72 protein-coding genes and 1 pseudogene are annotated in these 52213 nt (G+C 60.4%); 56 read left to right on the plus strand and 17 right to left on the minus strand.

Translation table 11 applies throughout. The features are described 5' to 3' along the window. The 4 genes from rdgC to AC1DIX_RS21685 form a co-directional block, all read right to left on the minus strand. On the minus strand, positions 1-251 hold a 251-nt coding region (gene rdgC / locus AC1DIX_RS21670; protein WP_477327305.1), incomplete at its 3' end, for a recombination-associated protein RdgC. Between the two features lie 23 nt (positions 252-274). Beyond that, positions 275-403 (minus strand): hypothetical protein, encoded by a 129-nt coding sequence (locus AC1DIX_RS21675; RefSeq protein ID WP_477327307.1) that lies wholly within the window; start codon positions 401-403, stop codon positions 275-277. Between the two features lie 287 nt (positions 404-690). Then, positions 691-1125: a hypothetical protein gene (locus tag AC1DIX_RS21680; protein ID WP_477327309.1), complete on the minus strand. Its 435-nt coding sequence runs from the start codon at positions 1123-1125 to the stop codon at positions 691-693. Further along, entirely contained in the window at positions 1125-1250 is a 126-nt protein-coding gene (locus tag AC1DIX_RS21685) for a hypothetical protein (RefSeq protein WP_477327311.1), read from the minus strand. The genes AC1DIX_RS21680 and AC1DIX_RS21685 overlap by 1 nt, the downstream gene beginning before the upstream one ends. 634 nt (positions 1251-1884) lie before the next feature. Between AC1DIX_RS21685 and AC1DIX_RS21690 the strand changes: the two genes are divergently transcribed. Then, positions 1885-2280 carry a hypothetical protein gene (locus tag AC1DIX_RS21690; protein ID WP_477327313.1) on the plus strand — a complete coding sequence of 132 codons (396 nt, stop codon included), beginning with the start codon at positions 1885-1887 and terminating at the stop codon, positions 2278-2280. Positions 2281-2322: 42 nt separating this feature from the next. Here AC1DIX_RS21690 and AC1DIX_RS21695 read toward each other — a convergent pair whose 3' ends face one another. The 7 genes and pseudogenes from AC1DIX_RS21695 to AC1DIX_RS21725 form a co-directional block, all read right to left on the minus strand. Then, positions 2323-2709, minus strand: coding sequence for a hypothetical protein (locus AC1DIX_RS21695; RefSeq protein ID WP_477327315.1), 387 nt, complete (start codon positions 2707-2709; stop codon positions 2323-2325). Then, positions 2706-3509: a hypothetical protein gene (locus tag AC1DIX_RS21700; RefSeq protein ID WP_477327317.1), complete on the minus strand. Its 804-nt coding sequence runs from the start codon at positions 3507-3509 to the stop codon at positions 2706-2708. Before AC1DIX_RS21700 ends, AC1DIX_RS21695 begins: the two co-directional genes overlap by 4 nt. 109 nt (positions 3510-3618) lie before the next feature. Next, positions 3619-3789, minus strand: a pseudogene (locus AC1DIX_RS21705) (DUF3761 domain-containing protein); the annotation flags it as partial. A gap of 112 nt (positions 3790-3901) precedes the next feature. Next, complete coding sequence (locus tag AC1DIX_RS21710; protein ID WP_477327319.1) at positions 3902-4522, minus strand: hypothetical protein; 621 nt, start codon at positions 4520-4522, stop codon at positions 3902-3904. A gap of 163 nt (positions 4523-4685) precedes the next feature. Next, a complete protein-coding gene (locus AC1DIX_RS21715) occupies positions 4686-5102 on the minus strand; it encodes a hypothetical protein (protein ID WP_477327321.1) in 417 nt (138 codons plus the stop codon). Positions 5103-6449: 1347 nt separating this feature from the next. Beyond that, positions 6450-7178: a LexA family transcriptional regulator gene (locus AC1DIX_RS21720; RefSeq protein WP_477327323.1), complete on the minus strand. Its 729-nt coding sequence runs from the start codon at positions 7176-7178 to the stop codon at positions 6450-6452. A gap of 243 nt (positions 7179-7421) precedes the next feature. Beyond that, positions 7422-7628, minus strand: a complete 207-nt coding sequence (locus tag AC1DIX_RS21725; RefSeq protein ID WP_477327325.1) for a hypothetical protein — start codon at positions 7626-7628, stop codon at positions 7422-7424. A gap of 60 nt (positions 7629-7688) precedes the next feature. Between AC1DIX_RS21725 and AC1DIX_RS21730 the strand changes: the two genes are divergently transcribed. The 9 genes from AC1DIX_RS21730 to AC1DIX_RS21770 all read left to right on the plus strand — a co-directional run bounded on the left by AC1DIX_RS21730 (position 7689) and on the right by AC1DIX_RS21770 (position 12976). After that, positions 7689-8270: a hypothetical protein gene (locus AC1DIX_RS21730; protein WP_477327327.1), complete on the plus strand. Its 582-nt coding sequence runs from the start codon at positions 7689-7691 to the stop codon at positions 8268-8270. Positions 8271-8326: 56 nt separating this feature from the next. Next, a complete protein-coding gene (locus AC1DIX_RS21735; RefSeq protein ID WP_477327329.1) occupies positions 8327-8620 on the plus strand; it encodes a hypothetical protein in 294 nt (97 codons plus the stop codon). A gap of 7 nt (positions 8621-8627) precedes the next feature. Further along, complete coding sequence (locus tag AC1DIX_RS21740; RefSeq protein ID WP_477327331.1) at positions 8628-8891, plus strand: hypothetical protein; 264 nt, start codon at positions 8628-8630, stop codon at positions 8889-8891. A gap of 10 nt (positions 8892-8901) precedes the next feature. Next, positions 8902-9024: a hypothetical protein gene (locus AC1DIX_RS21745; protein ID WP_477327333.1), complete on the plus strand. Its 123-nt coding sequence runs from the start codon at positions 8902-8904 to the stop codon at positions 9022-9024. A gap of 54 nt (positions 9025-9078) precedes the next feature. Further along, positions 9079-9324: a hypothetical protein gene (locus AC1DIX_RS21750; RefSeq protein ID WP_477327335.1), complete on the plus strand. Its 246-nt coding sequence runs from the start codon at positions 9079-9081 to the stop codon at positions 9322-9324. Beyond that, positions 9321-10037: a hypothetical protein gene (locus AC1DIX_RS21755; protein WP_477327337.1), complete on the plus strand. Its 717-nt coding sequence runs from the start codon at positions 9321-9323 to the stop codon at positions 10035-10037. The genes AC1DIX_RS21750 and AC1DIX_RS21755 overlap by 4 nt, the downstream gene beginning before the upstream one ends. Then, positions 10034-10483: an ArsR family transcriptional regulator gene (locus AC1DIX_RS21760; RefSeq protein WP_477327339.1), complete on the plus strand. Its 450-nt coding sequence runs from the start codon at positions 10034-10036 to the stop codon at positions 10481-10483. The genes AC1DIX_RS21755 and AC1DIX_RS21760 overlap by 4 nt, the downstream gene beginning before the upstream one ends. Continuing rightward, positions 10480-12639 carry a DNA cytosine methyltransferase gene (locus tag AC1DIX_RS21765; protein ID WP_477327341.1) on the plus strand — a complete coding sequence of 720 codons (2160 nt, stop codon included), beginning with the start codon at positions 10480-10482 and terminating at the stop codon, positions 12637-12639. Before AC1DIX_RS21760 ends, AC1DIX_RS21765 begins: the two co-directional genes overlap by 4 nt. Before the next feature lie 106 nt (positions 12640-12745). Next, positions 12746-12976, plus strand: a complete 231-nt coding sequence (locus AC1DIX_RS21770) for a hypothetical protein (protein WP_477327343.1) — start codon at positions 12746-12748, stop codon at positions 12974-12976. A gap of 23 nt (positions 12977-12999) precedes the next feature. Here AC1DIX_RS21770 and AC1DIX_RS21775 read toward each other — a convergent pair whose 3' ends face one another. Further along, a complete protein-coding gene (locus AC1DIX_RS21775; RefSeq protein ID WP_477327345.1) occupies positions 13000-13650 on the minus strand; it encodes a hypothetical protein in 651 nt (216 codons plus the stop codon). 14 nt (positions 13651-13664) lie between these two features. On the opposite strand from AC1DIX_RS21775, the gene AC1DIX_RS21780 reads away from it, so the two are divergent. From AC1DIX_RS21780 to AC1DIX_RS21815, 8 genes are all read left to right on the plus strand, one after another. Then, the gene (locus tag AC1DIX_RS21780) at positions 13665-14204 is read left to right on the plus strand and encodes a Ref family recombination enhancement nuclease (RefSeq protein WP_477327347.1); all 540 of its coding nucleotides are present in this window, start codon (positions 13665-13667) and stop codon (positions 14202-14204) included. Beyond that, positions 14201-14608, plus strand: coding sequence for a hypothetical protein (locus tag AC1DIX_RS21785; protein ID WP_477327349.1), 408 nt, complete (start codon positions 14201-14203; stop codon positions 14606-14608). Before AC1DIX_RS21780 ends, AC1DIX_RS21785 begins: the two co-directional genes overlap by 4 nt. A 4-nt stretch (positions 14609-14612) precedes the next feature. Further along, the gene (locus tag AC1DIX_RS21790; RefSeq protein ID WP_477327351.1) at positions 14613-15353 is read left to right on the plus strand and encodes a phage antirepressor KilAC domain-containing protein; all 741 of its coding nucleotides are present in this window, start codon (positions 14613-14615) and stop codon (positions 15351-15353) included. Continuing rightward, positions 15346-16512, plus strand: a complete 1167-nt coding sequence (locus AC1DIX_RS21795; protein WP_477327353.1) for a hypothetical protein — start codon at positions 15346-15348, stop codon at positions 16510-16512. Before AC1DIX_RS21790 ends, AC1DIX_RS21795 begins: the two co-directional genes overlap by 8 nt. Before the next feature lie 107 nt (positions 16513-16619). Beyond that, positions 16620-16775, plus strand: a complete 156-nt coding sequence (locus AC1DIX_RS21800; RefSeq protein ID WP_477327355.1) for a hypothetical protein — start codon at positions 16620-16622, stop codon at positions 16773-16775. Next, a complete protein-coding gene (locus AC1DIX_RS21805; RefSeq protein ID WP_477327357.1) occupies positions 16772-17248 on the plus strand; it encodes a dATP/dGTP diphosphohydrolase domain-containing protein in 477 nt (158 codons plus the stop codon). The genes AC1DIX_RS21800 and AC1DIX_RS21805 overlap by 4 nt, the downstream gene beginning before the upstream one ends. Next, positions 17245-17499 carry a DUF7220 family protein gene (locus AC1DIX_RS21810; RefSeq protein ID WP_477327359.1) on the plus strand — a complete coding sequence of 85 codons (255 nt, stop codon included), beginning with the start codon at positions 17245-17247 and terminating at the stop codon, positions 17497-17499. The genes AC1DIX_RS21805 and AC1DIX_RS21810 overlap by 4 nt, the downstream gene beginning before the upstream one ends. Further along, positions 17496-17924: a RusA family crossover junction endodeoxyribonuclease gene (locus AC1DIX_RS21815; protein WP_477327361.1), complete on the plus strand. Its 429-nt coding sequence runs from the start codon at positions 17496-17498 to the stop codon at positions 17922-17924. The genes AC1DIX_RS21810 and AC1DIX_RS21815 overlap by 4 nt, the downstream gene beginning before the upstream one ends. Positions 17925-17953: 29 nt before the next feature. On the opposite strand, the gene AC1DIX_RS21820 is transcribed toward AC1DIX_RS21815, so the two are convergent. Beyond that, positions 17954-18184, minus strand: a complete 231-nt coding sequence (locus AC1DIX_RS21820) for a hypothetical protein (RefSeq protein WP_477327363.1) — start codon at positions 18182-18184, stop codon at positions 17954-17956. Between the two features lie 234 nt (positions 18185-18418). Here AC1DIX_RS21820 and AC1DIX_RS21825 point away from each other — a divergent pair, with 234 nt between their 5' ends. The 37 genes from AC1DIX_RS21825 to AC1DIX_RS22005 all read left to right on the plus strand — a co-directional run bounded on the left by AC1DIX_RS21825 (position 18419) and on the right by AC1DIX_RS22005 (position 47892). Continuing rightward, positions 18419-18973, plus strand: a complete 555-nt coding sequence (locus tag AC1DIX_RS21825) for a hypothetical protein (RefSeq protein ID WP_477327365.1) — start codon at positions 18419-18421, stop codon at positions 18971-18973. A gap of 262 nt (positions 18974-19235) precedes the next feature. Beyond that, positions 19236-19373 (plus strand): hypothetical protein, encoded by a 138-nt coding sequence (locus AC1DIX_RS21830; protein WP_477327367.1) that lies wholly within the window; start codon positions 19236-19238, stop codon positions 19371-19373. A 308-nt stretch (positions 19374-19681) separates the two neighbouring features. Further along, positions 19682-19990 carry a hypothetical protein gene (locus tag AC1DIX_RS21835; protein ID WP_477327369.1) on the plus strand — a complete coding sequence of 103 codons (309 nt, stop codon included), beginning with the start codon at positions 19682-19684 and terminating at the stop codon, positions 19988-19990. Further along, positions 19987-20349, plus strand: coding sequence for a hypothetical protein (locus tag AC1DIX_RS21840; RefSeq protein WP_477327371.1), 363 nt, complete (start codon positions 19987-19989; stop codon positions 20347-20349). Before AC1DIX_RS21835 ends, AC1DIX_RS21840 begins: the two co-directional genes overlap by 4 nt. A 1-nt stretch (position 20350) precedes the next feature. Then, entirely contained in the window at positions 20351-20671 is a 321-nt protein-coding gene (locus AC1DIX_RS21845) for an HNH endonuclease (protein ID WP_477327373.1), read from the plus strand. Positions 20672-20673: 2 nt separating this feature from the next. Continuing rightward, positions 20674-20964: a hypothetical protein gene (locus AC1DIX_RS21850; protein WP_477327375.1), complete on the plus strand. Its 291-nt coding sequence runs from the start codon at positions 20674-20676 to the stop codon at positions 20962-20964. 127 nt (positions 20965-21091) lie between these two features. Continuing rightward, the gene (locus AC1DIX_RS21855) at positions 21092-21556 is read left to right on the plus strand and encodes a terminase small subunit (RefSeq protein ID WP_477327377.1); all 465 of its coding nucleotides are present in this window, start codon (positions 21092-21094) and stop codon (positions 21554-21556) included. Beyond that, positions 21556-23325 (plus strand): terminase large subunit, encoded by a 1770-nt coding sequence (locus AC1DIX_RS21860; protein ID WP_477327379.1) that lies wholly within the window; start codon positions 21556-21558, stop codon positions 23323-23325. Before AC1DIX_RS21855 ends, AC1DIX_RS21860 begins: the two co-directional genes overlap by 1 nt. Continuing rightward, positions 23322-23495: a hypothetical protein gene (locus AC1DIX_RS21865; protein WP_477327381.1), complete on the plus strand. Its 174-nt coding sequence runs from the start codon at positions 23322-23324 to the stop codon at positions 23493-23495. The genes AC1DIX_RS21860 and AC1DIX_RS21865 overlap by 4 nt, the downstream gene beginning before the upstream one ends. A 3-nt stretch (positions 23496-23498) precedes the next feature. Continuing rightward, on the plus strand, positions 23499-24761 hold the full coding sequence (locus AC1DIX_RS21870; RefSeq protein ID WP_477327383.1) for a phage portal protein: 1263 nt from the start codon (positions 23499-23501) through the stop codon (positions 24759-24761). Continuing rightward, on the plus strand, positions 24758-25720 hold the full coding sequence (locus AC1DIX_RS21875; protein ID WP_477327385.1) for a S49 family peptidase: 963 nt from the start codon (positions 24758-24760) through the stop codon (positions 25718-25720). The genes AC1DIX_RS21870 and AC1DIX_RS21875 overlap by 4 nt, the downstream gene beginning before the upstream one ends. Positions 25721-25787: 67 nt before the next feature. Next, the gene (locus AC1DIX_RS21880) at positions 25788-27107 is read left to right on the plus strand and encodes a phage major capsid protein (RefSeq protein ID WP_477327387.1); all 1320 of its coding nucleotides are present in this window, start codon (positions 25788-25790) and stop codon (positions 27105-27107) included. A 63-nt stretch (positions 27108-27170) separates the two neighbouring features. Beyond that, positions 27171-27320: a hypothetical protein gene (locus tag AC1DIX_RS21885; protein ID WP_477327389.1), complete on the plus strand. Its 150-nt coding sequence runs from the start codon at positions 27171-27173 to the stop codon at positions 27318-27320. 6 nt (positions 27321-27326) lie between these two features. Next, the gene (locus tag AC1DIX_RS21890; protein WP_477327391.1) at positions 27327-27503 is read left to right on the plus strand and encodes a hypothetical protein; all 177 of its coding nucleotides are present in this window, start codon (positions 27327-27329) and stop codon (positions 27501-27503) included. Between the two features lie 10 nt (positions 27504-27513). Further along, positions 27514-27927, plus strand: a complete 414-nt coding sequence (locus AC1DIX_RS21895) for a hypothetical protein (protein WP_477327393.1) — start codon at positions 27514-27516, stop codon at positions 27925-27927. A 2-nt stretch (positions 27928-27929) separates the two neighbouring features. Next, complete coding sequence (locus AC1DIX_RS21900) at positions 27930-28355, plus strand: hypothetical protein (protein WP_477327395.1); 426 nt, start codon at positions 27930-27932, stop codon at positions 28353-28355. 3 nt (positions 28356-28358) lie between these two features. Beyond that, positions 28359-28760, plus strand: a complete 402-nt coding sequence (locus AC1DIX_RS21905; RefSeq protein ID WP_477327397.1) for a hypothetical protein — start codon at positions 28359-28361, stop codon at positions 28758-28760. Positions 28761-28771: 11 nt separating this feature from the next. After that, the gene (locus AC1DIX_RS21910; RefSeq protein ID WP_477327399.1) at positions 28772-30424 is read left to right on the plus strand and encodes a LamG-like jellyroll fold domain-containing protein; all 1653 of its coding nucleotides are present in this window, start codon (positions 28772-28774) and stop codon (positions 30422-30424) included. After that, positions 30421-30981, plus strand: a complete 561-nt coding sequence (locus tag AC1DIX_RS21915) for a head-tail connector protein (protein WP_477327401.1) — start codon at positions 30421-30423, stop codon at positions 30979-30981. Before AC1DIX_RS21910 ends, AC1DIX_RS21915 begins: the two co-directional genes overlap by 4 nt. Continuing rightward, positions 30978-31277, plus strand: a complete 300-nt coding sequence (locus AC1DIX_RS21920; protein WP_477327403.1) for a phage head closure protein — start codon at positions 30978-30980, stop codon at positions 31275-31277. Before AC1DIX_RS21915 ends, AC1DIX_RS21920 begins: the two co-directional genes overlap by 4 nt. Continuing rightward, the gene (locus tag AC1DIX_RS21925; protein WP_477327405.1) at positions 31274-31804 is read left to right on the plus strand and encodes an HK97 gp10 family phage protein; all 531 of its coding nucleotides are present in this window, start codon (positions 31274-31276) and stop codon (positions 31802-31804) included. Before AC1DIX_RS21920 ends, AC1DIX_RS21925 begins: the two co-directional genes overlap by 4 nt. Further along, positions 31794-32147 carry a tail completion protein gp17 gene (gp17, locus tag AC1DIX_RS21930; protein WP_477327407.1) on the plus strand — a complete coding sequence of 118 codons (354 nt, stop codon included), beginning with the start codon at positions 31794-31796 and terminating at the stop codon, positions 32145-32147. The genes AC1DIX_RS21925 and gp17 overlap by 11 nt, the downstream gene beginning before the upstream one ends. A gap of 80 nt (positions 32148-32227) precedes the next feature. Next, positions 32228-32860 carry a phage tail tube protein gene (locus tag AC1DIX_RS21935; protein WP_477327409.1) on the plus strand — a complete coding sequence of 211 codons (633 nt, stop codon included), beginning with the start codon at positions 32228-32230 and terminating at the stop codon, positions 32858-32860. An 84-nt stretch (positions 32861-32944) separates the two neighbouring features. Beyond that, positions 32945-33358 carry a phage tail assembly chaperone gene (locus AC1DIX_RS21940; protein WP_477327411.1) on the plus strand — a complete coding sequence of 138 codons (414 nt, stop codon included), beginning with the start codon at positions 32945-32947 and terminating at the stop codon, positions 33356-33358. A gap of 53 nt (positions 33359-33411) precedes the next feature. Continuing rightward, entirely contained in the window at positions 33412-33660 is a 249-nt protein-coding gene (locus AC1DIX_RS21945; RefSeq protein ID WP_477327413.1) for a DUF1799 domain-containing protein, read from the plus strand. A 1-nt stretch (position 33661) separates the two neighbouring features. Beyond that, positions 33662-36517, plus strand: coding sequence for a phage tail length tape measure family protein (locus tag AC1DIX_RS21950; RefSeq protein WP_477327415.1), 2856 nt, complete (start codon positions 33662-33664; stop codon positions 36515-36517). Continuing rightward, positions 36514-36849: a phage tail protein gene (locus AC1DIX_RS21955; RefSeq protein WP_477327417.1), complete on the plus strand. Its 336-nt coding sequence runs from the start codon at positions 36514-36516 to the stop codon at positions 36847-36849. The genes AC1DIX_RS21950 and AC1DIX_RS21955 overlap by 4 nt, the downstream gene beginning before the upstream one ends. Then, the gene (locus AC1DIX_RS21960) at positions 36846-37535 is read left to right on the plus strand and encodes a phage minor tail protein L (RefSeq protein ID WP_477327419.1); all 690 of its coding nucleotides are present in this window, start codon (positions 36846-36848) and stop codon (positions 37533-37535) included. Before AC1DIX_RS21955 ends, AC1DIX_RS21960 begins: the two co-directional genes overlap by 4 nt. A 299-nt stretch (positions 37536-37834) precedes the next feature. Continuing rightward, positions 37835-38575 (plus strand): C40 family peptidase, encoded by a 741-nt coding sequence (locus AC1DIX_RS21965; protein WP_477327421.1) that lies wholly within the window; start codon positions 37835-37837, stop codon positions 38573-38575. 38 nt (positions 38576-38613) lie between these two features. After that, positions 38614-39288 carry a tail assembly protein gene (locus AC1DIX_RS21970; RefSeq protein ID WP_477327423.1) on the plus strand — a complete coding sequence of 225 codons (675 nt, stop codon included), beginning with the start codon at positions 38614-38616 and terminating at the stop codon, positions 39286-39288. Next, the gene (gene gpJ, locus AC1DIX_RS21975) at positions 39288-44225 is read left to right on the plus strand and encodes a TipJ family phage tail tip protein (RefSeq protein WP_477327425.1); all 4938 of its coding nucleotides are present in this window, start codon (positions 39288-39290) and stop codon (positions 44223-44225) included. The genes AC1DIX_RS21970 and gpJ overlap by 1 nt, the downstream gene beginning before the upstream one ends. Next, complete coding sequence (locus tag AC1DIX_RS21980) at positions 44222-44827, plus strand: hypothetical protein (RefSeq protein ID WP_477327427.1); 606 nt, start codon at positions 44222-44224, stop codon at positions 44825-44827. Before gpJ ends, AC1DIX_RS21980 begins: the two co-directional genes overlap by 4 nt. Then, positions 44824-45294 (plus strand): hypothetical protein, encoded by a 471-nt coding sequence (locus AC1DIX_RS21985; RefSeq protein ID WP_477327429.1) that lies wholly within the window; start codon positions 44824-44826, stop codon positions 45292-45294. The genes AC1DIX_RS21980 and AC1DIX_RS21985 overlap by 4 nt, the downstream gene beginning before the upstream one ends. 11 nt (positions 45295-45305) lie before the next feature. Next, positions 45306-45689, plus strand: coding sequence for a hypothetical protein (locus AC1DIX_RS21990; RefSeq protein ID WP_477327431.1), 384 nt, complete (start codon positions 45306-45308; stop codon positions 45687-45689). A gap of 1 nt (position 45690) precedes the next feature. Further along, on the plus strand, positions 45691-46167 hold the full coding sequence (locus tag AC1DIX_RS21995) for a glycoside hydrolase family 24 protein (protein ID WP_477327433.1): 477 nt from the start codon (positions 45691-45693) through the stop codon (positions 46165-46167). Continuing rightward, positions 46164-46562, plus strand: coding sequence for a hypothetical protein (locus tag AC1DIX_RS22000; RefSeq protein WP_477327435.1), 399 nt, complete (start codon positions 46164-46166; stop codon positions 46560-46562). Before AC1DIX_RS21995 ends, AC1DIX_RS22000 begins: the two co-directional genes overlap by 4 nt. Before the next feature lie 154 nt (positions 46563-46716). Next, a complete protein-coding gene (locus AC1DIX_RS22005; protein ID WP_477327437.1) occupies positions 46717-47892 on the plus strand; it encodes a hypothetical protein in 1176 nt (391 codons plus the stop codon). A gap of 3 nt (positions 47893-47895) precedes the next feature. Here AC1DIX_RS22005 and AC1DIX_RS22010 read toward each other — a convergent pair whose 3' ends face one another. Further along, the gene (locus AC1DIX_RS22010) at positions 47896-48204 is read right to left on the minus strand and encodes a DUF2471 family protein (protein WP_477327439.1); all 309 of its coding nucleotides are present in this window, start codon (positions 48202-48204) and stop codon (positions 47896-47898) included. A gap of 91 nt (positions 48205-48295) precedes the next feature. Here AC1DIX_RS22010 and imuA point away from each other — a divergent pair, with 91 nt between their 5' ends. Further along, complete coding sequence (imuA, locus tag AC1DIX_RS22015) at positions 48296-49048, plus strand: translesion DNA synthesis-associated protein ImuA (RefSeq protein WP_477327441.1); 753 nt, start codon at positions 48296-48298, stop codon at positions 49046-49048. Positions 49049-49086: 38 nt separating this feature from the next. Here imuA and AC1DIX_RS22020 read toward each other — a convergent pair whose 3' ends face one another. The 3 genes from AC1DIX_RS22020 to AC1DIX_RS22030 form a co-directional block, all read right to left on the minus strand. Then, positions 49087-50580, minus strand: coding sequence for a recombinase family protein (locus AC1DIX_RS22020; RefSeq protein WP_477327443.1), 1494 nt, complete (start codon positions 50578-50580; stop codon positions 49087-49089). Beyond that, positions 50577-51074, minus strand: a complete 498-nt coding sequence (locus AC1DIX_RS22025) for a hypothetical protein (protein WP_477327445.1) — start codon at positions 51072-51074, stop codon at positions 50577-50579. Before AC1DIX_RS22025 ends, AC1DIX_RS22020 begins: the two co-directional genes overlap by 4 nt. A gap of 127 nt (positions 51075-51201) precedes the next feature. Beyond that, positions 51202-51900: a recombinase family protein gene (locus tag AC1DIX_RS22030; RefSeq protein ID WP_477327447.1), complete on the minus strand. Its 699-nt coding sequence runs from the start codon at positions 51898-51900 to the stop codon at positions 51202-51204. Positions 51901-52213 lie beyond the last annotated feature (313 nt).

Here is a 52213-nt window from a genome sequence, read left to right on the forward strand (position 1 = left end):
CGGGCCTTGGCGACCTGGTTGATGACCGAGCCCGGCAGCAGTTTCTTTTCCGTGCCCAGCATCATCAGCATCTGCTTGTTCACTTCGTGGACCAGCTTGCCGTTGCCGCGCGGCGAATCCCAGCCCTGGCGCAGCAGTTCATTGCTGCTAGCCGGCGTGAACGCCTGCGACTGCAGCGCCTCTTCCATTTGTTCGGCGGTGTTTGCCCACGGCGCGGGCAGGCGGTAAATCTGAAGATTCTTGAACCACATCTCTTGGATTCCTTGTGTCGTCGTTATTGGTTTGCGCGGTGTTCGCGCACTTTCTCGATCTGCTCGAGGGTCATGTCGTCGAGCCGCTGCACTTCAGCCAGGAAGATCAGGAAGGCGAGGGCGCCGACGACGGCGATAGCGAGGCGGCGCATCACAGCGGCAGCCCCGCAAAAGCCAGAGCGACCAGGTCGACCACGGCGAGGATCAGGCAGCCGATCAGCTTTACCTTGGCGACGGCGATTTCCTGCATGGCGGCGGGGCTCACAGAACGCTCTCCAGCGCAGCGCGAAGCACGATGAGGGCGGCCAGAGCCGCGAGCATGACGTTCGGGTGACGGTCGGTCAGGTCAATTCGGTGCAGCAGCAAAAAGCGGATCATCGTGATCTCCAGGGCGATTCGATTGCACTGGCGCCGTGCCGGCGGCTCGGTATCGAGCGAATTAGTTGTTGCCTGCTTCGAGCTTCTGAATCGCAGCCCGCACGATCGCTGCCCAGGTGGCGGCGTCTCTGCTCGGGTGATCCTCATAGCGCTCGGTGACGTTGCGGCGCCGTCCGCCAGCGCTGACGGAGACTGCGCCCTCGTCCGGGTCGTGATAGGTGTTCAGGCCCAAGTGGATGCTCAGTTCGCCAGCTGCTGTCCAATCGCGCCTCCACCGCGGCAGCTCACCAACTGCGGCGAACGTTGTGCGCGATACGCCAGGGCTGCGCAGGAAGCCGCTGTTCTTGGCAGGGACCGGAACGAGCACCGTCTCGCGCGTCATGCCGGCCGGCGCGGCGAATTTACCGAACCGCATCAGGCGGGCCAGCTCGATCTCGTCCTCGACGCATTCGCGGAGGTAGCGCTCATTCCATTGCATCGGAACCGGGACCGCCATCAGAAGCTCCCCACCAGCTCCAGCACGCCGCAAGCGGCAGCGACGATGCATGCAACCATCAGGGCATCGCAAACGAAGTCCTGGGCGGTGTAGCGGTTATGTTTTCGGATTTCCGTGCTATTCATCATTTGCTCCTGTTCATCGTTCCGCGCTCTGCCTCAACCAATCCCCATCCCAGCTGCCTCCGAATCTCTTCCGGTGCCGGCGGCGGTGATTTTTCCGCCTGTCGCTGCTGCATCCAACTACGCACTTGCTGATTGCTCGGCTTGCTGGTCTGCGTCATGGCGATCCTTGGTTGAGTTCGCTTCGTATGCCTCCATATTAGGCATGCCTAAAATGGCTGTCAATAAAAATATTGAGGCATGCCTAAATTCTTAGGTACAATTAGGCCATCGGTCGGTTTCGGCTGATTGCAAGCCTGGAGCAGGGAGGGGAAACCGCCAACGTCCAGGCCCAAGAAGCCAAGGAAGCCGGAAGGGCAACGCGTGGGTGGTAGTTCGTAGAGCGCGCCGGGGGAACAGGTGAGACACCTGGAAAGTCTGCGAAACAGCGAAAGTGTCCGAAGGCGAAAGCATGGGATGCAGGCGCTCTCCACGAAAGCGAGTCTTTTTGACTGGCCTTTAGGGAGGGTGCCGCTCTGGAACCGAGGCTCTGCTGGGAAGCTTTTAGAACCAGTAACTTAGAAATACCTTCTCAGAACAGCCAAGAATTAGTACTTCAACAGTACCAGTAGAGGGTGCGGATAAAAAGGGCCGAAAAATGGGCGAAAAATTGACGCTGTCGCGCTACCTGCAGGGCAGGGGAGAAGTGAAGGCGCTCACGCACATCGAGGCCCAATCGTTCGGCGTGCCGTACCCGCTGCAGCCAGGTTGGCCAGCGAAATACGGCGCGACGGAAATCACCGAGGCGATGATCGAGGATCTAAAGGCCCGGATCCTGACTGCGAAGGAATCGACCGCGAGCAAGGCGCGCCGTGGGTTGGAAGGGATTGGAGATGCGATGCCAGTGCGCGATCAATCGGCCCGTCCGTCAGCCGCTGTCGCCGCGCCTCCAGTACAAGCTCGAGCGCTGCCGATAATGTCGGCTCTGTTCCCTAGCTTCGTGCTGCGCCGGCCGAAGCGCTACCGATCGCGCAGATCGGCGTCCTGGACGTAAAAAAGCCTGCAAGCAGCGGACTCTCAAGCCGACAGTGTTCTCTTACGCCGTTTTGGAAATAGCTTGTGAATCGAACTGATCTAACTTCTGAACCATTAATTTGTGTTGAGCAAGTTGATTGGTCGCATTCCCACGATCGAATCTATTTTCAAGGTTATAGTCAGCAATATGTCTGAGTTTCTTCATACTCTGCAGAATATATGCAATTGAGCGAGCGCTCGTCGCACCATGTTTGATAAACTGATCACTAACCCGCTCGTGGCTGCCCATAGCAAGGTGGGAATTTTCAGGACAAAAGCGCGTACTTAAAAGCGCACGATGATAGCTGGCATAGTATGCTCGACCGGCACTCATACGCCAGTCAATTTCGCTTTCTGATGACAAAAGTCTAGAAGCGAAATCAGCAAAAGATTGATAATCGACACTCATAGCTGGCCTGGATTTATCTCATTCATCTCAGCAAGGTCCGCTGCTGGTCTGCACGAAATCGTAAACAAATCCGATCCTGGGTCTTCGAACGACTCCACTAGCGCCTCGGCAATGTCAAATGAAAGCTCTGCACAGCGGTCAGCATCAGCGTTTACATGAACAAAATACATAAACGTACCATCGCTAAGTGTGATCCGCGATGACCTCCAAATGTCGAGCTTTTGCTTTCGCAAAGTTTTGCCAACAACTGCAAGTCGATTAGCTAAATCTTCGTCTCTAAAGCCGAGTTGAGTCATGGCGTCCCTACTGCTAGCTATTAGCTGCCTAAGAATTCTTGGCTCAGGGGCAGAATTAATGTTGAGCTTTTCGAATTTCTCGATTAGATCAACAGACGTGGAAAACTGAAGCAGGTCAGCCGATTTCAAAATCGTATCTCTAAGAGCGTTTTTGTCATCTACGAACTGCTTCGAGATGGTTCTAATAAGCTGAACGGCATCTTCCATTTCCAGAGCGGTACTCATGACGGTAAGGCAATTCCCTAAAACCGCATAGTCACCGCCCGCCCATCGAACTGCTTCACGTGCTGCTACGACGGCCGCATCGTTGTTGCGCTTGATCATGCTAAGCATGGCACGTGTCATATGGTAGTTCGCGACATTAATAGCCGAGGCAGCCCAAAGCTTCGCAAGATCGCGTTCCAGTCTTGCAATCCCAAACGTATCAACTTCGCTATCGTCAACACGGGCGATTATGCCGTCAACGATAGCGTTCAACGCGAGATCTGGTGCAGCATTTGTCATTATTGTTGTCTAAATTATCACTTCTCTATGGTTTGCAGTAGTGTAGCTTATTGAGCTGGCTTACGTCTTCGGTCGGACCCAATATTTGTGCCCGCCTAACTCAATGAAGCTACTTTTGCACACCACCATGACGCGAACACGTACCGCGGCGGTGCTGACTGAAGGAATACGCCCCATCCCGGCACTTCGCACTGGCGCCGGACGGTGCCTGGTCGTGTGTCGACTTCGCCGGCGAGTGGACATCATGCCCGTCCGTGGCCTTGTAGCGGTGGCGGGATAGCGGCACGGCTTCATTCCGTTCGGCGAACTACGTTAAGTAAAGCCTGCCTCGCCGCGTTCGCTCAAGCCCAGTTGCAGGCATTGAGGCCGGCGCGCATCTGGGCGGTGGAGGGTTACTGCTTGTTGAAAGCCTCGTTAACCGTATAAATCGACCCGCTCGGGACCAACTCATACAAGACGTTGCCTTGAAGGTAGAGGCCGCCAGGTTGGCTTGTGGGCGCTATCGTTCCCTCATCTTTAATGCAGTTGGTGTTGCCATTTCCATAGTTAATGCACCACTGGGCTTGGCCATTCACAACCGTATGCACCACGCCAGTTCCAGTCACGGAAGCAGTCGTTTGCGGCATGGTCGCGGTTACCTTGTCTACCTTCGCAGCGACAGCGGCAGCGCCAGGGGTAAAGACAATTGACGAGTCAACAGTGCCTGAATAAACAGCCGTTGCATTGGCGCCTTGAGTCCAAGTCGCAACAATATTCCCTGTGCAATTAGCGTTTATGTAGTAGTCAGTTTTGAAGGCAATGGTGAGCGAGTCCGTAGTGCCCGGAGTTCGGGTAATTGCAGCCGAATCAATCGCGTGGTTATAGCAACTAGAGGCCCAGTTGCCAATGTAGGATGCTAGCTGTGGCGCTGGCGTGGTGGCGACTGGCGTTGTGCTGGTACCGGAGGTTCCGCCTCCGCCTCCGCATGCGGTAAGGATCAGGGCGCCAGCAGCAGCGACTAGAATATTTCTCATTTTCTCTCTCGGGGTATAGCGGCGATATGCGCTATTTCCCAGGAATAATACATTGCCTGTATTGTCAAAAGACTATCCAATTATCACGCTAAAGCCATTCGTGGACGCCACCGTGGTGCGAACATGTACCCCATGCGGTGCTGGCTTAAGCTGTATCAAGCGATTATGCAGTCGTCTGCAGTGCAGCTCCGCACCGGCCGCATTCAACTGCGCCCATGCTTCGGCACTTCGGGCAGATTGAGACTGCTGTCGGCGTAGTGACTGGCTCGTCGACAAGTTTCTCGGCCGGCTTCTCATCCAGGAAGTCAAGAAAACCGCTAGGTGCGTCTGTCAGCGCGGGGATTGCGGGGCGCATCGAAGCGAAGCCAGTGAGGATTGCCCCGACCACGGAAAGAATTCCCGAAAAGATGAGGAGGTTCTGCCGCTGGGTCATCAAGTCCAGGTTTGCGACCTTCACGGCTGGCGTCGACACTCCATAGCCAAAGTCACGCGCAGGTACGTCGACCCCGACATCCATCGTCAGGGCGCGCGCACCCAAGAGTAGGCCAGCTACCAGAATGAGGATGCCGATCAGTTTCATGATGTCACCAAGCCATCGGTAACTACGCGCGCCGTACCAGACGCCGAAGGTATTGTCATTCGGCTAACCATTGTTCCACCAAGCGGCCAAGCGACCGTATAAATACACGCACAATCCGATACCAACTAGCCAGTTGAAGGACCCAAGTTGAGCATACGTGCCGAGGGAATAGTATTGGTAGCTGCATGACACCAAACCTAAAACCATTAGGAGGACGCCGACGAGTTGAGCGAGCTTGTAGGTCTTTGACGTTTGCTCTACCGTTACAGGTTTTCCATGGTTTATCGGCGTCGCGGCAATTGGATGTGCGCACTTAGGGCAGGCAGCAGCCATTTGGGACACGCTATGGGAGCAGGCGGGGCAATTGATTAGGGCCACGATGTCTTTTGAGTTCGGCATCTAAGCGTGCCGTTTCGCAAGGGAATGATACGCTGTCAGATTGGCAAAAGATTCACCAATTATCACGGGGACACTGGTCGCGCAGCATCAAGCTTCATCTGCTTCTGTAGGCGCGCACGCTCTTCGGATGCCACTTCAGCCGAGGTAAAGCGGGTGTGGCATTTGTTCCCTATATTGCACAAGAAGCTGATCCCGATTTCGGGGCGAGTCCAATTGGCATACCACTTAAACGGCGGGTTTGAGTTTGAGTGCGCTGGTGGTCCAAATCTGGTCGAGATAGAGTTAATTATTTCGTCGGCCTGATTGGCGTCTCGGGAGATCACCGTGAATTGGGTGAGCGTACCATTCTGGTCAACATCCGCCCTAAAGTCGGCATATGCGGCCCACGCTGGACGACTATCCGCGCCCGGGATGTGCAGCTCCCCGCTTCGGCCGCCCTTCGGGCCGGCGGTGGAGTACACCCAGCAAGTGCCTTGCTGCATATACTTGCCTGGTGGTAGATCTCGACAGGCCTTAAGAGGCGGGGTGATTTTCCCACCCAGCGGAAGCCCAAGGACAGTAATTGGCTCAGCTGCATTGGAGTCTCCCGCTGAGCACAGCAGGAGACTGAGGAGATAGGGGGCTGCTTTCATATTTGTCCGCTTGCCATCCAAGTAAGCCGTGGCGCCTAAAACGATAGCTAAACCGCGGCCTCACTCGGCACTTCGTTCCATTCGACGTCGGCCGCCATAGCCAGCAACTCAAACAAAGGGCGCTCTGAGTCGAAGTTCGCGTACGCACGCGCTGTCCGCCATGTTGAGTCATCGGGGGCAATCAGCATGGCAGGAAGGCAAAACCGTTCCTGCAACTGCTCGACCAGGCCTGGCGCATGCCGGCCACTCAACTGCCACCGCTTAACCAATCCCACCACCATGCGCTCACCGCGAAGACGCAAAACTGAGTACAGCATCAAAGCCTGTCACTTTCCCTTCGAACTACTCGGCCGACAATGATACAGTCGGCTCCTTTACAAAGCTTGCGATGAAATTTACGCTGGTCCGGATTGTCTGATGTCAGCCACCATTGGCCAGCATCACGTGTGAGGCGCTTAATCACTGCCTCACCTTCATAGTTGAACGCGTAAACGGCTCCGTCCAGCTTGGCGGTGTCCGCCGTGTTTACGACCACGATATCGCCGTCGTAAAGCGTGGTTTCCATGCTGTCGCCGCCGACGCGTGTCGCAAACAGCTTTTCCCGAATATAGCCGTGGCGCTTCAACCAAGAGGTTGGAACCGTAAGGGTTGTGCCATCAAAACGCTCGGGCTCAGCATCAAAGCCTGTGATGCCAGCAGAAAGCTTGAGCTTTATTTTAGGGATGTGCGTGAGGGATGGATCGTCGTCATCCACTACCTGCACCCTCATAGCCCCAGGGGGAAGAGGCGGCGTATCTTCGTCAGCTATGCCGGCCGCTCCGGGTCCTCGACCCTTGCCTAAGAGGATCCAGTTCGAGTCGACGTTCAGCACCGCGGCCGCTTTTGCGAGGTTGCCGGCAGAGATTTCGTTGATGCCGCCATCCTCAATACTCTTCTCCCAGTCCGTCACGGTTGGGTTGGACACCCCGACGGCCTTGGCAAATTCGGTCTTATTGAGCCCCTTCTCTTTACGAGCGTGGCTGAGCCTTTGTTTCCAATCATTCATGAGGTAATCCTAAATCTTTTTGAATAAGGTAAGCCTAAAAATGCTTGCATTCGTGTTTAGGTATGCCTAAAATAGAGCGCATGACTACTGAGAAATCGCCCGACGAAATCATTGACGCCCTGGGCGGGACGTCCGAAGTAGCGCGTCTTTGTGAGATTCAGCCCGCTTCCGTCTCTGAGTGGAGGAAGTTAGGCATACCGAAGGCGCGGCTCGCGTTTCTGAAGTTGGCTCGCCCGGCGGTTTTCAAGTCGCTTGGCTTGGATGAGCCCGCACCTCGGCGCCGCTCGACGGATTGAAAGCCTGCTCAATGTCGCTTTGACGCGTAGGTGCGTCTAGAAGTTCGTTTGCCCGCTTCGCGCCGCAGTAGATCGTTACCAGGCCGGCCGCGCCAAGCTGCAGTGGCACAGCGACCAGATCGCAGTTCATCAGTACGAAGGCAGCGTTGGACATGTGGAGTTCCAGTTGTTGTTCTCAGTAGTGCAAAGAATACATTTCAAAAAGGAAACAGTCATGAAACAAGCGCCTCAATTCCACGCCCCGGCCGCGATCCTGCGCGCTGAGATCGAAGCGTGGCGCACCGCGAGTCGTATGAGTCGCGAGGCGGTGGCGATCGCCATCGTTGAGGCGCACCAGGCGCTGGGCGCTGACCTGGCGACTGAGATCAGCTTCGAGTTTGAAGGCGATACCTTCGCCAAGGCCCGCAAGTCGGCGCAGAAAATCTTCCGCTGGCTGGACGAAGGCAACCTGCCGGCGAACCTGATTCCGTCGATCATCGCCGCGCTGCCGGATGAGCTGCGACTGCGGTGCCTGAGCCAGATGTTCTGCCCGATGGGCATTGAGGTACGTGCGGTCGCTGGCGATGCGCCGGCCGAGCTGGATGTGTCGACGCACCTGCGCGCGGTCATGAAGGAATCGAGCGAGGCCCAGCTGGCCCTTGTGAACCTAGCGCCGAACGCCTCCAGCGAAGTTCTCCTGGCTGTGCACAAAGAACTGGTCGAGTCGGCGCAGGCCAGCGAGAACGCCGCGCGCGATGTGATGGCAACCCTGTTTGCGCGCCAGGCCGTCGCTGAAGACGCATCTTCTTCGAAGTAGGGAACACCCTGGCGGCGGGGCATGCCGTCACCAATAACCAGAACAAGGAGTCAACGATGCAAGCAGCAGCCCAAGAAACGAAAGCAGCAGAGGCGCTCGACCCGGGCCATCTTCTGGACAGCGTGATCTCGAAGCTGAATTTGAAGAACGACGCCGCCTTGGCAAAGGTCCTCGACGTCGCTCCCCCGGTGATCTCGAAAATCCGCCATCACGCGCTGCCGGTCGGCGCAACGATCCTGATCAGCATGCACGAAGAAACCGGCTGGAGCATCTCCGAGCTGCGCGCGCTGATGAACGATCGCCGGAAGAAGTTCCGCGGCCAGTTCGGCGCCAAGGTCATGGGCGAGTGAGCAACCTATGAGCGCATCAACACTGTTCGACAAGCTGCGTCAAGAAAAAGGGATCGCCAGCGACGCCGCCTTGGCGCGCGAGCTGAAAGTAAGCCAATGCGTACTGAGCCAGGCCCGAAGGAAGAACGCGATCAGCGCCGGGATGATCCTGCGCGTCGTCGAGTACTCGAACTGGCGGCCGGCTGAAGTTCGCGTTCTGCTTGGCCAGATGGATCTCCAGCCACACAACGACCAACCCGCCCAGGTCAGCGTGACTGAGGCAAGCCAATAAGAGAGGACAGATGGATCAGCAGGAAGAGAAAGACGTGGGGCCGATTGGCAGCAATGACCCGGTCCCACATCACGTGATGCCCAGGGACGCTTGGGAGCGCATGAAGGCAGAGATGGAAGCGCAGCAGAAATAAAAAAGCCCGGTTGCAGCCGGGCTCAGTGAAGCAGGTACAACTAATGGAGAACGCATGTTATCAGAAAATCTGAATCCGGCGGCGCACGCCGGCGAAGCACAGGTTTCGGCCACGGCACCGGACCGTCACTTTTTCATCAACCGTCCCGAGGTCGACGCAGACTCGCTCACCGAGCTGATCGTCGGCAACCAATGGCTCCGCCCGGGTGACGCGGTCTATGTCGCCGAGATCCGTCGCCATGTTCTAACGGAAGCTGACCTCGATGAAGCGGTGCGTGCCGTGATCGGTGGTGACCAATGAGCGGCTGCACTCAAGAGAACTTCCTGCGCGACGTCGCGGGCCACGTGATGGCCATCTTGCGCGATGACGGCGTGCACCGCCACGTCCGTTTCAAGGAGCCTGGCACGAGCTGCTACCACTTCGACCTGATTACCTGGCCCGGCTACCTGTGCTACACGGGCGACATGGGAACTTTCGTCTTCCGCCGGATCGAAGACATGTTCGAGTTCTTTGGCCACGATCGCGAGTACCACGCCAGCCGCGGCCGCACGCTGGCCATCAACCTGGGCTACTGGGGCGAGAAGCTGGTGGCAGTCAACGCGAACGGTGCGAGCAGTGGCGGGAAGGCGAAGGAATTCGACCTCGAGAAGTTCACGCGCGTGATCAACGAATACCGGGTCGGGTGGATGCGCCGTGGGAAAAAGCATGGCACCCTCGACAAGGAGCAGCGCCGCGAACTGTGGGAAAAAGTCCAGGAAGAGGTGCTGGACCGCGCCGAAGACGGTGAGCACTACGCTCAGGCGGCAGCTTACGAATTCAGCTTCCGCAAAGATCCCTGGGTTCGTTCGGACGATCAGCCGGTCTGGCAGTTTGATGACCTGTTCGAACACGACTTCACCGAGTACACCCACACATTCACCTGGTGCTGCTACGCGCTCGCTTGGGGCATCCAAAAGTACGACGAAGCCAAGGCCGCTGTTGCGGCGGAAGAGGGCGCCGAGGTGCCGGCATGACTCGCACTCACCACGTAACCCACAGCTACACCGCAGCCCGGGCCGAGAACATCCGCAAGCTGATCACTGCACTGATGGCTGGCCAGCTGGCGCGCGACGAGATCGGCGCCTTGCTGCAGGTCGGTCCATCTGGCGTGCGAAAGTACCTGGCAGACCTCAAGGGCAAGGTCGACAAGCTGTACATCGACGGCGAGCAGGTCTGCCGCCTGGCGATGCGCCCGGGCGAAGCCCAGGCTTACCTCGATTCGTTGGGCGCCCAGGTGCCGGCGCGTCCAATTGGCGTCGCCAGCTCGGAGATCAGCATGCCGGCCCCGGGCCGCCGATTCCACATCCTGGCCGATGACACGCATTACGCGATCCGCGTAAGCCGTGCACCGGCTGCTCGTGACCCATGGGTTACCGCGCTGTTTGGCGCAGGTCCGGCATGTATGGAGGTGCGTGTATGAAGCGAGACCTTATGACGATGGGCCTCGACTTCGGGCATGAACTCATCATCGACAACTTCGCCGGCGGCGGCGGTACCAGCACTGGACTGGAGGCTGCGTTCGGCCGCCCGGTCGACATCGCGATCAACCACGATCCAGAAGCTTTGGCGATGCACGCGATCAATCACCCGTACACGAAGCACCTGTGCGAGAGCGTCTGGGACGTCGACCCGATCGAAGTCACGAACAATCGACCGGTTGCTCTCGTGTGGCTGTCCCCGGACTGCAAGCACTTCAGCAAGGCCAAGGGCGGTAAGCCGGTCGAGAAGAAGATCCGCGGCCTCGCCTGGGTGACCATGCGCTGGGCGGCGAAGTGCAAACCTCGCGTGATCATGCTCGAGAACGTGGAGGAGTTCAAAACTTGGGGCCCGCTGATGCAGGATGAAAACGGCGACTGGAAGCCTGATCCGGCCAAGCGCGGTAAGACCTTCGAAAGCTTCGTTCGCCAGCTGGAGGGTCACGGTTACAAAGTTGAGTTCCGCGAGCTGCGAGCGAGCGAGCACAACACGCCGACCATCCGGAAACGCCTGTTCATGGTGGCTCGCCGTGATGGGCTGCCGATCGCCTGGCCGGAGCAATCGCACGCTGCCCCAGATCACCCGATGGTCAAGCGGGGGAAACTGAAGCCGCACCGCACTGCGGCGGAATGCATCGACTGGTCGTTGCCGTGCCCGAGCATCTTTGGCCGCAAGCGCCCGCTGGCTGATGCAACCCTGCGCCGTATCGCAAAGGGCATCATGCGTTACGTGGTCGACGCCGAGAAGCCATTCATCGTCGGTGCCGGCGGGCCGGTCTATTCTGGCAAGCCTGTTCCGGTCGACCAACCCTTCGGCACCCTGACGACCGAAAACCACCGCGCGGTGGTCGTGCCGAGCATCGTTCCGGTCACCCACCAGGGCAGCGTACGCAGCGAATCTATCCACGAGCCGTTTCGCACCATCACAGGCGCGCAGCGCGGCGAGAAAGCTCTTGCGACCGCCACCTTGGTGCAAACGGGATATGGCGAGCGTAAGGCAGCTTGGCATTGTAGGCACTGCTCGGCGGAATTCGATGTTGAGCCTACCTGCGGTTGTGCCGCATGTGGTCACGAGGACGATCTTATTGCCATCGCTGGGCAGGCGCCCCGCGCCCTCGACATCGAAAAGCCGCTGGGAACGATTGTCGGTTCCGGTAAGGCGGCGCTGGTAACCGCGTTCCTTAACGAGCACGCCAACGCAAGCAATCAACGCGTCATGCCGGCGGATGAGCCGCTGCGCACCATCTGCGCCCAGGTGAAGGGCGGGCACTTCAGCATGGTTTCCGCTGCCCTGGTCGGCGTCGGCGGCCGTGCAGGCGACAGCCGCCCGCGCGCCGCGGACGAGCCTGCGGCGACGATCACCGCCAAAGGCGACACGGCGATCGCGACTGCTTTCCTGGCCAAGCACTACACCGGCGTGGTCGGCTCGGATCTCGATGAGCCGATTGGCACCGTCACCAGCACCGATCACCATAGCTTGGTAACCGCGCACGTGACCAAGTTCCGCACCGGGTCGACCGGTAGCGATCTGGCCGACCCTATGCCGACAATCACCGCAGGCCCGAAGAAAAATCCGGCCGGCGCACCTCATGCGCTTGGCGTCGTTACCAGCAATCTGATCAAGCTGCGCGGCACATCGACGGCAGCACGCATGGACGAGCCGATCGGCACGATCAGCGCCCAGGGACAGCATCACGCCGAGGTTCGTGCCTTCCTGATGAAGTACTACAGCACGGATCAGGATCCGCGCTTAGAAGAGCCGCTGCACACAATCACGACCAAAGACCGTTTCGGGCTCGTGACGATCCAAGGCCAAGACTATGAGATCGTCGATATTGGGCTGCGTATGCTGGCGCCGCACGAACTGTATCGGGCCCAGGGCTTCCCGGCGGACTACGTCATCGACGAAATCCCCGACCCAGCAAAGCTGTTCGTCGGCGGCGAGCAGGTGGGCGGCGATCCACGCACTCTGCCACGCGTCCCGCTGACCAAGTCGGCCCAGGTGCGCATGTGCGGCAACAGCGTTTGCCCGCCGCTTTCGGAGGCGCTCATTCGGGCGAACTTCGCCCACGAGCAGCAGATCGTCGGGAGGGCCGCATGACCTACATCCGCCACGGCGCCAAGCGCTGCATCAACTGCAAACGTCCAGAGGGGCGACCTCACGCTCCTGACTGCTGGGTCGCCAAATTCACTATTCGGAGGGTCGCATGACCAACGATTCGAACATCCAGATCCCGGCCTTCAGTGAAGAGAGCGCAGAAGCCGAGGAAAGCGCTGAACCGATCGGCCAGATTGCGCCGACGCTGCCGCAGTACCGCGGCGATTGGCGTGCGAGCTCGGGCCTGAGCAAGAAGAACATCCCGAACCGCCGCGGCGTGCGACTGGATATTCCGGACTGGTCCGTTCGCTCGAGCGTTTCGTTTCACACGAAGGCTTAATCATGCGTCATCGATTATTCGGCCTAGCGCCCGTCGTCTTCGGTCAAGACTTCAAAGTCGGCCTCTGGGCCTGGTGGCTCTGCGGGTGCTTTGAGGCGTCTTGCAACCGATTTCAGATCTTTGCGCAGGCTATCCAATTCACGCGCCGCGGAGCCGGCGGCAACCTCTGTAAAAGCCATGTCCGTAAGTCTCCGCTTGCTGACTTTCGCCTGAGAGTGGCAACGCGCCATCGGTTCGTATGCCCGTACAAGGATTCTTGTGAGCTCAGCGTCTCTGGACTGAGCTATCAAAGATTTCAGGGCGCTAAGAATGGTCAGCAGTTCGCTCGCCTCGTGGTGCAGTTCGTCAACCTGATGTGCGGCGGCGCATCCGCGAATCATGACGATCGTATCGGAGGCCTGTTGGAGGATAGCTCGCGTAAAAATAACTTGCGATACGCCAGCCTCTCGCGCGTCTTCGTCTCGCGCCCTGTTTGCGCTGCGGGTTGCGTGAACAGCGGCCCAGACAGCTCCAAGAATGGCCGCGATAGAGCCGACCGCCTGCACCCACGATGCCCACTGGCCCGCGTCCAGCGAGAAGGACCGACCGAGAAGAATCAGATCGAGCGTTCCCCAGACAGCTATTTGGGCCGTCAGCAAAAGAGGCGTGCTCAGCCATCGGAAAAATCTTGTCATTCGGGAATCTTATCATGCTGAGCCGCTCAACCCTCAAGTCAGGCAAGCCCCTGCAGCGCAAGACGCCGATGTCTCGTGGCAGCGGGTTCAAGACCCCGGCCGCTGGTGCCGGCCTGCTGCGCGTAGCTGCGGTCCAGGCGAAAGGGAAGGCTGCGGCTCCAAAGCACGCCAAAGCCCCCAAACCCAAAGTCCCAAAGCCGATGAAGTCGCACGGAATGAAAGGCCGCCCGCCCACCGCGGAGGAAGCGCACTTCATGGATCGCATGGGGCAGCTGCCGTGCATCGCCTGCCTGAAGGATGGTTGGACGAATCACGCGATCAGCCTTCACCACATCGACGGGCGCACGAAGCCAGGCGCGCACTTCCTGGTGATCCCACTTTGCGGGCCGCACCACCAGCAGGACGATAGCGACATCCGGCGTCGCATCAGCGTGCATGGGCGCAAGGCGACGTTTCAGGCGCGGTATGGCACTGAGCGCGAGCTGCTGACCGAGTGCATGGCGATGATCGAGCAAAGCCGTGACGGTCACGAAAAGGTAAGGGAGGCAGCATGACAGAGGTGAACGACAGCGTGCACCCGAAGCGCGCCCGCACAATCGCCGCTGTCCTTGCTGCCCTGCCGGCGACGAAAGCAGAGATTCCGGAGCGCGCTGGAGTGCATCGCACCACCGTGTTCAAGGTGGTAGCGGAGCTGCACAAGGGCCGGCAAGTGCACATCGGCGCCTGGCAACCTCACACGCTCCACGGCCCGCCGATGGCGATTTACCACGCGGGCCCGGGAGATGACGTTCCGGACATGCTTCCGCGCCTGACCAAGCAGCAGATCGCCGACCGCTATGAGAAGCGCATCAAGGGGACCGAGAGGCATGACAGGCGCAAAGCTCGGCACCGCAGCCGCCATTGGGAGAAGAAGGCAAAGGCAGCGCCCAAGGGCTGGGCGGCTGCACTAGGACTGTAAAAGGATGCCGCACGAAGCGGCGCTTTTAGGAGAATTCGAAATGGGTAGCATGTTGAATCTGCAAGCCATCGGCGGTAACGAAGTGACAATGTCGAGCCGGGAGGTTGCTGAATTAACCGGGCGGCGCCACGACCAGGTGCTGCGCACTGCGCGCGAACTGATGGAGCAGGGGGTTACACAATCTGTGGAGACCCTCTACCGCCACGAGCAGAATGGCGTCGAGTATCCGGAGCACCGGTTGAATAAGCGTGACTCGCTCGTCCTGGTTGCTCGGTTGTCTCCGGAGTTCACGGGGAGAATCGTTGATCGCTGGATGGAGCTTGAGGAAGCCGCGCCGGCAGTACCGGATCTGTCGGACCCGCACGCACTGCGTGGTTTGCTGCTCCAGTACTCGGAGAAAGTGATCGAGCTGGACGCGAAGATCGCTGCCGACGCACCGAAGGTGGCGTTTGCAGAGGCGGTGCGCGCGATCGACGGCGCCTGCCACATCGAGAAGATCGCCAAGACGCTGGGCATCGGCCGCAACAAGCTGTTCAGGCGCCTTCGGGCGGACGGCATCCTGCTCGACAATAACCTGCCATATCAGAAGTACATCGACCGCGAGTACTTCACCGTCATCGAGCAGCAGCCTTACACCGACAGCAAGGGCGTGACGCATGCGACCTTTACGACGATGGTGACGGGCGCCGGCCAAGTGTTCCTGGCGAAGCGATACGCAAACATCGCTGGAGGTGCCAATGCGTGACTATGGGAAGGTGTCGCCCAAGTTCTGGATAGGCCCGACCGGCAAGGCGCTGCGCAAGAACGGACTGGAAGCCCAACTGGTCGCCCTTTACCTGCTGACCAGCCCACACGCCAACATGCTGGGCCTCTATTACCTGCCGAAAGCCTTCATCGCCCACGAGACAGGATTGGGCTTTGAAGGGGCTTCCAAGGGACTTCAAGGGTGCATCGATGCGGGGTTCTGCTGCTATGACGATGAGAGCGAAATGGTATGGGTCATGGAGATGGCGCGCTTCCAGATCGCTGACAAGCTACAGGGCAAGGATCTGCGCATCAAGGGCGTACAGAATGAGTACGAATCGCTCCCTGCAAACCCTTACCTGGGCAGGTTCTATGCCATGTACGCGAAGGCATTCTGCATGTCTTCGAGCAGGGACCAAGGAAGCCTCTTTGAAGCCCCTTCAGAGTCCCTTGCAAGCCAAGAGCAGGAACAAGAGCAGGAGAACGAAAAACCTAAACCCTCTTCGTCAGCTGGCGCCGACGGCGATGAAGTCTGTGAGCTGGAGCCGGAGAAGGCAAAGCCATTCGATCAGTTCTGGGCTGCCTACCCTCGGCGCGTCGGCAAGCAGGACGCGTTAAAGGCCTGGACCAAGATCAAGCCCGATGCCGTGCTGCTGGCGTTGATCCTGAAAGCCATCGAGAACCAGAAGCAGGGCGCAGATTGGCGCAAGGACGACGGTCAGTTCATTCCGCATCCAGCCACCTGGTTGCGCGCGGGCCGCTGGCTCGATGAGGTCCGTCCATATGCCGCGCCGGCGCCGAAACTGCCTGGCGGCTGGTGGGAGACCCCAGAGAGCATCAAAGCTGCAGGCCTGATGCTTGATCCGCCGCTGGAGCCGCGGCCCGGCGAAGGGCAAAAGGCGTTCGCGCTGCGAATCCGTGTCGCCCTGGGCGAAGTGGACATGCCAACGGATCAAGTTAGGGGCTACACCCTCTCGCCGCCACCAGAAAAGATCGAGCGGCCGTACATGCCTCCGACCGTCCCCGATGGCGTCCAGCTGACTGATGAGCAGCGCCAGGCGCGTCGCGATGAACTGCGCGAGGCAATGAAGGCGATGAGCGAGAAGGCGGGCAACGCGCGCGCCGGTGTGGCTGCATCGAACGAAAGGCAGGCCGCATGATCGCTGAGGGTCAAGAGGTATGCGCCCTATGCCAGCACTTCAAGATGAAGGAATACCCGGATCACGCCCGGGTAGGGGTGGGTCGGTGCGTGGGATACGACAACACCATGGCGCCGCTGATCAATCCATTCGTGCCCTGGTCGAAAAAGAAGTGCGTGCGGTACGCTAGGCCGGCGAACAGGGCGGAGCGGGTGGAGTGGGTTGAGAAGCGTATGGCGAAAGAGCAGAACAACAAGGCAGCTCAAACCAAAACGAAAGGATGAAGATGAAAGATACGCACGAAATGCTCACGTTCCACCCGCTCGAAGGTTCAAAGCCGACGAACCCGAAGGACATAGTGGGCGTCCGCAAGGTGCCAATGTCGACCGTGCCCGCCAACGTCCTGGCTGAGGTTGGCGTCGCGATGCTGGAAGGCGCGTCGAAGTACGGCCGGCACAACTATCGCGCGGTGGGCGTGCGCGGCTCGGTCTACTACGACGGAACGATGCGACACCTCATGGACTGGTGGGAAGGACAGGATCTTGACCCCGATTCCGGCATGTCACACATCACGAAGGCCATTACATCACTGATCGTCCTGCGCGACGCCATGATCCAGGGGAAATTCACCGATGATCGTCCGCCGCGCTCGAAGCCGTTCTATCCGGCGCTGAACGCACTAGCCGGCGACATCCTCGACCGCTACGCCGACCGCAATCCGACCCACTACACCATCACCTTCGAAGGGCTCGCATGACCCAGACTCGCCTTGGCTCTCTGATTGAAGCGCTGATCAATACCTGCATCGGCTTCGGAATCAACTACACCGCTAACCTCTTGATCTTCCCGCTGTTCGGCTTCCACATCACCCTTGGTGAGAATTTCGTCATGGGCCTGATCTACACCGTCATCAGCGTGGTGCGCTCATACTGCATCCGTCGATGGTTCAACGCTAGACTGCACCGGCTGGCCAGCACGGTAGCGGCAACAGTTGAGGCTCGCCAATGATCGAGTTCATCGTGCCTGGTCAGCCAGTGCCGAAAGGACGCCCCAAATTCGCGCGCCGGGGGAAACGCGTGGTTGCCTATACCCCTGCGAAGACGGCGGCGTACGAATCTCTAGTGCAAAGAGTAGCCGAAGCAGCAATGATGGGGCGAGAGCCGTCGGAACGGCCGATTAAGCTGGTGGTCAACTTGGCATTCGAGGTGCCCGCCAGTTGGTCGAAGAAGCGACGGGCGCTGGCTCTCGCCGGTCAGATTCGAGCGACCAAGAAACCCGATGCCGACAACGTGCTTAAAGGCCTGAAGGACGGCTGCAATGGGATCGTATGGAAAGACGACGCCCAAGTGGTATGCATCGAACTGTGGAAGGCATACGGTGCCACACCAAGTGCGGCTGTCTCAGTTCACGAGCTTGAGGGGGATGCCGCATAGGCAGCATGCCTTCGATAGGCTCGAATGCATCAGGCCGAACCATCGAGCATGTCGTCGATCCTTTGCTGGGCGGCGCGAAGCGCTCGCTTCTTTGCGTCGTCCGGGGTGTCGCATTCAGGCTCAACGGCAAACCTTTGGACTCGACCCTCATGTTTAACGCTGATCGCAACGGTGCTGACCCACTCTGGGCTATCTTTCGGTCCGCGCACATGCAGAGTTATATCGATGAGATATCCGCGGTGTTCGGTTGTGCTTTCCATGATTTTTCCTTTCCTGATCAATATTGGAGTAATAACAATACCGACCAGCTAGTCTCACGACAATGCCTTTCTCTGACAACGGCTTTCTCGGTACTTTATAGTGGCGTGAAAATACTTTGCGAGTGCTAACTGCTGCGTCAAATCCGCAACGCCTTTCCATTTGTAAAAGTTCGGGGCAGCAAGAAAAAAGTTCATGAACTGGTAAATTGCTTCTACCTTTACTAGGAGCAAGCCATGCCCTTCGCCGAACGCTACCTTAATGCCCTGAGCTCATCCAACCTGCAGGATGACGAGCTGCACAAACAGACCGAAATTCTCGCTGCCGCGGCGCTCGCGGACCTGACGGGCGGCTCGGGCAGCGTGTTTGGCTCTATGCTCTCGCGCGTGAAGTATGGCGACGGCATCAGCCACAAGACGTTCGAAGCCGGCAATCGAAACCTGGCGGTGCTTCTCAGGGTCTGGAAGCGGGTCGTGGCGAGCCGAGGAACTGAGCGCGGCTGGTTCCCGAAGCCGCGCACGGAATGGGATGCCAACGCGGTTTTCAGTCGGTACGCCCAGATCGCCGAGCAGTCGCTCGCGCACTGGCTTGGGGGTAACTGCGAGTCCTGCAACGGCACAACGCTGAGTCCCCTTGGCCTGACGTGCAAGGCCTGCAATGGTACTGGCGCCGCGCCGATCATCGGCGAAAACGTTGTCGCCGATCGCACAAGAGACATGGCCAGTGAGCTCGAAGGACTGTACCAGTCGCACGGCGCGCGCGCCGGCGCAAAAATGCGACAGGCCGCGTAGCCGGCTCAACAGTATTGCATCGCCTGAAAAACAGGCGTAAACTTTAGTCCTCAAGCACAGTTCCCTCTCGATACCGTAATGCGCGCGAAAGCGCCACCGCTGTCCCGAGGCAGTCGAAACACCCCGCCCGCGTTAAAGCCGGCGTTCGCCTGAAAGAACCGTGACACAATCAGTTTCGCTCACTTGGCAGATAGCCTTGGAGCACATCGAGCCCGCCCCGAAAGGTCAGCGGGCTTTTTCTATTCCCGCCCAAGGATCTCTAATGCGCTATCAAGCCCGATGGAGCAATGGCTTTTGGAAGACGTTCGACCGCGAGCGCTTTGCCGATGTCGAAACGCACCCGACCGAAAAGGTCGCAAACGAGAAGGTCGCCGAGCTGAACGCAGGCCGCCGCAAGTAAGCCGCTCACTGGCTTAGCCAGTGGCTACACAACGACGTTCCTCAGCAGGGCATCGCTGTGTGGCGAGGAAGCGCGCGAAAGCGTGCAGCGGATCTGCGTCCGCGACTTAGCCGGTCTGCCACCGGCCGCCACAATCCGTCTCCAAAGTAGGTTGGTAGCCTGCTTTTCGCCGCCTGATGCAGCAATGCGCTGGCGGCTTCTTTTATTCTGAGGTCGCGTATGAGTGTCGAGGCAGAAGTCGTCTGGCTGAAGTTTGTGCTGCAGATGCTGCGCGAGGATGCGGCGATCAATGCCGCTCGGGTGGTTGCATGAAAGGCCCGGTAGACATCTACGTCGCCGAGATTGCGCGCGCTGTGCTGGGTAGCCAAGCAAGCCAAGCCAAGATCGCGGACCCGGCTCGGCTTCGGCGAATCGCCGAGCACCTGGTGCAGTGTGAAGACGCCCAAGCCGCGCTGCGCGCCAAAGGCTACGGGCGCTCGGGCATGTCTTTCCTCGAGGTAGTGCGCGAGGTGCCAACCAATGCGCTCGGCCGACTGAAGACGCTGTTCACGCCGAAAGCCAGCGTGAAGCAGTATCCGGACCTGAGCGAAGTATGCGACATCTGGACGGCGCGATGAGCGAAATCCAATCTCGCATCGACGTATTGCGCCCCGCAGCCGGTGACTCGATCGTCCTTTCCGTCGCCGGGCCGCTGACTGCGGATCAGCGCGAGCACATTTGCCGAGCATGTCATGCTTCATTGCCGGCCGGTGTGAAGGTGCTTGTTCTCGACTCGCGGATCAGCCTGATGCACATCGCGGCGCCAGTGCCAGAGGCCGCGGAGTCGCCGCGTGCCGTGGCGTTCGACTACGACGCCTGGATACGGGACCGCACCGAGCGTGCGCACAGTGAGTTCATGGAGCGTACGTCCAAACGCCTGATGTGCGATGTGAGCCCGGAAGAGATTGAGCGCTATATCGGCGGAGCGATGGGTTGATATGCCAAAGCTTCAAACCCTGAAGCCACGTCTGCAAGCTGCTGGCAGTCGCCTCGCCACGCTCGGGCCGGTGCGCCCCGATACGGTCCAGCGCGTCCGCGGCTGGAGGGGCGTTCAGGACCGCGAGCGCATCCGCAGGCGTGACTGCGGCTTGTGCCAGGAGTGCAAGCGACAGGGCCTGACTACGGTTGGCCATCCGGTCGATCACATCGTCCCGCTGTGGGCTGGCGGAAGCGACGACGATAGCAATAAAGAAACCCTGTGCGTTCCGTGCCATGACGCCAAGACGGCGCGTGAGGCGAAACAGCGAGCGAGAGGATAACTATGAAAGCCGAACTGATCCGCGAAGAGTCATTCACTTTGCAGGTAGGCAGCCACCAGATCGAGGGTATGCGCGTTGTGTCGAAGTGGAATGGCTTGATTGAACTTCGCAACGCGAAGAATGAGGTGCTGATCGTGTCGGCGCCTGAGCTTGGTCATGCTGGTCTCTTCGACACCTTGTTCAGCGATATTTTCCGGACTGCGGCTGAGACTAAGGGCGTCGGCACCGTCATCGTGATGGGCTCGCCCGAGCTGGTCGCTCGCATCCGTCTAGCGACTGCCGCCGCCACCTAGTCAACGCGGCAGTGCCAAGCCCGGCCCGAAAGGGGAGGGGGGGTAGTGCAAAGCTGGCAACCTTTCGCCGGCCGACACCGCATAGTCTCTCACGCGTAGGGAAAAGTCCCCTTGGAGGAAATTGTTAATGGCTTTAACAGGCAAAAAGCGAGCCTTCGCCGATGCCGTTTTGGCCGGGTTCTCGAATAAGGAAGCGGCAATTCGCGCCGGCTTCAGTGAAAAAACTGCATCGGCTGCCGGGTCCCGAAATGTTAAAGACCCGGATGTTAAAGCCTACCTGGACGCACATCGGAAAAGCTCCGACGCTGGCGCCAAATCGGCGCCCGCTAAGTTCGTGCCGCTGGACGAGGCGATCGATATTCCGCCTACCGCCGACCCGGTTGAGTTCCTCACCAAGGTCATGAACGAGCCGGCCGCAGACCTGCGGCTCCGGATCGATGCGGCCAAGGCCATGCTGCCGTTCAAGCACCAGAAGCTGGGTGAGGGTGGGAAAAAGGACCAGAAGCAGGAGGCCGCGAAAAAGGCCGGTGCTGGCAAATACGGGTCGGCAGCGCCGCCGAAGCTTGCGGCGAACAATGGTAAGAGGGTGTGATGCCGGAATGGACAACAGCGTGCCTGGACTGGGCCGAGCGTTTGCGTACGGGTCAGTCGATCATCCCGCCGCCCATCTTCCCCGAGGAGGCCGAGGCGAACTTGGAGGTTATGCGGGACCTGCGGATCGTCGACGCGCCTGGTAGTCCGCGAATCGGCGATGCGTCGGGGCAGTGGGTGTTCGATCTGGCCGCTTCGGTCTTCGGCGCCTATGACGCGCAGTCTGGCCGCCGGTTGATCAAAGAGTGGTTCGTAATGCTGCCGAAGAAGAATTTCAAGTCCGGCCTGGCGGCATCCATCATGCTGACCTGCCTGATTCGAAATTGGCGCACCTCGGCTGAGTTCACCATTCTTGCTCCCACCAAGGAGGTAGCTGACAATAGCTTCAATCCAGCGCGGGACATGGTCCAGTATGCAGATGAGGATGACTATAGCGAGCTGCTCGACCTGATCCACGTGCAAGAGCACGTCAAGACCCTCAAGCACCGCGAGAAAAACGCGACGCTAAAGGTTGTCGCGACCGACAGCAATACAGTCGCCGGCAAGAAGTCGGTCGGCACGCTCATCGAGGAGCTTTGGCTGTTCGGGAAGCAGGCCAACGCGAAGGATATGTTCCGCGAGGCCTTGGGCGGTCTGGCATCCCGACCTGAAGGCTTCGTCATCTGGGTAACCACGCAAAGCGACGAGCCGCCCAGCGGCGTCTTTAAGGAGAAGTTGCAGTACGCCCGAGATGTGCGGGACGGGAAGATACACGACCCTCAGTTCGTGCCGATCATCTACGAGCACCCGCCAGAGTTGGTCGCGACGAAGCAGCATCTGAAGCTGGAAAACCTGCCGATGGTGAACCCAAACTACGGGTATTCCGTCGACATCGGCTTCCTTGAGCGTGAATACATGAAGGCCGAGATCGAGGGCGAAGCGTCGCTGCGCGGCTTCCTTGCGAAGCACGGTAACGTCGAAATCGGCCTCAATCTGCGCTCTGACCGCTGGCCTGGCGCGGACTTCTGGGAATTCCCAGTCGATAAGTCGATCACTCTGGATTCGCTGCTCGCTCGCTGCGAAGTCGCTGTCGTCGGCATCGACGGAGGTGGTCTGGACGACTTGCTCGGCCTCGTCGTCATCGGTCGCACCAAGGAGGCGGAGACCTATTTCCAGCCGCCGCACAAGGACGAGTTCGACCGTGAAGTACGGGGGCAGCAGGTTACCAAGAAGCGCTGGGTGTTTTGGGCTCATGCATGGGCCCACCGCATTGTGCTCGAACGGCGCAAAGACATTGCAGAGCAGCTGCTCGACTTTGCCAAGGCTGGCGATCTCACTTTGGTCAATACCCCCGGCGACGACGTCGAGCAGGTCGCCAACCTGATTTGCCAAGTGCGTGATGCTGGACTTCTTCCGGAAGAAAAAGCGATCGGCGTTGACGCCTCCGGCATCGGCGACATCGTCGATGAGCTGATCACCGAAGACCGCGGCATCGACATCAAGCAGATCGTCGCCATCTCGCAAGGCTACAAGCTCAATGGCCCGATCAAGACGACTGAGCGAAAAGTCGCTAGCGCGCAACTGGTGCATGCTGGCCAGCCGCTCATGGCCTGGTGCGTCGGTAACGCGCGCATTGAGGACAAGGGCAACGCCATCCTGGTTACAAAACAGGCATCTGGCAAAGCAAAAATCGACCCGCTCATGGCTGGATTCTGCGCCGTCTCACTGATGGGGCTGAACCCTGCAGCTCGGCAGACCACTTCAATTTACGACGAGGGCGTAACGATATGAAATTCCTCGACTACGCCACCTTTATCGCTGGCTCACTGGGCTTGGCCTCGATCACAGCAGGCGCCGGCATGATCTACGAGCCGGCCGGTTACATCGTCGCAGGGGCATGTCTTTTGGCCTGGTCCTACATCGTCGCCCGCGCAAGCGCGCGCACCGGCAGCAAAGGATAACGGATGTTCCTTCGACAGTTTTTCGCTGGCCAGGGCGCCAGCGCTGGCGGCGGGTGGACGTCCGGACTTGGCGGCGCTCGCTCCGAGGCCGGTCCAGTCGTGACGCCGGAAAGCGCGCTCGCTCTCACCGCGGTGCAGGCGTGCGTCACGCTGCTAGGCGAGAGCGTTGGTCAGCTTCCATGCGAACTCTTCCGGCGCAAGGGCGAGGGCAAGCGCGAGCCAGCGCGCGATCACAAGCTGTACCGGGTCATTGCCTGGGAGCCGAACAGCTGGCAAACGCCGATTGAGTACCGGGAGCAAAGCCAGATCAGGGCTGGACTGAACGGAAACTCGTACAGCGAGATCGTTCGCGACACTGACGGTACGCCAACGGAGCTCCTCCCAATCGAGGGGATCGTCACGGTGTACAAGGGCAGCGATCGACGCCCGTACTACAGCGTTGATGGCGGCCCGCTCCTGCCCCAGCGGATGATCCACCACGTGCGGTGGGTCGGCCTGAATAGCTATGTCGGGCTGTCTCCAGTCATGCTCCACGCAAACGCGATCGGGCATGCGCAAGCTATTCAGCAGTACGCTGGCAAGTCGTTCCTGAACGGGACGGCGCTGTCCGGCGTGATCGAGCGTCCGAAAGAGGCGCCGCCGATCAAAGATCAAAGTGTCATCGACAGGATCACGGATCGATGGCAGCAGATGTACGGCGGCGCTGGCAACGCGAAGCGTGTCGCGATGCTTCAGGAGGGCATGACCTTCCGCGCGCTGTCGATGACGAACGTCGACGCGGAGCTGATCCCGGCGCTGAAGCTGAGCGCGCTCGACATCGCTCGCATCTACAAGGTGCCGCCGCACATGATCGGCGAGCTGGATAAGGCCACGTTCTCGAATATCGAGCATCAGGCTATCCAGTTCGTGATCTACACGCTGCTGCCGTGGATCAAGCGTCATGAGCAGGCCATGATGCGCGACCTGCTGCTGCCGAGCGAGCGCGCCGAGTACTACATCGAATTCAACGTCTCCGGCCTGCTGCGCGGCGACCAGAAATCGCGCTACGAGGCGTACGCGATTGCACGGCAATGGGGTTGGCTGTCCGTGAACGACATCCGGCGCCTAGAAAACATRCCTCCGGTTGCCGGCGGCGATACCTATCTGCAGCCTCTAAACATGGTCGACGCGGCGAACCCGCAGGCCAGCGCGCAGCCGCGCGTGCCACCGACCGACGCGAAGCCGACGCCTCAGCAGGTCAAAGAAATCGAAGGAATCCTCTCATGAAAAACCGCTTCCGGCTAGCCAGCTTGATCTTCAATCAGCCGCTGATGGTGACCGAGTCGATGCTCGATCAGGTCGCAGCCTGGGCCAACCAGCAAATGAGCCTGAACATCGTCAACCTGAGCGTCCACGGCGCTCAGCCGCAGATGATGGAGGACGATGACGATCGCGTATACGAGACCGCCGCCATGCGCGCGGAATCGGCTCGTCGCCAGCAGATCGCCGACACCGGTGTGGCAATCATTCCGGTGCATGGTGTCCTGGTGAGCCGCAGTATGCAGATGAACCCGTGCGAGACGATGACCAGCTACGAGCAGGTCCGCGCGCAGGTGAATTCCGCGCTGGCGGATCCAGCGGTCGAGCATATCGCGTTCGACATCGATAGCCCTGGTGGCAGCACCGTCGGGGCGTTCGAGCTGGCCGACTTCCTGTTCGATGCCCGTAGCGCTAAGCCGATGAGCGCTATCACCCACTACAGCGCCTATTCAGCCGGCTATCTGCTTGCCTCGGCAATCGGCAACGTATCGATGTCGCGTACATCGGGCGTAGGCTCGGTTGGCGTGATCGCGAAGCACCTGGACCAGTCGGCGCGCAATGAGCAAATGGGCGTGAAGGTAACCACTGTCTATGCTGGGGCACACAAGAACGACCTGAGCCCACACGAGCCGCTGTCGGATCAGTCGCTGAAGTTCCTGAACGACATGGTGCAAGGCTACTACGGTCAGTTCGTCGATGCGGTCGCGCGGTACCGCGGTATCGGCGTTGATGCCGTCCGCGGCACCGAGGCCGGCGTTTTCATGGGCCAGCAGGGCGTCGACGTCGGATTTGCTGACCGAATCGAGACTCCGCAAGCCGCCATCGACCGAATCGCCGCTGAGGCCCGCCAGGCGCGCGCAGCACGTAACACGAAGACTTCTATCGGCGCCCGCGCGAAAGCGATGGCGCTCCAGTCCCAAATTTGACCGCGTTCGCGGGACAAGCAACCGAGCCGCCCTTGAGGCGGCTTTTTCTTTTCTAGGAGATAGGCATATGCCAACCATTAACGAGCTCCGCAGCGAACGCGCCAAGGTCAACGCCAGCGTGCAAGCACTGGCCCAGATCGAAGCCGGCGGCGGCGAACTGACCGCCGAACAGCTGACCGAGTTCGGTGCCCTGCAGACCAAATTCGCAGACCTGACAGCGCAGATCACCCGCATGGAGGCGGCCGAGCGCATCGCCGCCGACGCTGCAGTGCCGGTCGACCAGGCGCACGGCGCCGCCCATCAGCCGGGCGCGCCGCCGGCCGCCAGCATGCCAGCCCGCCCGCGCACCCCGGAAGTCCCGGGCGCCGGTATGTCGCGCATGGTTCGCGCACTGGTCGCCGCGCAAGGCAACCAAATGGCCGCCGCCAAGTTCGCAGCAGAGAACAGCTTCGGCGATGACGTCGCCATGGCACTGAGCACCATGACCCCGGGCGCAGGCGGCGTGCTGGTGCCGCAGAACATGGCTCGCGAGGTCATCGAGCTATGGCGCCCGAAATCGGTCGTGCGCCGCCTTGGCGCTCGCTCGATCCCGCTGAACAACGGTAACATCACCTTGCCGCGCCTGAAAGGCGGCGCGATGGTCGGCTACATCGGCACCGAAACCGACATCCCGGTCACCGGTCAGCAGTTCGACGACCTGAAGCTGTCGAGCAAAAAGCTCGCGGCACTGGTCCCGATCTCGAATGACCTGCTGGCCTACTCGGGCGCAAACCAGAACGTCGACAAAATCGTCGTGGACGACCTGGCATCGTCGATGGGCACCCGCGAAGACAAGGCATTCATCCGCGACGACGGCACCAACAACACGCCGAAGGGCCTGCGCTTCTGGGCGCTGCCTGGCTTCCAGTTCGGTGCATCGGCGGGCGACACCCTGCAGAAGGTCGAAAACGACCTGAACAAGGCCATCCTGCTCCTGGAGGCCGTCGACGCCAACATGGGCGCGCCGGGCTGGATCATGTCGCCGCGCACCTTCCGCTTCCTGGAAGGCCTGCGCGATGGCAACGGCAACAAGGTCTACCCGGAACTGGCCCAGAAGATGCTGAAGGGCTACCCGGTCGGCGTTACCACCCAAGTGCCGAACAACCTGGGCGCCGGCTCGAACCAGTCGGAGATCTACTTCGGCGACTTCAACGACTTCTTCATCGGTGAAGACGAGAGCCTGATGATCGACTACTCGAAGGAAGCGACCTACAAGGACGGCGACGGCAACATGATCAGCGCCTTCCAGCGTGACCAGACCCTGGTCCGCGTGATCGCCAAGCACGACTTCGGCCCGCGCCATCAGGAATCGATCGCCATCATCACCGGCGTCGCCTGGGGCGCCTAACGCGGCCTGACCGCCGGCCTGCTGCGGCAGGTCGGCTTCCCAACCTCCTGACAAGGAACTGATATGCAATCGGTTGAATTCCTCAAGCCCTGGAAGATCTGGAGCCGCGGCGACATCGCCGGCTTCGAACCCGAGCAGGCGAAGCGTCTGATCGAAGGCGGCGTCGCCAAAGAAGTCGAGGCCGAAGCCAAGCCGCCGAAGGCCGCGAAGTAACGCCCCATGAGCCCCGAAACCGCTGCCTGGCTCGCCAACGTGCGCGCCGAGCTGGCGGACGGCGCTCTTCTAGTCGCAGTTCCCGCGAAAACGGGAGCGGTGGCGATCTATCCCGAAGACATAGTCGGTAAGTCCGACGACGAGCTGCAGCGCTTTATCGAGCGCCGGCTCGCTGAACAATGAAAGGCTGGCGATGGCAGCATTCCAGAAATTCCAGGCGTTCGTCGAGGCGCTGGCGAAGAAGAAGCACAACCTGGCGACCGACCAGCTGGTGATCCTGCTGACGAATACGGCGCCGAATGCGGCAACCGCTGCGGTGACCGCTGACATCGCACAGATCAGCTACACGAACTGCTCGTCGCGCAATCTGAGCACGACTTCCGCAGCGCAGGCCGGCGGCACCTATAAGCAGGTGCTGGCCGATCTTACCCTCGTGGCGGCAGGCGGTACCGTCGGTCCCTTCAGGTACGCAGTGCTGGCTAATGCCACCGCGACGAACGGCGACCTGATCAGCTCCTACGATTACGGAACCTCGATCACCCTCAACGATGGCGAATCCATCCTGATCGACTTCGATCAGGCCGCCGGCGCCTTCACCCTGAGCTAAGCATGACTCCCGAACAGCAAGCAGAACTCCGCGCGCAAGCTCGGAGCAGCCCGGCATGTGCCGAAGCTCTCGCGGAGCGCGACTTGGATACGCTGGCTGCGCTGTTGTCCGTAGGGCGCACCCGCGCATCGTCTCTCGAGGTAGGCAACGGCACGATTATCGCGACGATTGGCTTCGAGGCCGGGAACACGCTGCTCGACCATATCAGCAGCGAGCCGTCGATGCGTTACGTGAAACCGCTGCTCGACCAGGGCCGCTTGCGCGTCGGTTCGCCGGTCGCCCAGGGCGCTATCAGGAGCTTTGCTGATGCCGGCGTGATCAGCGCCGTGGACGCAGACAAGTTATGCGCTCTTGGCATCGAGCCAAACCCGGTGTCGCGCCAAGACGTTGCGGAAGCTTTGTTCAATCCTGACGGATCGGAGAAATAAGCAATGCCAAAAACTGTGGGTGCCGCGATCACGCTTTTGAACGCTCCTTCGGTTGCTGCAGCTAGCGCCGGCACAAAGGGCCAGCCGGGTGCGGCAGGGAGCTGGACGGATATCTCCGCATACGACGGGGGCGATGTTGGCTTGTCTATCCTAAACGGCGCAACCGGCCCGAGCGTGGCCGGGAATATCTTGATTCAGCAGTCCCCTGACAACGGTGCCACCGTGTTCGACTACTGGGGTTGTGGTGGCGATACGGCGAACTATTCTGCCGCAACCTTGGCGGGATTGACGACCCAGACGATCAAGATCGATCCCGGCATTAAATATATCCGCGTAATCGGCTATGGCCATACGGTGAATCCCGTTAGTTACGGAGCTGCCTTCACTGGCGTGACAAGGTCGTAAGGATACCCAGCATGCGCTATCAGCCCCAAGGCCTATTGCGGATTGATCAGGCCCACCCTCTGGCGGCGGGCCTGCGCCTCGCCATGCTGCCCGGTGTAAGTCGCGCCTTTGACGCCGCAAGTTTGCGCAGTGTTTCGCCAACGGGTATGAAGCAGTTGGCCATGCCTGGCGCGATGGCGACTGCCTTCGGCGCCGCTCTCGGTGCCGGCTCGGCCGACAAGATCGTGACCGGCCTCAGCGGGGGATTTTCGGCTGTAACAGGGCGAAGCTACTTCTTCCGTGCGCGTAGAAATGGGGGCGGCGGCGGCGGCCTGGGTCGTCTGTTCGACAAGACGAACGGTGCAACCGGCCAGTTCCTGATGTGGTACACCGCCGACAATCGGATCAACTACGGCTTCTACCTGAACGGTGGTGCGACCGAAGTCAATATCCCAGCCCCAAACTCCGCCGCGGCGGCTGCGATTGGCTCGGTATTCGATATTCTTGTCACGCACGCATTCGTCGGCAACACGCATATCGTCTCGATATACATCAACGGCGTACTTGCGGTAACGGACACGTCGCGCACCACAGCCCTCGTCGATGCTGTGGGTACGCCGCTGACGATCGGGAACCGAGCCAGCGACAATGCGCGTGGTTGGGACGGCCAGATCGAATCCGCTTACGTCTGGGATCGCATCCTTTCGGACAGCGAAGCAGCGCAGCTTTCGGCTAATCGGTATCAGCTGTTTGTAGATCCGAACGACTCGGACGACGTAGTCGCAGCCGCCCTGGGCAGTTATAGGCTGACAGCAGACGCCGGAATGTTTGCGCTCTCGGCGCCCGCTGCCTCGCTTCGCGCCAGCCGGTCTATGCCGGCGATTGGTGGGGTGTTCTCGCTGTCTGGCGCTTCGGCTGCCGTGGTGGCTACGCGACGCATTCAGGCATCGCCGGGCGCCGTCGCTCTTTCCGGTGCGCCTGGCGCCTTGTTGGCATCGCGGCGTCTTGCAGTTGCACCAGGAACGCTTTCGCTTTCGACTGCTCCTGTCGGTTTGACCACCGGGCGCCGCTTGCAGCCCGGAGTGGGAGTGCTCTCTCTCGCTGGCCCAGCCTTGGGCATGCTGACTTCTCGTCGTCTCACAATAGGATCGGGCGGGCTCGGGCTGGCCGGGGTCACAGCGACGTTGCGTGCAGCACGCCGGCTTTCAGCATCGACAGGAACATTTGCGTTGGGTCCGGCGTCGGTGCAGATGATCTACCAGCCGGTCACCGATCCGGGAGGGGGACTGTCGACGTACACGCTGGCTGCAGCGCCAGGGTCATTCGGCGTCGTCGGATCCAGCGCCGTACTGCGCGCTCAACGTCAGCTGCAGGCGGCTCCCGGAGCACTCCTTCTGTCCGGACGAGATGCCGGACTGGCGGCGGGCCGCCGGCTGCTGGCCGGTGCTGGCGGACTATCGCTCGTCGGCGGTGGTGCGGTCCTCGTGGCAGCGCGTCGGATTCCCGCTCAAGCGGGAGCGTTCGATCTGCAGGGCCCTCCGGTCCAGTTGCGCTACAGCGCGCAGGTCGAATATACCCGCGCACCTGCTGGATCTGGCTACATGCCGCAACGTCATGAATATCAAGCCAGGCCGGCAGCGATCAGTTCTCCGCGGCCGGCGGCAACGCAAAGGAATTACCGATGAGCACACGACTAATCGTCCCACCGGCAGAACTGGCGGTGTCGATGGAGGCTGCGCGCCGTGCTGCGCGAGTCGACGTCGATGCTGATGGTACGTYGCCATTCGATGATGACATCGCGCGTGAGGTGCGCGCATACACACGAGATGCGGAGCACAAGACGGGACGAGCGCTCGTTACTCAAACATGGGAGGTGACGCTCGACTTCTTCCCCGAGTCGATCCAGTTGCCGAAGGCGCCGATCGCCAGCGTCGTGCACGTCAAGTTCTACGACACAAGCGGCACCCAGCAGACGTTGGATCCAGCGGACTACCTGGTGGACGCGAAGAGCGAGCCTGGATACATCGTGCCGGTGCCGGGGAAGGCATGGCCGGCAACGCAGGCGCGCATCAATGCCGTGGAAGTTCAGTTCACATGCGGCTATGGCCCGACCGAAGCGGACGTTCCTGACGAGGCCAAAAGCTATATTCTTGCGCGTGTCCAGCAGTATTTCTCGCCTGTCCCAAACGCGAAAGAGGGCAACTTCGAACGCCTGCTAGACGGGCTGGTGGTGTATTTATGAACCACCGTATCAAGTTGATGCGGCGCGCCGAGGGTGTTGACTCGGTTGGACAGCCTTCGAAAGGGTGGGTACCGGCTTCCGAAATCTGGGCGGATGTCAGGTTCCAGTCTGGTGCAGAGGTCATGCGAGCCGGCGCCGAAGCATCGGCCGTCAAGGCTTCGATCCGGATCCGAGCTCGATCGGACGTCAATGCCACTATGCGAGCGGTCTATAAAGACGTGACGTTCGATATTCAGGCGATCCTCCCTGACAATGACCGCTCGTTTGCCTTCCTGGTCTGCGAGGCAATTAAGTGAGCATTCTGCAGCTGAACCTGGATCACCTCGAAAACGTCCTGGAAGAGTTAGGCGATAAGGCCGAAGCAGCAGCGCGCCCGGCGGCCCAGGCGGCTGCTCAAGTGTTGTACGACCAGGTGAAACGCAACGTCGCTGCGATCCCGCAGCTTACCGGTAACCTCGCCCGAAGCGTCTACCAAGTCTACTCGCAGGCGAACAGTTCGCCCGGGAAGGCAACGTATCAGATCAGCTGGAACAAGCGAACGGCGCCCCACGGATATCTGGTCGAGTTTGGCCACATCCAGCGGTACGTTACCTACATGGGGAAGGATGGCAAGCTTTACACCGCAGTCCGGCCTAGCAAGCGCGGTACCCGTAAGCCCGGCCGGCGCGCTTCGCAGGCGGTGAAGGATGCCTACTACGTGCCGTTGGCCGCGCCAAAGCAGGTTGCGGCGAAGTCGTTCCTTCGCTCTGCAACCTCGCAGGCCCAGGCCGCAGCGGATGCGGCCGAACGCGTATTGATAGAGGCGATGAACAATGACTCTTGAGGAAAAGCTGGTCGCCGTGCTGTTGACGGTCTGCCCGCGCGTGTACCAGGACTTTGCGCCGACGGACACGCAGCGGCCTTACTTGACCTTCCAGCAGATCGGGGGCGAGGCCACCGATTTCGTTGATCGCACCATCGCGTCGAAGGAAAACGCGCTCATTCAGGTCAACGTCTATTCCGACTCCCGCAAGGAGGCGAAGGCCACGATTCAGCAGATCGAGGTCGCGCTGATCCAGGCGGCAGACTTTCAGGCGAGTCCGCAGGCGGCACCTTCGAACGATTTCGACGTCGACATGGAGCGGTATTCGTCGATGCAGGACTTCAGTATCTGGGCTGATCGATGATCCCCCGCCAAACCATAACCAGCCGCCTTCGGGCGGTTTTTTTATGCCCGGGTCCCGGGCTCTTTACTTGAAAGGCCCACATGCAACTGCCTAACAATATTGCGTTCGCGGTCGCGACCATCTTCGCCACCGCGGTCAGCGTGACCGTGGCAACCAACGCAGCCGAAGCCGTGTGCACGGCAACCAACACCTTCACCGTCGGCGACTACGTCGAGTACACCGGCGGCTGGAGCAAGGCGAACGGGCGTATCTTCCGCGTCAAGTCCCCGACAGCCTCGAACTTCGTCCTCGAAGGCCTCGACACGACCGACACGAACCTGTTCCCGGCCGGCGCCGGCGTGGGCTCGGTGCGCAAGATCACCACTTGGGTGCCGATCACTGGCGTGACCGTCGCCGATATCTCGGGGGGCGACGGCAAGAACGTCGAGGTACCGATCCTCGACAGCGACATGCCGCTGATGCTGCCCGACGGCTTCACGGCGACCAGCGTCGCGCTGACCATCATCGACGAACCGACCAAGCCGCATCATGCAGCACTGAAGGCGCTCTCGGACGGCGTGAAGCTGACCGCGCTGCGCGGCATCCTGCCCGACGGCAGCGTCTTGCTGTATGGCGGCTACTGCAGCTTCAACGAGTCGCCGTCGCTGTCGAAGGGCAACGTCATGGCCGTGAAGGCCACGTTCCCGCTGCGTAACAAGGTCGTCCGCTACTAAACCGTTTTGCCCGGCCGGTAACCACGGCCTTTCCGCCGACGGGTCATTCCCGTCGGTCTTTTTACCCTGACCGAATAGAAGAACATGGCAAAAATCATCCTGGGCCAGCGCCCGAAGAACTTCCTCCGCACGGTCCACTTCAAGCAGGTCGACGGCTCGCCTGGCCAGATCGAGGTGACGTACAGCTACCGGACCCGTACTGAGTTCGGCGCCTTCGCCGACAGCATCCGCGACCAGGTCAAGGCTGGCGACGAGGCCATGATCGAGAAGATCAAGGCCCTGGCGGCGGAAGGCAAGCAGCTGTCGCAGGCCGAAATCGTGGCCGAGGAGAACGCGACCAACGTCGCCTACGTCATGGGCTGCATCGAAGGATGGAACCTAGACGTTCCGTTCGACCGCGCCGCCGTGGCCCAGTTGGCCGACGAGGTGCCGGCCGCGATCACGGCAATCATCGGTACCTACCGCGACGCGATCGTCGAGGGACGACTGGGAAACTGAAGGCGGCGGCGCGCGAGCTGTTCACCGCGCCGCCGTCCGATAAGGAACTCGCCGTGGCCGGCCTGCGTCGGGAGGATTTCGACGGGCAGGTGTTCGAGGTCTGGCCCGAGAATTGGCAGGCGTTCTGCCTGCTGTGTGACATCCGGACGCAGTGGCGGGGCGCCGGCATGGGCCTCGACTACAACGTGATGTTCCGCAAGATGGACCGGATGAGCCTCGGCCCGGAGCAGTACGACGAGCTCGAGGCCGACATGCGTGTGATGGAAGACGCCGTTATGGCTGCGATGAGAGAGAAGGATTGAGATGAGCGAGACCCGCGCCGTAACGCTTGAGACATCGGTCGACACCACTGGTGCCCGGGCTGGCTTCCAGGAGATCCAGCGCGAGGCCGGCACGATGGCCCAGGCGGTGGCCCGCGCGAGCGAGCACGCCGACACCGCCGTCGAAGGCATTGGGACGAGCGCAGCCTCTTCCGCCCGCAACGTCGACGCGTCGACGCGGAACATGATCAACGCCATCCAGCGGCAGACGGCGGCGATGGAGGCCGGCTCCCGCTCGGGCAGCGCCTATTACGAGGTACTCGCCCGGCAGCGCGGCGTCGACCCGGCCGCCCTGGAGCCCTATCTTGCCCAGCTGCGAGCGATCGAGCAGCAGCAAGCGCGTACGAATAACGCGGTCGGCGGCGCCGCGCGACCCCTTCATCAGGTCGAGATGTCGGCGGCGCAGACGGCTGCGGCCCTGCGCATGGTGCCGGCGCAGTTCACCGATATCGTGACCGGACTGCAGGGCGGACAATCTCCAATGACGATCCTGTTCCAGCAGGGTGGCCAGTTGCGCGACATGTTCGGCTCGACTGGCGGTGCGGCGCGCGCGCTGGGCGGCTATGTGCTTGGCCTGGTCACTCCTTTTACAGTTGCCACTGCTGCTGCAATCGGCTTGGCCTTTGCCTACAAGAACGGGCGAGACGAGATCAACGCCTTCAACATGGCGATCATCACCAGCGGGAACGCCGCTGGCACCACCGCCGACCAGCTTGCGGATATGGCTGCGCGCGTGTCTCAGGTGTCCGGTTCGCGAGGCGCGGCCGTGGCAGCGTTGAATGGCCTCGTCCAAACGGGCCAAGTGCAGGCGCAAAGTCTGCAGGTATTTGCATTGGCGGTCGTCGACGCCGAGCGGATCATGGGGCGCAGCGTCGAGCAGACGACGTCCGACTTCGAGAAGCTCGGCAAAGCGCCGCTGCAGGGACTCGACGAGATCAATGCCAAATACCACAACGTGACCGCCGCTACCTACGCCCAGGTGAAGGCGCTGCAGGACCAGGGCCGCTATGCTGAAGCGGCCAATGTGGCCCAGCAGGCCTATGCTGACGGGATCATTAAGCAAAAGCAGGCTGTGCTCGACTCTATGACCGAGTGGGAGCGTGGCTGGATCAGGATCAAAAATGGCATCAGCGGTGCGATCGATAGTCTGCTGCACCTGCGTGAGTCCACCAGCAGCGAGAAGATCAGGGCGCTCTTCAAGGAAAACGAAGAAAGCGTTGCGCGGATCGAGCAGCTGAAGAAACGCGGTCGAGATCGAGACGGCGATAAATATGATCCATCGAAGGATCCCGACGTATTAGCAGCTGAGGCTGCGATTGCGGCGAATGAGCGTGAAGTCAAATCAATCTGGGATAAACAGGGCGAGAAGAAAAAGGCGGCAGCAGCAGACGCGAAGACCCAACGAGCTGAAGATGTACGGAAAGGCATTACCAAGGACGCGGACATCTTTCTTACCAGAGAAGAACTTCTGAAGAGGCAGATCGTCGCGCTTGACAAGGAAAGTGCGGATCTTGGGCTATCAAGCGGCGAGGCCAAGATGCGGCGCGACATCCTGATTCGCCAAAACTATGACCTAGTAACCGAAGCTATCGAGCGCCAGATTGAAGCGATCCGTCGTAAGAACGCGCTCGGAGATTTGAAGGCAGAGCCAGAGGCCGGGCAAATCGTTGTCGACCGTACTACCGGTCTGATAAGCGAGTCACAAGCTCTGGAAAAATATGCGGCCTTAGATATTGACGCTCTGGCGCGCCGGCGCAAAGCCATTGTGGATCAGATCGCAGTTGTGAATCAGCTAGTCGATAGCGCACAAAAGCGATCCAGGCTTGACGATTTGAACGGGCAGCTTGAAGAGAATCGCGTGCTTCTCGAAAATCGCCGCACCAAGCTAAGGCAGGATCAGCTGCTGGCTGATGTGCAGGCGAACCGGGCTTCGGCTTCCCTGTACGGCCAGTTGTACGACCAGCAAGACGCTAAGGCTCTGGACTTGCGTTCGCAGGCTCAAGATCAGCGCGACTATAACGAGCAAATTGGCAAGTCGTCAGAAGAGCTTCTTGAGCTAATAATCGCCAAGCGAGAAGACGCCGCGATTAGCCTGGAGCGTAGAGCGATTATCGCGGAAGGCTACGACCTCGACGGATCGTTGGCAGATGCATATCGCAAACAGGCCGCGCAGTTGCGAGAGCGATCGGCAGCCGAACGTGAGGGGTTCGTCAAGGCGCGCGATCCATACGTAAATATCCGGATGTCCCTGAACCGGTACGTGGAAGAGTCGGAGAACGCCGGTGGCATGGTCGGGGATGCCCTGACCAGTGCTTTCCGGCGCGCCGAGGATGCCTTCGCGGATTTCGTAACCAACGGCAAGCTCAGCTTCAGTTCGCTGGCGACCTCGATCATTGCGGACTTTGCGCGGATCCAGGCTAAGGCAGCGATCGGCGGCTTCGTGAAATCGATCCTCGGCTCGATGGGTACCGATACCACGAGCGGGTGGGGCGCATCCTTGATGCAAGCGCTCGGCGTATCGGGAGCGCGCGCCGCCGGTGGGCCGGTGAACTCTGGCCTGTCGTACCTGGTGGGCGAGAAGGGGCCGGAAATCTTCACGCCGTCGACGAGCGGCTCGATCACGCCGAACCATATGATCGGATCGGGCGGCGGTTCACCTATGAACATTAGTTTCAACACGACGATTGCCAACAGCGGCTCAAACACTCAGGTCGCTGGCGACGGTGGCGCGAACTCTCGGGCGGCGCTCGATGCTCTACACGCGAGCTTTAAGCAGTGGCTTGCGGGCGAGGCCCGACAGGGCGGCCAGCTTTGGAAACTCCAGCAGGGGAGAGGATGACAACGACATTCACCTGGAAACATGACGCCAAGCCGACCGGCACGAAGACGTTTCGTGTACTGACTGCGCAGTTCGGCGATGGGTACAAGCAGACCGCGGCAGACGGCATCAATAACGCTTCACAATCCTGGCCGCTGTCGTTCACCGGCCGCAAGGCGGATGTGCAGCCGATCGCTACCTTTCTCGATTTGCGCGCCGGCTGGCAGTCCTTTTACTGGACTCCGCCGCTCGGTACGCAGGGCTTCTACAAGTGCGCGTCTTACGAGATGCATCAGATCGGCAACGACGTGTGGCAGGTCACCGCCACCTTTGAACAGAGCTTCCAGCCATGATCACAGCAGACATTCAAGGTCTCGAGCCCGGCGCACGGGTCGAGCTGTTCGAGCTCGATGCGACGGCGATCGCTGGCGGTGAACTGCTGCGCTTTCACGGGTACCAGCAGGCCGGCACGATCTGGTGGCAGGGCGTCGAGTACACGGCATGGCCAATCAAGGCGGAAGGCTTCGCCAAGACCAGCGAGGGCCAGCAGCCGGCGCCGAAGCTCTCGGTCGGCAACGTCGATGGCTCGATTTCGGCGCTGTGCATCCTGCTGGACGACCTGGTCGGCGCCAAGTTGACCCGGCACGTCACGCTGGGACAGTACCTGGACGCGGCGAACTTCGCCGGCGGCAACCCGACCGCCGATCCCGAGCAGGAATTTCCGCCCGACGTCTGGTTCATCGAGCAGAAGACGAGCGAAACGAACGAAGTCGTCGAGTTTGAGCTGTCGAGCGCGCTGGACTTCCAGGATACGCAGCTGCCGCGCCGGCAGATCATTGCGAATCTGTGCCCGTTCGGTTACCGCGGTCCGTACTGCGGGTACACCGGAACGGCGATGTTCGACACGAGCGACAACCCGGTCGCCGATCCGGCGCTCGACTCCTGTTCGAAGACGCTGGGTGGATGCAAAAAGCGCTTTGGTGCGACGAGCGTCCTCAACTTCGGCGGCTTCCCGGCCGCGGCCTTGATCCAGAGCTAGAAAGCATCGGGGCTACAATAAGATAGGTAGCACAATAGGATTTGGCAGCACAAAAGCAAAAAGCCCTGAACGTTGACGCGTCAGGGCTTTTTTATTTCCTCCGTACCGACTTACGAAAGAACATGGATGAATGATAGCAGATCGAGGGTAGAAGTTCACCCGAAGAGAGGTATCAAGATGGACCTGATTACTGACAACTGGATTCGCCGTTGTATCGGCATCGCAATTGTGCTCGTTGCGTTTAGTGTGCTCGCGTTGGCAGCAACGCCATTGATCTACGCCTCGCGCTGGTGGTGACGATGACCCCTGAAACCATCGAGACAATCCGTTCCCACGCGGAGCGCGAGTACCCGCGCGAGTGCTGCGGTCTGGTGCTGGTCGTGAAGGGGCGCGAGCGTTACCAGCCATGTACGAACGCCGCCCAGGGCGCCGAGCACTTCGTGCTGCCGGCCGAGGAATATGCGGCGGCAGAGGAGCTGGGCGAAGTCGTCGCCGTCGTGCACTCGCACCCGAATGCGCCGGCGGCACCGAGCCAGGCCGACCTTGTGTCGTGCGAAGCCTCCGGCCTGTCGTGGCATATCGTGCGGGTCGACCTGGTCGACGACGTGCCGGCGGCCGGTGAGCTGGTGACGATCGAGCCATCCGGCTACGTGGCGCCGCTGGTCGGCCGGCAGTTCTCGCACGGCGTGCTGGACTGCTACCAGCTGATCGTCGACTGGTACGCGCAGGAGCGGGGCATCACCCTGAAGCAGTTTGCCAGGGCCGACGAGTGGTGGAACGACGGGAAGTCGGACCTGTACACGGAGGGCTTTCCGCAGGCCGGCTTCGTCAAGCTGGCGGAAGGTGCGTCGCTCGAGGTGGGTGACGTCATCCTGATGCAGATCCGGGCGCGCAATGGCGTGCCGAACCATGCCGGCATCTACCTGGGCGACGGGCTGATGCTCCATCACCTGTACGGCCGTCTGTCGAGCCGTGACGTGTACGGCGGAATGTGGGCCGAGACAACCCGAGGAATCCTGCGGTACCAGCCGCAACCCTGACCAGCCCGCAAACGCGGGCTTTTTATTTACTGAGGCCCATGGAAACTCTTCGAACGATTCGGCTTTACGGAAAGCTGGGCGCCCGCTTCGGCCGCATCCACCGCCTGGCCGTCGAAAACACTGCGGAGGCGGTTCGCGCCCTGTGCGCGCTGCTACCCGGCTTCGAGCATGAATTGATGACCAGCCACCAGCACGGCATGCGGTACGCCTGCTTTCTGGGCAATCAGAACATCGGCAAGGATGAACTGACCCTATCCGGCGGCGGGCAGGACATCAGGATCGCGCCGGTACTGGCCGGGGCAAAGTCGAGCTTTCTGGGCACGCTAATGCTGGGAGCCGCACTCGTGGTCGCCGGATGGGCGACCGGGGGCCTGACGGCGTTCACGTCCCTCGGCGGCATAGGCTCCGCGATCGGCGGGGCCCTTACCCAGTTCGGCTACATGACCATGATCGGCGGTGTCGTCCAGGCGCTGTCGCCCCAGCAGGGGGCCGGCGCCGCGGCCATCACCCCGGATAACGGTGCGTCCTACAACTTCAGCGGCGCGGTGAATACAACGATGCAGGGTGGTGCCGTCCCGGTGCTTTATGGCCGCATGCGCGTCGGCTCGGCTGTGATTTCGGCCGGCATTGTCGCGGAAGACCAGGCGTACGTCGGCGCGCCGCTCTCCCAGCCATCAATTCCCCGCGTCCGGGACTTATTCGAGGATCAGTAATGCGAGACATCATCGGCCACGGCGGTGGCAAGGGCGGCGGCTCGTCGCACACCCACTATGAAGCACCGGATAGCCTGCACAGCACATCGTATGCGCGCGTGCTCGATCTGGTATCCGAGGGCGAGATTCTCGGCCTGGCCGAAGGTTTGCAGTCGGTCTACCTGAACGACACTCCGGTCCAGAACGCTGACGGCACCTCCAATTTCCAGGGCGTCACCGTCGACTTGCGCATCGGCACCCAGGATCAGGACTACATCCCGGGATTCCCCGATGTCGAGAGCGAGACTGCCGTCGGCGTCGAACTGAAATACGGCACGCCATGGGTGCGCGCCATCAATAACACCGCGCTGTCGGCCATCCGTATCACGCTCGGCATCGATCAGCTGTACAAAGCGAATACCGATAACGGCGACGTCGGCGGCTCGATCGTCAACTATCAGGTCGAGCTGTCGACGGATGGCGGCACCTATCAGGTCGTGCTGTCGAACGCGTTCAACGGCAAAACCATGTCGGCCTACCAGCGCACTGCCCGCATCGACCTGCCGCACGCGACCACCGGCTGGCAGATCCGTGTTTCGCGCCTGACCCCGAATTCGGCGGTCGCGAGCATCGTCGACAAGACGAACATCGTCAGCTTCACCGAGGTGATCGACGCCAAGCTGCGGTACCCGATGTCGGCCATCGTCGGCATCCAGGTCGACGCGAAGCAGTTCCAGAGCGTACCGACGCGCGCCTATGATCTGTTCGGCCGCATCATTCAGGTGCCGAGCAACTACAACCCCCGCACGCGTGCCTACAGCGGCACCTGGGATGGCACGTTCAAGCCGTCCTGGTCAGACAACCCGGCCTGGGTGTTTCGTGACCTCGCCCTGAACGATCGCTATGGCTTGGGCCACCGCATCGCCCCGGCCCAGCTGGACAAGTGGGAGCTTTACAAGATCGCGCGCTACTGCGACGAGTTGGTGCCGGATGGGAAAGGCGGCACCGAACCGCGCTTCACCTGCAATCTGTACCTGCAGACCCGCAAGCAGGCCTACGCCGTGCTGCAGGACATCGCTTCGATCTTCCGCGGCATTTCGTACTGGGGCGCCGGCACGATCATCGCATCAAGCGACATGCCGGCCGACCCGGTCTATGTTTTCACGGCTGCCAACGTCATCGGCGGCAAGTTCACTCGCACCGGCACGAAGAAAGGGACCCGCTACACCGTCGCGCTGGTGACCTGGAACGACCCGGAAGACGGCTACAAGAAGAAGGTCGAGTATGTCGATGGGCATCCCGACAGCATCGCACGCTACGGCATCCAGCAGGTCGACCTGACGGCGTTCGGCTGCACCTCGCAGGGCCAGGCGCAGCGCGCCGGCCGCTGGGCACTGGCCACCTCGCGCCTGGAAACCGAAGGGATCACGTTCGACGTCGGCATGGATGGCGCGATCGCACGTCCAGGCCAGATCGTGCGGGTCGCCGATCCGTCCCGCATGGGGCGCCGTGTAGGCGGGCGCGTGCGCGCTGTTGCCGGCCGCACCATCACCCTGGACAAGGCGCCAACCGTCAAGGCCGGCGATCGACTGACCCTGGTCATGCCGTCGGGCACGAGCGAAACCCACGCCGTTGCATCGGTCGCCGGCGACGCAGTGACGGTGGATGCGGACTGGTCGACCGTGCCGATTGCACAATCCGTGTGGTCGGTGGACAGCGACGAGTTGTCGGCGCCGCTGTTTCGCGTGCTGTCGGTGGCCGAGAAGGACGAGGTCACGTTCACGATCACGGCCGTGCAGCATGAGCCAGGCAAATTCGATTTCGTCGAAAATGGAACGGCCATCACGCCGCGGCCGCAGACGGCACTGGATGTGACTCGCCAGGCGCCGCCGGCATCGGTTGCGCTGGTCGGCTACACCGTGTCGCTGGCTGACGTCCAGAAGCTGGCCCTGCAGGTAAGCTGCGCGCCTGTGCCTGGCGCCGTCGCCTATGAAGGCGCCTACCGTCGTGGCAACGATAACTGGGTGGCGATCCCGCGCCAGGCCGATCCGACCATGGACGTCCTCGATGTCCTGGCCGGCACCTATATGGCGAAAATGTGGGCTGTGAACTCGGTTGGCGTCACATCGATCGAGACCATGTCGGTGGCGGTGGAAATCGCTGCCGACGGCGCATCCAGGAATGCGAAGGTCGACCTGTCGTCGGATGCACCGTTCTTCCACACGGACCAGGACGGCCAGACCGCGCCTGCCGTGATCAACTTTACTGCGGACCTGACCGCGCTCGATGGCCCCGTGAGCTGGTCCTGCGTCGGCGGCACGCTGACGAACAAGACGGCGACGACGGCACAGCTGGCGTTCGCTGATGCGACAGCGGCGTCGGTGACGGTCACCGCAAGCGTGACCGCTTTCGGGCGCACGTACTCGAAGCCGCTGAAGGTCGGCAAGGTCCAGGATGGCGCCGCTGGCACCGACGGACTGAAAACCGCCGTCGCGCGCCTGTATCAGTGGGCTCCGACCGCGCCGGCGAAACCCGGCGGCACGAGCACCTTCACCTGGGCGAACGTGTCCAACGGCAGCTACACCGGCTCGGATGGCTGGGGCGCGACCGTTCCCGCGAATCCGGGAACGCCAGGCCTGCGCCTGTATGTGGCGTCGGTACCGCTTTCAGCTGCAGCCGCGGCGGCGACTTCGAATGTCGGCTACGCGAGCGCGGCCGTCGAAGCTTGGTCCCAAAATGGCGCAACTGGAGCCAGCGGCCTGCAGGTGCGCACGGTGCAGGTCTTCCAGTGGGCAGCATCGATTCCCGCGGGGCCGACTGGTCCGGCGATGCTGAAGTGGTCCGACGGTACGTTCGGCGCGGCGCCGACGAACTGGCTGCTGTCGCCGGGCGCGGCGCCGTCGCTCGGTATGACGCTGTTCGCCGCAAGCGTGCAGGTCTCCGACACCGCAGCCAATGCGACCACGAACTTCAATTGGCAATCGGCGGCGGTAATGGCAATCGGTTACGCCGGCACGAATGGAGGCCCCGGCGCACAGGGCGCTTCGTACGTCACGGCGTACTGTGCCTCGGCCACTGGCAACGCGACCAGCGCACCAGCACCGACCACCGGCAAGGGCAGTCTGCCGGCAGCAAACAGCGGCGGCATCACCGGCACCTGGTCGGCGGCCGTGCCGGCGCTCGTGGCAGGGCAGTACCAGTACCAATCCGACGGCATCTACGACCCGACGACCGACAAGGTGACCTGGTCGATTCCGTATTGGTCGTCGTTGAAGGTGGCCACGTTGTCCGCGATCACGGCCAACTTGGGTGCGATCAATGCCGGCAGTATCAACCTCGGCGGCGGTGTGTTCACTGTCGATAACGACGGCAATTTGGTGTGCAGCTCTATCACGATCAAGCGCAAGTCGGATGGGAAGGTGATCCTGACGAGTGACGGACTGACGCTTGACGGTGCGCCAGTCGGAACGAAGAACAGCGAACTGGTACCAAGCATCAATTTGGCATCTGGTGTTTCTCTCGTTGGCCGCAATGGCTGGGTTGCAGTGGACGGCAACACCCTGACCAAAGTAGGGAATACCGGCACAGCCTATGATGCCGACGCGTATAGTAAAAATGGTTATGTTGGCGGGGCCTACGCTACCGTCAATGCTCCCGCAAGCGACATTCGCGTTTTTTTCGGCCTGAGCACGGAGCCTCTTTGGGATGGTGGCTATTCCCATATCACCTACTCGATTCTGTTCGAGATGGGGCGCTATTACGCGTTCGCCGGCCCTGTGCAACTGACCTCTGACGGTCCACTCTTCGCGCCTTCGGACGTGTTCGACGTGACGTACGATGGCGTTCGGGTTCGCTGGCTGCGTAACGGCGCCGAGTTCTATTCAATGGTCTCCTCGGTCAGCGGCGCGCTGTTCTTTGATAGTTCGTTCTATACGATGGGCGGTCAACTGAAGGGTGTGAGGTTTGGCCCCCTGACCTCCGCAGCATGGGGCGATATTGGCGGCGACGGCAAGCCGCAGGATAACGCTACTGTTGGTGCACCTGTCGGGACTCTTGTCGGCGGCAACCTCGCGCAGAACGTTGACCTTTGGGCGCAGCAGGGGGCTAGCGCATACAGCTCACTGCCCAGCGTGAATGCCGCCATTGATGACAAGATTAGTAAAGCTTCTGGGGGCGTCCTTCAAGGGCCAATTACTCTACAAACCAGTGGGGCCATCTCGGTTGGAACTGCAACATGGACGCAGGGGCAGAGCGCGGCCGGGACCGGTATCGTCATCTCCCCATCTGGGATCGCCGGTATGAAAAACGGCAAGGCCATGTTCTACGTTTCGTATGACGGCAATGCCGGATTCGGCGGTTCGCTTCTGGCGGCAAGTGGTTCGTTCGGAGCGCTGAGCATTGCGCCTGGCGGCTACATCGCTCAAGGTTTCGGCGGCACCTGGAACTGGGCCGACAAGGCGGCTGGGCCGGGCTTTCTGATCCACCCGAATGGCATCCTGCTCGGTGACGCCAACGATCCCTCGATGGGGTATATCCAGATGGGAGCGGACGGGTCGCTCTCGATGCCGGGATTTAGTTACACGGGCCGACAGCTTACGCTGGACAGCACGATCCTGATTAACCCGAACTTCGTCAATTCGTTCTCGGCCGCGCTATCGGGTGGGCTCCTGACTTCGAACCGCGCGAATGGTACCAATCAGGCAATCGGTAGTCGCAAGGTGACGCCTACCAATGGCAAAGGTCCATACAAAATCTCGTGGACCATCACGGGCGATGTTGCCAACACGGCGAACTCGGTCGGCATCTACATGAGCGGCGCGGACACCGACACCGTCAGCATCAGCGCGTCCGGCTCAAATATCGGCCTGCGCGCCATCGTCACGGCCTACGTTACCGATGCGTCAGGGTTCACCGCAAATGCGTCGTTTAGCGTCAACGTTAATTTCGGAGCGGTATGACAACTGAAAAACACTATGCGGAGGTCGACCCTGACGGGCGCGTCCTGCAAGTCGTCACGGTCGATGACGACAGTGCGCCGGATCCTGCCCATGCCGGTGCGCAGCTCTTCCCGCTGGCCGAGCCTATCGACTGGGCCGCGCAACCGACTGACACCTCGGCCGTCATGTGGAACAACGGCGCGCCGGCATGGGTCGAGATGGCCCCGTTGGCGGCCCTGGTCGACCGTGCAATCTCCGCGATCGACAGCGCCGCCGATGCTGTTCGATCCGAAGTGATCAGCCGGCAGACCAACACGCTCGAGTACCAGCGTGTCGAGATGCAGGCGCGTTCGTTCAGGGCTGCCGGCTATCCCGATGGTGACGTTCCAAGCGGGGTCGCCACTTGGGCAAGTGCGAAATACCGTGACGGTTGGACCGCGCGCCAGGCTGCTGACGACATCATTGGCACCGCCGACGCCTGGTACGGGCTGCTCGACGGGATCCGTGACCTACGGCTGCACGCTAAGGAGGATGTGCGGCATGCGGCCGATGGCGGCGAAATCGCAGCCCGTGTCGCTGCCTTCAAGGCCGATTTATCCAACCTGATGAAAGGGGCTTCATGAGCAATCTGCGCGCGGCCTTCTATAAAGGAACGCATACCGGCCTGCCCGGCATCTATAACCGCCTGGTGCGCTGGTGGACCCGTAGCCAGTATTCGCACGTCGAGCTGATCATGCCTTGGGGCGCGGCTGCTTCATCCTCGGCGATGGATGGGGGCGTGCGGTTCAAGCAAATCGACTTCGACCCTGCGAAATGGGACTTCGTCGATCTGCCGATCGATTTGGCGTCGGCTGCCGAGGACTGGTTCAACAGACATTACGGCCAGCCCTACGACTATCTCGGCAACGCGCACTTCGTTCTGTCGGCCATCGGCGACGATAAGCGCAAGTGGTTCTGCAGCGAGGCCTGCGCCGCGGCACTCGGCATGCCGGATCCCGAACGCTTCGACCCTGGGACGCTCTACGCGGCCCTGACTTACCTGACCCAACCCGCTTCGGCGGGTTTTTCTTTTCCTGCACCGATCAAATGAAGGCGCAAAACATGAGTGAACCAATTTCCAGCGCAGCTGCTGGCGCCGCAGGGTGGAAACTGCTGGGCGGCGCCGCCGGCGCTGGAGCGATCGGCGCGGGGCTGGCCTCTGTCGTCGTGATGTGTGCGATGACGCCGCGCAGTCCAAAGGAGTGGGCGGTAGGGATCATCTCCACCGTTGCGTCATCGGTCGGCGGTGGCGCCGCGGCAATCCAGCACTTCGGCCTTCAATCCTGGGCTAACTCGCCGATCGGACTCGTCGCCATGTTTGGCCTGGTGTTCGCTTGCGGGCTGCCGGGCTGGGCGATCGTGCGCTGGCTTTTCAACTACATCGCGAAGCGGCAGAACGCCGACCTGGCGGAAGTCGCGGCCGAGATCCGCAATGTGGGGAAATGACATGCCGGCGCTGACAGGACTTCATCCAAACCTCGCGGCCTTTCTCGACATGATCGCTGTGAGCGAGATCGGCGCAGGGCTGCTGATCAAGTCGGACAACGGCTACAACGTCTGTGTCGGATCGACCCCGGCGCAACCGATTTTGTTTCCCAGCTACGCAGTACACCCGCGGCGCCGCTCCGAAGCGCAGAACTCCGACGCCGCGGGCCGCTATCAGTTCATGGGTCGCTACTGGGAGCACTACAAGGCGCAGCTGCGCCTGCTGGACTTTGGTCCGGTATCTCAGGACAAATGGTGCATTGCGCTGATCCGTGAATGCAAGGCGATGGACGCCATCGAGGCAGGGCGGTTTGCTGAGGCGGTACGCCTCTGTCGCAGTCGGTGGGCATCCCTGCCGGGCGCTGGGTATGGGCAGCGCGAAAACAAGCTGGCCGATCTGCAGGCTGTCTTTCAGAAGAAGGGCGGGGCAGTCGCATGATCGCTACCACTCCTTTCGCGCGCCTTGCGACATACCGCGACTCGTTCCTAGCCGGCGCAGGCATCGCCGCCGGCGTGCTGCTGTTCGGCGCCGGCTGGGTCATCAACGGCTGGCGCCTCGAATCAGCATTGTCAAAGCTGAAAACCGCACAAGCGGTTGAGAAGGCGAATCAAGCAACAGGTGCTCTGACGACCCTGCAGGCTGACGCCGCGGCCATTCATCAGGCCGCCACCGAGTATGCCGGCGTTCAAAACATCCTCGCGCCCAAGATTGCGGCGCTCACCAAGGAGCTGCGCAATGCGAAACCGCTTCCTATGGATTGTCGTCCTGACGCTGTGCGGGTGCGCAACCTCGACGCCGCCATCGACGCCGCCAATTCAGCCATCCCTCGATAGCGCTCTCGCGGCGCCGTGCCCGGAAGTTCCAAAGCCCGAGTCGCCGGACTACGACGTTTGGCAGACCTGGGCTATCGGACTGCTGCGCCAATACGCCGACTGCGCCTCTCGCCATGCGAAGACGGTACAGGCTTGGCCCAAGTAAAGGAAGAGCATGACCAAAGAATCCATCATCGACCCGAAGCTGATCGAATTCGCCACCCCGCGCCAGGCGGAATATGTCGAAGCGTCGAACCGCTTGGGCAGCATGCGTGCGGCGGCACGTGAGYTGAAGGTGCACAAGAACGCAGTGCAGGAGGGTATCGAGCGCCTGAGGAAGACTGCCGCCGCCCGCGGTTATGCGCCGGGGCACTTCGAAGCTGGCGTGGCGCCCGGCTATCGCATGGGCAAGGTAACAGTCCAGCGTGGCCCTGGCGGCGTCGAGCGGGTCTGGGAGCGGCAGCATCCGGACGAGCAAGCCTGGCTCGACACGATCAAGGCGATTTTGACAGAGGCGAGTGCCCAGCTGCCGCGCGTCAAACCGACTGTAGGGCCGGGTCACGCCGACTCGAAGCTGTGCAACCTCTTCGTACTGACGGATGCTCACATTGGGGCCTTGGCTTGGCATCGCGAAGGAGGCGCCGACTGGGATCTGTCGATCGCTGAGCAGACTATCATTGGCTCGTTCTGCCACATGATCGCGACTGCACCGCGAGCCCGACGCGCCGTTGTCGCTTTCCTCGGCGACGTCGTCCACCAAGATTCGAACAAGGCGGTTACCCCTGCGCATGGGCACTTGCTGGACGCTGACAGTCGGCCGCGCAAGATCATCAATGCAGTAGTCCGGATCATGCGAACGATTATTCGAATGGTTCTGGAGCGCCACGACCAGGTGCACATCGTGTGCGGGGAGGGCAACCACGACGAATACACCAGCGGCAATGTGCTACCGGAAGTATTTGAAATCCTCTATGAGGATGAGCCGCGGGTGACGATCAACGACGCAGTGCTGCCGTACTACGCCGTCCGGCACGGCAAAGTGATGCTGTGCTTCCACCACGGCCACAAGCGAGCGCCGGGGCAGTTGCCCCTGTATTTCGCAACGGCTCATCCAGAAATGTGGGGCGCCACCACGAAAAGGTACGCCCACTGCGGCCATCGCCACCATGTCGAAGAAAAGGAGCACTCTGGCATGAAGGTGGTCCAGCACTCAACCCTGGCGGCACGCGACGCGCATGCGGCCCGCGGCGGATGGTTCTCCGATCGGCAGGCCATTGCCATTACCTATCATGAACAATTTGGTGAGGTGGCTCGGCTGACGGTTACGCCGGAAATGCTCGCTGCAGCGTAAATGCTAGTGAACCCTGTTCCACGCCTTCTCAATCTCCAGGAAGATAGTGGGAGCAACGGAAGCATTGCCGAACGAGGCCGGCCGGTCATCCTTGGGGTACATCAGCAACGGCGACGACCGAATTATGCTGAGAGCCGCTTTGGGATGTACGCCGGTCGCCTCCATTTCGGCCAGCACCTCATCTTCAATCTGATGCATCAGTGCCCAAGTAAGAATGCCTTTCTCTCGATAGCGCATCACGACTCCAGGAACAATTTCGCGCGCCGCTTCGTCCGCTGCTTCCAGGTCCTCTAATATTCCAGTATCTACCATAACTCCTCCGACACGTTTGCTTGTTGGTATTTCGACATCGCCGTGATATCTCGTTATACTGTACAAACATACAGTATTTCATAAAGATAACATGACTCACGCGATCGCTGCAGCCGAGCTGGAGGCGCTTCACCCTTCGCTCTGGCGCGCATCACAACTGGCACGCAATCTCGCTCGGACGGTGGATACCGGGCATCCTGCACTGTCAAATCAGTTGCCGGGTGGCGGCTGGCCGGTAGGTACGCTCGTCGATTTGCTGGTCCAGCAACCAGGAATCGGGGAGATGCGTCTGATCGCTCCGGCGCTGACATTGGTAGCAAAGTCCAAGATCGTCTTGCTGCAGCCGCCGCACGCGCCGCAGGCATTAGCCTTGGCTTCTCTTGGCATCTTGCCTGAGTCGGTGTTGTGGCTGCGGTCCGAGCGAACGGCGGACGCGCTTTGGGCTGCTGAGCAGGTGCTAAAAAGCGGTAGCTGTGGCGCGCTCCTGTTCTGGCCGGGCCTGACGTCAACCAATAGTGCGAGACAGCAGCCGGTGCGCGCCGATAGCTTGAGACGTTTGCACCTGGCGGCGCAGCAAGGCGAAACGCTGTTCTTCGATTTCCGACCGCTGAGTGCGGAACAGGATCCTTCACCGGCGCCGCTGCGCTTGAGCGTGCGGCCGGCGCTGGGTGGCATCAACATTGGGTTCGTGAAGCGGCAGGGACCGCAGCGCGAAGCGCCTCTTTTTATTCCGATGTCGGTCACCACGCCCCATATTCAAACTCAGCCTCAAGCGGTTCCGGTGCGCGCCAAGCCAACGCCAGAAGTTGCGTTTGCGGGAAAGTTGTCCAGTACAGTAGATTGATAGCGGATTTTTGCCTGAAAAGTTCGGTGCCGCACTTGTCAAAGCCCAAACATTGCGGCTAACGATGGATATGCATATCGTTCATATTTTGAAAGCGTGCGTGTCGATGGCCAGATGTAGAGGTGAGTGGGGAAGTCGGCGACTGGAAGCAGGTAGAGGCGTTCAACACGCTCATTGGTTGGATCTGCGCGTACCCAAATCACGAAGTCCACTACAGGGTTATGCGCCAAAGTGACCTTCCAACACGGATGGCTGCGTTCGAATCTGCATCGGGTGCACAGGAGCCGCACCGTTACGTCGTTTAGGCGGTAGGTGCGCGGGCTTATCTTATCGATCTGCGCCTCGGCCGCAGCCGCACATCTTTCCATCTCGATGGTCATATCGCGTGTAATACAGCGCATGCGATACCTGGTGAGCGTTCTAGGGGACAGGGAAGGTCTGCTGACACCAGCCAGATCCATGGCGGCAACTACGCCATTGAAGCGAAAGGCATATGATTTAACGGCTGGGCCACTGCCGGAATTGATCAAGTCGGGTGTGACCCTGCCATGTTCGATGAACAGGTCTCGCAATGCGTCCAGCATCTCGTCGTCAGTCCAGTGCTTATTTCGGCGCCGGCGTTCGGCTCTCGCTTCTTCCAGCTTCTCATGGGGCACGATGGCTTCGAAAGCATCAGGGACCTTTACCCATATACTTGGTGAATTCGGTCGTCTTGATGTTCTGAACCGTTGGGTGCTTCGGTTGAACACCAATGTGCCGACATATTTGTCATTTGTGAGGATCTGCTTAACGAGATGAGATGACCAGGGACGATGCAATCCGGTCTCGATTCCCTCACTATTCAGTCGCCGGGCGATACCGATATCGCTAAGGTGCTCAACGATGTACATGTCGTAGATCCGCCGGACGACCTCAATCTCTTCGCTTGGTCCCGGCGTGTAGCAAACACGATCGGTTGACATAGGTTTGCGCTCGCCAGGGCCGAGCACGCCTTTTGTCAGACCAGCAGCAGAAATCACGATGCGTCGCAACCCATACCCAGCTTGACCACCTTGTTTGAACCCAGCTTCAGTGAAGCGACACTGCGCACGAAAGACCTTAGCCGATAGCTCCCGGCTGTATTCCGCTGCCATCGCGCGCTTCAGTCCTTTTAGTACAGCTGCCAGTGGTGATCCGTCATTACTAAAGGGCTCCGCGCAGTATGCAACAGCGATTCCAGCGCGCCGGCAGGCATATTCGTAGTAGGCGCTCTCGTCGACGTCCTGGAATCGACCCCAACGGCTTACGTCATAGACTAGGATAACGTTGAAATCGGTGCTGCCGGACTGGATATCAGTCAGCAACTGTAGAAGCCCTGACCGGCCATGCAAAGTCAGTCCACTTCGGCCCTTGTCTTGGTAGACGCGCGTGATCTGAAACTCGTGCGCCTCCGCATACTCCTGCAGCGCCGCCTCCTGATGATCGGTTGAGTAGTTCTGGTGTTCTGTAGAGGCTCGAACGTAAATGGCAGCACGACCTGCGGGATGTTTCATCTCCCCTCCTGATGATTGCCTTCGGGAAGTGCAAACATCAAACGGAGTGACAGAAAACTCGACGCATACTGCGCCAAATTTTCTTCTTTAAGATAGATGGTCGTCATTGGCAGGTCGCGCGCAGGGATTAGAAGAAAATCCTGCGAGAGGAACAATTTAGTGTCGAATCGCCCAGCAATAATGAAGTCAAGTCTTGGCTTGGGATAGAGCCGCCAGTACTGCTTTTCACGAATAGGGCCATAGGAAGAGATCGCATCCACGCGAACTCGGATTGTCCCGTTCATGCATAGGACGAACTGTTCTGATGTGCGCTCGACGGTTGCCCCTGCAAATTGCGCGAGTTGAATTACCAAGTTGAGTAAGTCTCGTCGCTCTGATGCTAGTCTTTTCTTCGTCCCGGCTGACTTAAATGCTGACGCGCTTGGCAGCCCAGCAGCGTCGTAGGCTTGGACCAGTGAACCGAAAGCGCGGCAAAATATGCCGACGTCAGGCATTGTTGGGTCAGCGGTGATGATGCTTGTACTAATGCCCTTATTCTTGGTATGACACGCCTGTAAGAGCTGGACCAGTTCTTGGCTCGACCGTTTATGCGTCMTCCGTGTCCGCTCGAGCTGGACTTGCTCAAACATTCGTGGATCGATAATGGGCGCCAGTACCTTTGTGTTTAAGACCCAATTTTCCCGAGGGTTGTGCTTTCTCGGAGTTGAAAGCTTGCATCCAGATAAGTGTTACCCGATCAGTTGCGCAGACTTTCGATTCCCCATGCTGAAGTATCGCTCTCGGTGTGCCACATGCTTTGAGTGCCAGCCGTCTCAACCCGTAGCCTGCGAAGCCGCCTTGCTTAAATCCCATCTCCACGAAGCGTGACTGTGCAAGGAAGACTTTGTCCGACAGATCGCGGCTGTACTCGGCGGCCATTACTCGCTTCATGCTTTTCAGCAGTGATGCATATGGCCCTCCATCCTCTATGAACCTTTCCCCGCAGTAGACGACTTCGACGCCCGCACGTCGACAGGTGTGTTCGTGGTAAGYGGCCTCATCGATATCCTGAAAACGCCCCCAGCGACTGACGTCGTACACGATGATGTGGCTGAAACCGGGCTGAGCTGACTGAACATCCCTCATCAGGGCTAGCAGGCCAGCGCGCCGTTTGATGTCGAGTCCGCTCTTTCCGTCATCGACGTATTCCCGGATGATCGGGAGGCCATGCGCTACGGCGTATTCCCGGATCTTGGCGCGCTGATGGTCTGTCGAATAGTCTTGGCTCTCTGTAGACATTCGAACGTACATCACTGCCCTGGCTGAGTCGTTCGCGCGCATGGAAACTCCGATGTTTGAGGTGGCTCAAAACCCAGCAGTTCGGGTGAGAGATTATCCAAACATGACCAACCATGACGCACGTATCCATGAGCGCAGCCATACTTGCAGCCGCCATAGAACTGTCCCGCATTCACGGCGTCCCATATGCGGCGTTCTTTTTGCTCGACCGCGACTTTGCGTTTGAGGTGATTGCTGAGCTGTTATGGAATGCTCAACCACGACGTGYGTCAAATGAGCATCAGGACAGCAGCTAAGATCCGCAGCGATGAGTACGCAAACAAGGTCTATCAAGCCCTGCTCAGCTGCGCTATTC

It is taken from the genome of Massilia sp. 05N420 (assembly GCF_056397205.1).

Coding starts and splice junctions, on each gene's coding strand:
- AC1DIX_RS21675 (WP_477327307.1), bottom strand. CDS start 403: ATGCGCCGCCTCGCTATCGCCGTCGTCGGCGCCCTCGCCTTCCTGATC.
- AC1DIX_RS21680 (WP_477327309.1), bottom strand. CDS start 1,125: ATGGCGGTCCCGGTTCCGATGCAATGGAATGAGCGCTACCTCCGCGAA.
- AC1DIX_RS21685 (WP_477327311.1), bottom strand. CDS start 1,250: ATGAATAGCACGGAAATCCGAAAACATAACCGCTACACCGCCCAGGAC.
- AC1DIX_RS21690 (WP_477327313.1), top strand. CDS start 1,885: ATGGGCGAAAAATTGACGCTGTCGCGCTACCTGCAGGGCAGGGGAGAA.
- AC1DIX_RS21695 (WP_477327315.1), bottom strand. CDS start 2,709: ATGAGTGTCGATTATCAATCTTTTGCTGATTTCGCTTCTAGACTTTTG.
- AC1DIX_RS21700 (WP_477327317.1), bottom strand. CDS start 3,509: ATGACAAATGCTGCACCAGATCTCGCGTTGAACGCTATCGTTGACGGC.
- AC1DIX_RS21710 (WP_477327319.1), bottom strand. CDS start 4,522: ATGAGAAATATTCTAGTCGCTGCTGCTGGCGCCCTGATCCTTACCGCA.
- AC1DIX_RS21715 (WP_477327321.1), bottom strand. CDS start 5,102: ATGAAACTGATCGGCATCCTCATTCTGGTAGCTGGCCTACTCTTGGGT.
- AC1DIX_RS21720 (WP_477327323.1), bottom strand. CDS start 7,178: ATGAATGATTGGAAACAAAGGCTCAGCCACGCTCGTAAAGAGAAGGGG.
- AC1DIX_RS21725 (WP_477327325.1), bottom strand. CDS start 7,628: ATGTCCAACGCTGCCTTCGTACTGATGAACTGCGATCTGGTCGCTGTG.
- AC1DIX_RS21730 (WP_477327327.1), top strand. CDS start 7,689: ATGAAACAAGCGCCTCAATTCCACGCCCCGGCCGCGATCCTGCGCGCT.
- AC1DIX_RS21735 (WP_477327329.1), top strand. CDS start 8,327: ATGCAAGCAGCAGCCCAAGAAACGAAAGCAGCAGAGGCGCTCGACCCG.
- AC1DIX_RS21740 (WP_477327331.1), top strand. CDS start 8,628: ATGAGCGCATCAACACTGTTCGACAAGCTGCGTCAAGAAAAAGGGATC.
- AC1DIX_RS21745 (WP_477327333.1), top strand. CDS start 8,902: ATGGATCAGCAGGAAGAGAAAGACGTGGGGCCGATTGGCAGCAATGAC.
- AC1DIX_RS21750 (WP_477327335.1), top strand. CDS start 9,079: ATGTTATCAGAAAATCTGAATCCGGCGGCGCACGCCGGCGAAGCACAG.
- AC1DIX_RS21755 (WP_477327337.1), top strand. CDS start 9,321: ATGAGCGGCTGCACTCAAGAGAACTTCCTGCGCGACGTCGCGGGCCAC.
- AC1DIX_RS21760 (WP_477327339.1), top strand. CDS start 10,034: ATGACTCGCACTCACCACGTAACCCACAGCTACACCGCAGCCCGGGCC.
- AC1DIX_RS21765 (WP_477327341.1), top strand. CDS start 10,480: ATGAAGCGAGACCTTATGACGATGGGCCTCGACTTCGGGCATGAACTC.
- AC1DIX_RS21770 (WP_477327343.1), top strand. CDS start 12,746: ATGACCAACGATTCGAACATCCAGATCCCGGCCTTCAGTGAAGAGAGC.
- AC1DIX_RS21775 (WP_477327345.1), bottom strand. CDS start 13,650: ATGACAAGATTTTTCCGATGGCTGAGCACGCCTCTTTTGCTGACGGCC.
- AC1DIX_RS21780 (WP_477327347.1), top strand. CDS start 13,665: ATGCTGAGCCGCTCAACCCTCAAGTCAGGCAAGCCCCTGCAGCGCAAG.
- AC1DIX_RS21785 (WP_477327349.1), top strand. CDS start 14,201: ATGACAGAGGTGAACGACAGCGTGCACCCGAAGCGCGCCCGCACAATC.
- AC1DIX_RS21790 (WP_477327351.1), top strand. CDS start 14,613: ATGCCGCACGAAGCGGCGCTTTTAGGAGAATTCGAAATGGGTAGCATG.
- AC1DIX_RS21795 (WP_477327353.1), top strand. CDS start 15,346: ATGCGTGACTATGGGAAGGTGTCGCCCAAGTTCTGGATAGGCCCGACC.
- AC1DIX_RS21800 (WP_477327355.1), top strand. CDS start 16,620: ATGGCGCCGCTGATCAATCCATTCGTGCCCTGGTCGAAAAAGAAGTGC.
- AC1DIX_RS21805 (WP_477327357.1), top strand. CDS start 16,772: ATGAAGATGAAAGATACGCACGAAATGCTCACGTTCCACCCGCTCGAA.
- AC1DIX_RS21810 (WP_477327359.1), top strand. CDS start 17,245: ATGACCCAGACTCGCCTTGGCTCTCTGATTGAAGCGCTGATCAATACC.
- AC1DIX_RS21815 (WP_477327361.1), top strand. CDS start 17,496: ATGATCGAGTTCATCGTGCCTGGTCAGCCAGTGCCGAAAGGACGCCCC.
- AC1DIX_RS21820 (WP_477327363.1), bottom strand. CDS start 18,184: ATGGAAAGCACAACCGAACACCGCGGATATCTCATCGATATAACTCTG.
- AC1DIX_RS21825 (WP_477327365.1), top strand. CDS start 18,419: ATGCCCTTCGCCGAACGCTACCTTAATGCCCTGAGCTCATCCAACCTG.
- AC1DIX_RS21830 (WP_477327367.1), top strand. CDS start 19,236: ATGCGCTATCAAGCCCGATGGAGCAATGGCTTTTGGAAGACGTTCGAC.
- AC1DIX_RS21835 (WP_477327369.1), top strand. CDS start 19,682: ATGAAAGGCCCGGTAGACATCTACGTCGCCGAGATTGCGCGCGCTGTG.
- AC1DIX_RS21840 (WP_477327371.1), top strand. CDS start 19,987: ATGAGCGAAATCCAATCTCGCATCGACGTATTGCGCCCCGCAGCCGGT.
- AC1DIX_RS21845 (WP_477327373.1), top strand. CDS start 20,351: ATGCCAAAGCTTCAAACCCTGAAGCCACGTCTGCAAGCTGCTGGCAGT.
- AC1DIX_RS21850 (WP_477327375.1), top strand. CDS start 20,674: ATGAAAGCCGAACTGATCCGCGAAGAGTCATTCACTTTGCAGGTAGGC.
- AC1DIX_RS21855 (WP_477327377.1), top strand. CDS start 21,092: ATGGCTTTAACAGGCAAAAAGCGAGCCTTCGCCGATGCCGTTTTGGCC.
- AC1DIX_RS21860 (WP_477327379.1), top strand. CDS start 21,556: ATGCCGGAATGGACAACAGCGTGCCTGGACTGGGCCGAGCGTTTGCGT.
- AC1DIX_RS21865 (WP_477327381.1), top strand. CDS start 23,322: ATGAAATTCCTCGACTACGCCACCTTTATCGCTGGCTCACTGGGCTTG.
- AC1DIX_RS21875 (WP_477327385.1), top strand. CDS start 24,758: ATGAAAAACCGCTTCCGGCTAGCCAGCTTGATCTTCAATCAGCCGCTG.
- AC1DIX_RS21880 (WP_477327387.1), top strand. CDS start 25,788: ATGCCAACCATTAACGAGCTCCGCAGCGAACGCGCCAAGGTCAACGCC.
- AC1DIX_RS21885 (WP_477327389.1), top strand. CDS start 27,171: ATGCAATCGGTTGAATTCCTCAAGCCCTGGAAGATCTGGAGCCGCGGC.
- AC1DIX_RS21890 (WP_477327391.1), top strand. CDS start 27,327: ATGAGCCCCGAAACCGCTGCCTGGCTCGCCAACGTGCGCGCCGAGCTG.
- AC1DIX_RS21895 (WP_477327393.1), top strand. CDS start 27,514: ATGGCAGCATTCCAGAAATTCCAGGCGTTCGTCGAGGCGCTGGCGAAG.
- AC1DIX_RS21900 (WP_477327395.1), top strand. CDS start 27,930: ATGACTCCCGAACAGCAAGCAGAACTCCGCGCGCAAGCTCGGAGCAGC.
- AC1DIX_RS21905 (WP_477327397.1), top strand. CDS start 28,359: ATGCCAAAAACTGTGGGTGCCGCGATCACGCTTTTGAACGCTCCTTCG.
- AC1DIX_RS21910 (WP_477327399.1), top strand. CDS start 28,772: ATGCGCTATCAGCCCCAAGGCCTATTGCGGATTGATCAGGCCCACCCT.
- AC1DIX_RS21920 (WP_477327403.1), top strand. CDS start 30,978: ATGAACCACCGTATCAAGTTGATGCGGCGCGCCGAGGGTGTTGACTCG.
- gp17 (WP_477327407.1), top strand. CDS start 31,794: ATGACTCTTGAGGAAAAGCTGGTCGCCGTGCTGTTGACGGTCTGCCCG.
- AC1DIX_RS21935 (WP_477327409.1), top strand. CDS start 32,228: ATGCAACTGCCTAACAATATTGCGTTCGCGGTCGCGACCATCTTCGCC.
- AC1DIX_RS21940 (WP_477327411.1), top strand. CDS start 32,945: ATGGCAAAAATCATCCTGGGCCAGCGCCCGAAGAACTTCCTCCGCACG.
- AC1DIX_RS21950 (WP_477327415.1), top strand. CDS start 33,662: ATGAGCGAGACCCGCGCCGTAACGCTTGAGACATCGGTCGACACCACT.
- AC1DIX_RS21955 (WP_477327417.1), top strand. CDS start 36,514: ATGACAACGACATTCACCTGGAAACATGACGCCAAGCCGACCGGCACG.
- AC1DIX_RS21960 (WP_477327419.1), top strand. CDS start 36,846: ATGATCACAGCAGACATTCAAGGTCTCGAGCCCGGCGCACGGGTCGAG.
- AC1DIX_RS21965 (WP_477327421.1), top strand. CDS start 37,835: ATGACCCCTGAAACCATCGAGACAATCCGTTCCCACGCGGAGCGCGAG.
- AC1DIX_RS21970 (WP_477327423.1), top strand. CDS start 38,614: ATGGAAACTCTTCGAACGATTCGGCTTTACGGAAAGCTGGGCGCCCGC.
- gpJ (WP_477327425.1), top strand. CDS start 39,288: ATGCGAGACATCATCGGCCACGGCGGTGGCAAGGGCGGCGGCTCGTCG.
- AC1DIX_RS21980 (WP_477327427.1), top strand. CDS start 44,222: ATGACAACTGAAAAACACTATGCGGAGGTCGACCCTGACGGGCGCGTC.
- AC1DIX_RS21985 (WP_477327429.1), top strand. CDS start 44,824: ATGAGCAATCTGCGCGCGGCCTTCTATAAAGGAACGCATACCGGCCTG.
- AC1DIX_RS21990 (WP_477327431.1), top strand. CDS start 45,306: ATGAGTGAACCAATTTCCAGCGCAGCTGCTGGCGCCGCAGGGTGGAAA.
- AC1DIX_RS21995 (WP_477327433.1), top strand. CDS start 45,691: ATGCCGGCGCTGACAGGACTTCATCCAAACCTCGCGGCCTTTCTCGAC.
- AC1DIX_RS22000 (WP_477327435.1), top strand. CDS start 46,164: ATGATCGCTACCACTCCTTTCGCGCGCCTTGCGACATACCGCGACTCG.
- AC1DIX_RS22010 (WP_477327439.1), bottom strand. CDS start 48,204: ATGGTAGATACTGGAATATTAGAGGACCTGGAAGCAGCGGACGAAGCG.
- imuA (WP_477327441.1), top strand. CDS start 48,296: ATGACTCACGCGATCGCTGCAGCCGAGCTGGAGGCGCTTCACCCTTCG.
- AC1DIX_RS22020 (WP_477327443.1), bottom strand. CDS start 50,580: ATGAAACATCCCGCAGGTCGTGCTGCCATTTACGTTCGAGCCTCTACA.
- AC1DIX_RS22025 (WP_477327445.1), bottom strand. CDS start 51,074: ATGCCTGACGTCGGCATATTTTGCCGCGCTTTCGGTTCACTGGTCCAA.